Source organism: Agarilytica rhodophyticola (assembly GCF_002157225.2).
Classification (GTDB): Bacteria; Pseudomonadota; Gammaproteobacteria; order Pseudomonadales; family Cellvibrionaceae; genus Agarilytica; species Agarilytica rhodophyticola.
Genome location: NZ_CP020038.1, coordinates 5,108,268 through 5,165,938, shown reverse-complemented (window position 1 = coordinate 5,165,938; position 57,671 = coordinate 5,108,268). Strand labels below are relative to the sequence as shown.

The window sequence follows — 57,671 nt, the reverse complement described above, 5'->3', positions numbered from 1 at the left end:
AAAAGACCGTAGTCGATGGCGTTGCACATATTCATGCATCATTTAACAACACCATCGTTACCATTACTGATCGTCAAGGCAATACCTTATCATGGGCCACAGCTGGTGGTTCAGGCTTTAGAGGGTCTCGTAAAAGTACGCCTTTTGCTGCTCAGATCGCTGCTGAAAGAGCAGGCACTGCAGCTCAAGACTATGGCTTGAAGAATCTAGATGTAGAAGTAAAAGGGCCTGGTCCAGGCCGTGAATCAGCTGTTCGAGCGCTTAATAACATTGGTTATAAAGTAACTAATATTACTGATGTTACACCTGTGCCTCATAATGGCTGCCGCCCACCTAAGAAGCGTCGAGTATAAGGAGTAAAAAAAGATGGCTCGTTATATAGGTCCAACTTGTAAGCTCTCTCGCCGTGAGGGTACAGATTTATTTTTGAAAAGTGGTGTTCGCCCGCTAGAATCTAAGTGTAAGGCGGAAACTCAACCAGGTCAGCACGGTCAACGTCGTGGACGTTTGTCTGACTATGGTGTTCAGTTACGTGAAAAACAAAAAGTACGTCGTTTGTACGGCATACTTGAAAAGCAGTTCCGCGGCTACTATAAAAAAGCTGCGAGTAGAAAAGGTGCAACAGGCGAGAATTTGCTTCAATTGCTAGAGTGCCGTTTGGATAATGTGGTTTATCGTATGGGCTTTGGCTCTACGAGAGCGGAGTCTCGTCAGTTAGTTTCTCACAAAGCTGTATTGGTAAATGGACAGGTTGTTAATATTCCTTCTTACCAAGTAAAAGTGGGTGATGTTGTTTCTATCCGTGAAAAATCTAAAAATCAACTTCGCATTCAAAATGCGTTGGGCATCGCTGGTCAGCGAGGTGATGTAGAGTGGGTTGATGTTAATTCTGACAAGAAAGAAGGTGTTTTCAAGCGAGTACCTGATCGTGTTGATTTGCCTGCTGAAATTAACGAAAACCTCATCGTAGAGCTTTACTCGAAATAATTTTGAAGTTTGGTTCACAGGATTAGTAACAGAAATAACTATTGGCAGGTGCGTGTATGCAAATTGCTGTAAACGAATTTTTAACACCACGTCATATTGACGTTACAGAATTAGGCCCAACGCGGGCAAAGGTTGTACTTGAGCCTTTGGAGCGTGGTTTTGGCCACACACTAGGGAATGCATTGCGCAGAATTTTACTGTCGTCTATGCCTGGGTGTGCAATTACAGAAGTAGAAATTGATGGCGTTCAGCACGAATACAGCGCTATCGAAGGGGTTCAGGAGGATGTTATTGAAATTCTTCTCAACCTTAAAAATGTGGCAGTTATTCTTCATGGAAAAGAGCAAGCGGTGCTGACCTTGAACAAGAAAGGTCCAGGTGCTGTTACTGCTGGTGACATTCAGCTTGATCACGATGTAGAGATTGTTAATCCAGAATGTGTTATCGCTAACATTACTGGTGATACATCGATGAGTATGCGTTTGACCATAACGCGTGGGCGTGGTTATCAGCCAGTAGATGCACGTGTGTCTGAAGAAGAAGAAACTAGAGCCATTGGCCGTTTACAACTAGATGCATCTTATAGCCCTATTAGCCGACTGGCTTATAGTGTTGAGAGTGCTCGTGTTGAGCAACGTACTGACCTGGATAAGTTAGTCTTAGATCTAGAGACAAATGGTACCATTGATCCAGAAGAGGCGATTCGTCGCGCAGCGACAATTCTTCAGCATCAATTGGCGGTATTTGTTGACTTAGAAGGCGAGAAAGAAGCTGAGCCAGAGCATAGAGAAGATCAGATTGATCCTGTCTTGTTACGACCTGTGGATGACCTCGAGTTGACTGTTCGTTCTGCTAACTGTTTGAAAGCAGAGAATATTTACTACATCGGTGATTTGATTCAGCGCACTGAAGTAGAGCTGTTAAAGACGCCAAACCTTGGTAAGAAGTCATTAACAGAAATCAAAGATGTATTAGCATCTCGTGGTTTATCTTTGGGAATGCGTTTAGAGAACTGGCCTCCGGCAAGTTTAAAAAACGATTAATCGACAATTCAATTGAGTCTAACCTTAATGTGGATTGGGCTCGGTTTTCAACAAACTTGCTGTGATAGCAATTGTTTTAAAGGGTTATAGTCATGCGTCATCGTGAAAGTGGACGTAAATTAAATAGAAACAGCTCGCATCGCAAAGCGATGTTTCGCAATATGGTGTCGTCTTTAGTAGAGCATGAGCTTATTAAGACAACGTTGCCTAAAGCTAAAGAATTACGCCGTTATGCTGAGCCTTTGATTACTTTATCTAAAGTGGACAGCGTAGCTAATCGTCGACTGGCGTTTGATCGCGTCCGCGATAAGTCTACTGTTGGTAAACTATTCAATGAGCTTGGTCCTCGTTATGAGAGCCGTCCTGGTGGATATCTTCGTATTTTGAAATGCGGATACCGCGCGGGAGATAAAGCTCCTATGGCATACGTCGAACTGGTCGACAGACCTGAGCCGATTTCTGAAGAAGAAGTCGTTACAGAAGATTAATAAAACCGGGCTTAGCCCGGTTTTTTTTTGGATAAAAGATAATTTCCTTTGGCACCTAAGTGCTAAATTAATGCCTTTTCTTTTTTTGTCTAGTAATATGGATTGGTAGGTATGAGACGATCCGCAGGGAAATAGCACATTTCACTATGTCATTGTGCTCAAATAATAACTAGGCAGGCTGTATTTTATGAGTGATCTTGATCGGCTGTTTTATTGGTGTGGCGTAGCAGCAGATTATTTAAACTACAAAGGGGATCATATTCATGTTCCCTTCGAAAATAGAATTAACCTTCTTAAAGCCATGGGGGTTGATGTCTCAAATGCTGATAGTGTCGCAGCAGATGCACATAAACTCGATGTTGAACCCTGGATGTTCTGGCTCAAAGAACTAAATATTGTTGAGGCAGGTGAGGGGGCTAGTTTTGACATAAACTTACGCCCCCACGATATAGGACAAGAGTTTACATGGACAATATCCAATGATGACGACGAACCTGTTCGCTCAGGTAAATTTTTTTATGATGATCTACAAGAAACCGGAAACTACATCTTTGAAGAATCGAGATATAGTCGTAGAAAGGTCGTTATAGGTAGGCTTGAGCCAAACTACTACTGGTTATCTGTTAGCACGAGTGAAAAAACAGAAAGGAAGCGTTTGGCCGTATCTCCATCCTTGACTTATCAAAGCTCGTGGGCGGATACAGGAGATAAGGTTTGGGGTGTGATCATTCAACTTTATACGCTGAAATCTGATCGTAATTGGGGGATTGGTGATTTCACCGACCTTAAAAACCTCGTGCAATTTATAGCGGCGCAAGGAGCCGATGTTATTGGCTTAAATCCTTTACACGCTTTATCTTGTGATCTTAAAGATTATTTTAGCCCTTATAGTCCGTCAGACCGAAGATATCTTAATCCTCTTTATCTCGACCCTGCGGCGGTGCAAGATTTCACTAGTAATATTACTATCGAGCATCAAGCGCTTTTGGTGGAGCTTCGCAATGCTCCTGAAGTGGATTATGTCAGGGTGAGAGATCTAAAGTATCAAGCCCTAGAGCATATGTTTGATGTTTTTATTGATAATGAATTCCATATCGATAGTGCTCGTTATCGCGATTTTAGCCATTATATCAATACAAATGGCAGAAGCTTGTTGCTTTTTGCTTACTACGAAGCCACCCACCAACGTTGGTCAAACGCACGTTATATTATCCAAAACGAGGAACAATCAGAATATATCTACCACGACCTACTGGATTTAACAAAGCCAAAAACTAGAACCCAGTTGGGGCTACTGTTTCATTGCTATCTTCAATGGTTGTCTCACCTGCAACTAGAAGAATGCCAAAATGAAACAAAAAAGAGTGGTATGAAAATAGGCTTGATCCGCGATTTGGCCGTTGGTGCAGATGGTGGCGGAGCTGAGGTTTCTGAAAACAGCATGTTGTTTTGTGGTCATTCTTCAGTGGGGGCTCCTCCTGATCCCTTTTCTGATACGGGCCAAAATTGGGGGTTGCCACCGGCGATTCCCTCTGAGATGAGAGCTTCGGGATATCGACATTTTATTCAGCTGTTACGAGAAAATATGAGTAGTTGCGGTGCATTACGTATAGACCATGCCATGAGCCTAATGCGTCTATGGTGGTGTCCTCCTGGGCAAACTGCTGCTGAGGGCGCTTATGTGTATTATCCTTTCTACGAAATGCTCAGTTTGTTGAAATTAGAAAGCTACCTCAATAACTGTTTGGTTATTGGTGAGGATCTGGGGGTGGTTCCCGATGAATTTCGCAATACCATAAATAAAGCGAAAATTTTCACTAATAAAGTATTCTATTTTGAGAAGGAGCAGGATAAGAGCTTTAAAAGTCCAGCACAATACGATTCCCATTCCTTAGCCATGGTCAATAACCACGACCTTCCTACCTTAGTCAGCTGGTGGAATGGTACGGACCTAGAGCTGAGATTGAATTTAAATCTGCTAGATGAAAATGTTAACTACTCCGATATTCAATATGAGAGAGAGCAAGAGAAACTGCATCTGATGCAGATTCTGCAAACAACAGGTCTTTGTCCAGAAAGCTGGTCAGAGCGTACTTTGAATGAAAAAGCCGATGCAGATCTAGTTGCGGCAATTCTGCAGTTGTCTAGTAGAGCAAACTCAAAAATGTTTGTGTTGCAGCTTGAGGATCTGTTGTTGATGGATGAGCCTGTTAATGTGCCTGGGACTTTTAAAGAATATAACAATTGGCAGCGTAAGCTATCTTTGCCGCTATCAGAGATAGTTACTGATAAGAGAATAAAGCAGGTTCTAGCAACAATTGACCAGCAGCGTAAGTTTTAGAGTTATATCCTAAATACTATTAATAATATAATATTGTCTAGGTTTTTGGCTTGTCTAGAATAAAAAGATAGGTGTAACTATGGATACAATTTCCAAAGATACTTTACAGTCTATTGCAGATTCCAATTGCGATAATGTATTTGCTTATTTAGGAAGGCATGCGTTAGACGAGTCGACAAGTATTATTCGAGTTTTTTTACCCGCTGCTGATAAAGTGGAGGTAATTGATTACCAACATGGTAATGCAGTAGCTGTAATGACTCGTATGCATGAGGCGGGTATTTTTAGCGGTATATGCAGTAACTCAGACTGTGAGCGTTACCGTTTAAGAGCATATTATGATGGTCAGTCAGTAGAAGTAGAAGACCCTTATCGTTTCGGATCGAGCATTGCTGAAAGTGATCTATATCTTTATGCGGAAGGGACGCATGAAAAAGCCTACAGTTTTCTCGGTGCTCATTTAATAACAATTGATGGTGTGGAAGGTTGTCGTTTTACAGTATGGGCACCTAACGCTCTGCGCGTATCTGTGGTTGGAGATTTTAATTTCTGGGATGGACGCAGGCATGTTATGCGTAATTTGCTTCCCACTGGTGTATGGGAAATATTTATTCCAGCGGTTGATGTTGGAGCCATGTATAAATATGAGATAAAAGCAAAAGATGGCAATGTATTGCCCCATAAAGCTGATCCCATGGGTTTTTACGCACAAAAACCACCTGAACAGGCCTCTATTGTGATTGATCCTCATACTTATCACTGGGGAGATGACCACTGGGTAGCCAAAAGAGACTCATGGACAAACATAAATAGACCAATATCTATATATGAGCTTCACCTTGGTTCTTGGCGCCGTGTTCCTGAAGAAAATAATCGTTATCTGAGTTATCGTGAGTTAGCGCGAGACCTTATCCCCTACGTTAAGGAAATGGGGTTCTCCCACATCCAACTAATGCCTGTCAGTGAATTCCCATACGATGGCTCATGGGGATATCAACCGGTCGGCATGTACGCACCTACGAGTCGCTTTGGTTCGCCAGATGACTTTAAGTATTTTATCGATCAATGTCATCAAAATGATTTAGCTGTGCTTATAGATTGGGTGCCAGGGCATTTTCCGACAGATGCTCACGGCTTAGGTGTGTTTGATGGCACGCCCCTATACGAACATGCCGATGCCCGTCAGGGTTTTCACCCTGATTGGAACACTTTTATCTACAACTACGGCAGAAAAGAAGTGGTCAGTTATTTAATGGCCAATGCCATTTTTTGGTTTGACTATTATCATATTGATGGCCTTAGAGTTGATGCCGTTGCTTCCATGTTGTATCTGGATTATAGCCGCGAAGACGGTCAGTGGATTCCTAATGCTTATGGTGGTCGGGAAAATCTTGAAGCGATTGATTTTATTCGCTTGACCAATGAGCGTGTTTATAAAAATTATCCTAATGCCATGATGGTTGCTGAAGAATCAACTTCTTGGCCGGGTGTATCAAAACCGACACAGTACGGTGGCTTAGGCTTCGGTTATAAATGGAATATGGGATGGATGAATGACAGTTTAGATTATATGTCAAAAGAATCGGTACACCGTCAATACCACCATCATGATATGACTTTTAGCCTATATTATGCCTTTAGTGAAAACTTTATTTTACCTCTTAGCCATGACGAGGTGGTGCATGGTAAAGGTTCCATTTTAGACCGAATGCCTGGAGACACTTGGCAAAAGTTTGCCAGTTTGCGTGCGTATTATGGTTTTATGTGGGCACACCCAGGTAAGAAATTATTGTTTATGGGGAGCGAGTTTGCCCAAGGCCCAGAATGGGATTACAACAACAGTGTCTGTTGGCATCAATTGGATATTGCCGAGCATAAAGGTGTGCAAACTCTTGTAAAGAACCTTAATTCTATTTATCAGCAAACTCCTGCCCTGTACGAAAATGATTTTGAAGAAAATGGCTTTGAATGGATCGAAGCTGATGATAGGCATAACTCCATTTTTGCGTTTATACGCAAAGCTAAAAGTGGCCATGGTGACATCATTGTGGTTAGTAACTTTACGCCTATTGTGCGCACTGCCTACCGGCTAGGTGTCAATATGCCGGGAAGTTACATTCAAATAATTAATACGGATGACACGTTGTACGGTGGTTCTGGTGTTAATAGTTGTGATGCTATGCAGTCACAAGAAGTACCATGGCATTATCGAGATCATTCTATTGAGCTTGATGTGCCTCCATTGGCAACTGTATTCATTCAGTTAAAGGGATAAAACATTGAATTGCTATAACGCTTCTGAAGGTCTTCCTTATCCCCTCGGAGCTACTGCAGATAAGCAAGGGGTTAACTTCGCAATTTTTTCAGCAAATGCACAACGAGTAGAGTTGTGCTTGTTTGATCCAGAAGGCTGCAGAGAAATTCAAAGGATTAATCTTGCCGTTTGCACAGATCAGGTTTGGCACGTTTATGTCGAAGGTTTAACAGCCGGAGCAATTTACGGTTATCGTGTATATGGTCCATACGAGCCTCAGAATGGCCATCGTTTCAATCCGCATAAGCTATTGATTGATCCCTATGCCAAGCAATTATTTGGGACTTTTCACTGGTCTAACACAATGCTGGGATATACGGCGAATGAAGATAATGAGGATCAAGACCTGATTATCGATGAACGTGATAATGCCGCTGAGATGGTGAAGTGCGTGGTCGTGGATAACGATGCTTTACTGGTGAAAAATGCACTGTCGCCGCCGAAGCCTAATATTCCTTGGAATAAAACCATCATTTATGAGCTGCATGTTAAGGGGTTCAGTAAACTTAATATGGCGCTGGCGGAGTCTGAGCGAGGATTTTTTAGTAGTCTAGCCCAGCCTGAAGTTCTCTCCTATATAAAACAGTTAGGTGTGACCGCCATAGAGTTATTGCCTGTACACGTCTACATTGATGAGAAATTCTTAATCGATAATAAGTTAACAAATTATTGGGGCTACAACAGTTTAAACTTTTTTACTGTACATCATGCTTATTTAAAAAATAACGATATTATCGAATTTAAACAATTCATTGACGCAGCACATGCGGTGGAATTGGAAGTTATACTTGATGTAGTTTATAACCATACTGCTGAAGGCAATCGACTTGGCCCGACCTTGTCTTTTAGAGGTATAGATAATGCCTCCTACTATGGTTTAGAGGCTCACGATGCGCGTTTTTATATTAATGATACCGGCTGTGGTAATACCCTTAATGCGAAACATCCCCGGGTCTTGCAGATGGTAATGGATAGCCTTCGTTACTGGGCAGAGCTAGGTGTGGATGGATTCCGCTTTGATTTGGCCACCGTGCTCGGTCGTGAAACGGGAGGGTTTGATCCTGGCAGTGGCTTCTTTGATGCCATCAGACAAGACCCTATTCTGGCTTCCTGTAAAATGATTGCAGAGCCCTGGGATATAGGGCCTGGAGGTTATCAAGTGGGTAACTATCCTTCAGGTTGGTCAGAATGGAATGATCGTTACCGCGATATTGTGAGATGTTTTTGGCGAGGTGATGCGGAAGTTTTGCCAGAATTTGCACGTAGAATACATGGCTCCAGTGATTTGTTCGAGCACTCAGGTCGTGCACCTTCGGCTACGATTAATTTTATTTCTAGCCATGATGGTTTTACCCTGAATGATTTGGTGAGCTATAACGAACGTAACAATTATGCGAATAATGAAAACAATAATGATGGTCATCATTCGAATTTTAGTTACAACCATGGCGAGGAAGGGGAATCTAATAATGCCGAAATTATCGAACTGAGGGATCGGCAGAAAAGAAACTTTATTGCTACATTATTTCTTTCACAAGGCACGCCAATGTTGTTAGCGGGCGATGAATTAGGACGCACTCAACAAGGAAACAATAACGCTTATTGCCAGGATAATAATATAAATTGGATCGCCTGGAAAAATATCGCTGACAATGATCGCTATTTACAATTATTTACTCGTTACGTTATTTCTTTACGCCAACAATATCCATTATTTACATCCAAAGCCTATATTCATCGACCAAAAGAATTAGAAGATGAGAATATTAGTCGAGTTCACTGGTACAACCCTGAAGGCTGTGAAATGAGTGAGCAGCAGTGGCAAGAGGCAGATCGACATACGCTTACCTGGGTGCTAGAAAATAGCAGCGTTACAAATAATTCCACAGTAGAAAAATCTATACTGTTACTCCTTTTTAATGCGGGGAATGAGCCCGAAGAGTTTTATTTACCACAAGATATGAATGTTAAGAAGTGGACACCATTGCTCGATACCTGTGAGATAGATGGTGTGCCTAAAAATACTATTAGCTTGACAGAAAATGCGATTGTCATGAAACACAAGTCAATGCAAGTGTTGTCGGCCAACTTTGAATAGCTGTATGTAGGTTAGCTTAATATGAGTTCTACTGAAAAGAAATTAGTTCTAGGTAACAATTTAAAACAGGTGACGAGTGATTTACATCGCCACTTTAATTTTACATTGGGGCACTTTGATACAGACGAGACTGATGGTGAAATGCTAAACGCTTTAGCCTTGACTGTTCGCGACAGAGTGATGGAGCGTTGGCGCCTTTCCATCGAAGACGAGAAAAATAATGCTAAAAAGAAAGTGTTCTATCTTTCCTTAGAATTTTTACTTGGTCGCAGTCTCACTAATACAGTATTAAATTTAGATCTTGACGAAGCGGTTCGCACAGCATTAAAAGATTTTGGTTGTGCCTATGAAGATATTGAGAGTGAAGAAAAAGACGCAGGCTTAGGTAATGGCGGCCTTGGACGTTTAGCGGCTTGTTTTATGGATAGTTGTGCGTCTTTAAATTTACCTGTGACCGGCTATGGTATCCGCTATGAATACGGTATGTTTCATCAAAGCTTCGATGAAGGCTACCAGATAGAACAACCTGATCATTGGTTGCGTGATGGCAGTCCATGGGAAATTGAAAGACCGAAAGATACTAAGCATGTTAAGTTTTATGGTCATTCTGAGTTTTACACTAATGAACAAGGCGAGCAGTGCGCACGCTGGTGCAATACTCAAGATGTGCTTGCTGTACCTTATGATATGCCTATTCCCGGCTATCGCAATGATAAAATCAATACACTTCGTCTGTGGAAAGCCGCAGCTACTGATGAGTTCAATTTGGCTGATTTCAATGCTGGTGATTATTCCGACGCGGTTGCTCAAAAAAATACTGCAGAACAGATTACCATGGTCTTGTATCCCAATGATTCAAGTGAGAGTGGTAAAGAGCTACGTTTAAGACAGCAATACTTTTTAGCCTCAGCAAGTTTACAAGACGTGCTGGACACTTGGACTAAGGAAAACAAAAAGGATTTTTCTACTTTTGCTGAAAGCCATTGTTTTCAGCTTAATGATACTCATCCGACGCTAGCTGTTGCTGAGTTAATGCGTTTGTTGGTAGACGATTATAACCAACAGTGGGACGAGGCCTGGGCGATTACTTGCCAAACCATGGCGTATACTAATCATACATTATTGCCTGAAGCCTTAGAAAAATGGTCCGTTCGATTAATTGGCCAACTTCTGCCACGTATTTTAGATATTATTTATGAAATTAATAGTCGGTTTTTACAAGAAGTCGCACAGAAGTGGCCAGGTGATGTCGATCGCCAACGACGTATGTCCATTATTGAAGAAGGCGATGAGCCTCACGTACGCATGGCTTACCTTGCTATTATTGGTAGCTTTTCTGTTAATGGTGTTGCGGCGCTTCATTCACAGTTATTAACCACTGGCTTGTTTAAAGATTTTCATGACCTTTGGCCAAAGAAATTCAATAATAAAACCAATGGCGTAACGCCTCGGCGCTGGTTGGCTCATTGTAATAAAGAATTGAGTCAGCTAATGAATTCAGCTATAGGCGATAAGTGGGTATGCCACTTAGATGATTTAGCCAAGTTGAAAAAATACGCTGGAGATACCGCCTTTCAAGATAAATGGCGACAAGTAAAATATAATAATAAAGTACGGTTGGCAAACTTAGTAAATCAAAAGTGTGGTGTTAATTTTGATCCCCAATTCATGTTTGATGTGCAAGTAAAACGCATTCACGAATATAAAAGACAGTTATTGAATGTGCTGCATATTATACACCTGTATGACAGAGTTATTCGTGGAGAAGAAATTCTTCCTCGTTGCGTTCTTATAGGAGGTAAGGCCGCGCCGGGTTATGCTTTCGCTAAACTTATTATCAAACTAACAAATAATGTAGCTAAGGTAGTTAATTCTGACCCTAAAGTCGCCTCTAAATTAAAAGTTGTATTTTTCCCGAATTATCGTGTTACATCTATGGAAGTGATATGTCCAGCAACTGATTTGTCGGAGCAAATCTCTACTGCAGGAAAAGAAGCTTCTGGTACAGGCAACATGAAATTTATGATGAATGGTGCTATCACCATTGGTACTTATGACGGTGCTAATATCGAAATACTGGATGCAGTAGGAGAAGATAATTTCTTTTTATTTGGCTTAAAGGTTGGTGAGATTGCTCAGTATCGAGCTTATAACAATCCAAATGATTTAATTGCTGTGGATGAAGATCTTCGTCGAGTTATTAATCTTATCGAGTGTGGACATTTTAGTATGTTTGAACCAGGAGTGTTTGAGCCTATTATTAGAAGTATTCGCAATCCGAACGACCCTTGGATGGTGGCAGCAGATTTCCGCAGTTATATCGATACACAAGAATTGGCGGCACAAGCTTATGCAGATACCAATCGTTGGACGCGATCGAGTATTCTCAATACTGCATCTAGCGGCCATTTCTCTAGCGATAGAACTATTAGAGAGTATGCTAATCAAATTTGGTCAATATAATAAATTAATAAAAACATATATCAGAATGCGTTCATTAATATCTTTTACAAAGTGGTAACTCACACCATATATTCAGGAGAAGCCTCATGCTTGACCCTAATTCTCGCTTTGTCAGTAGGTTAACCCGTGACACTGTTGCCTTAGTTCTTGCCGGTGGTCGTGGAAGTCGACTTCATGAACTCACAGACTGGCGTGCAAAACCAGCGCTGCATTTTGGAGGGAAATTTAGAATTATTGACTTCCCTTTATCTAACTGTGTTAATTCTGGTATTCGCCGGGTGGGTATTTTAACGCAGTATAAGGCGCACTCGCTTATTCGGCATGTTATGCACGGCTGGAGTCACTTTAAAAGTGAGTTAGGGGAATATGTTGAAATTTTGCCAGCGTCGCAACGTTTTTCACCTAATTGGTATCAGGGCACGGCAGACGCGTTGTTTCAAAATATTGATATTATTGCCGAGCAAAAACCTAAGTATGTGCTGGTACTGTCTGGTGACCATATTTATAAAATGGACTATGGGTCAATGTTGGCTTCTCATGTTGAAAGTGGAGCAGATCTTACGGTTTCTTGTATTGAGGTGCCTGTTGAAGAAGCTGCTGGTGCATTTGGTGTGATGACAGTTGATGACAATAATCGTATTAAAAAGTTTGATGAGAAACCAAAAAGTCCTACAGAACTTGCCGATATGCCGGGGCATACTCTTGCTTCGATGGGGAACTATATTTTTAATACCGACTTTTTATTGGATATCTTACAAAAAGACGCACAGGATCCCGAATCCGAGCACGACTTTGGCAAAAATATAATTCCTGAAATTATTAATACTCACAATGTCTTTGCTTATCGTTTTCGCGATCATGATACTAACCAAGCATCTTATTGGCGAGATGTAGGAACACTGGATTCTTTTTGGGAAGCTAATATGGAGTTAGTTTCTCCTGATCCGGCATTAAACCTATATCAAGATGAATGGCCAATTTGGACATACCAAAAACAATTGCCTCCAGCCAAGTTTGTCTTTGATGATGATGGCCGCCGTGGTTATGCCGTAGATTCGATTGTCTCAGGTGGTTGTATAGTATCGGGAGGGCGAGTTAAAAACTCATTGTTATTTTCTAATGTAAGAGTGCATTCGTTTTCTGATATGGATGAATCGGTGATTTTGCCTGAGGTGGAAATTCATCGAAATGTGAAGCTTAAACGTGTTATCGTCGATAGTGAATGTGAAATTCCTGATGGTATGGTGATTGGTTATGATCACGACCACGATCGTGAACGAGGCTTTAGAGTAACGAAAAAAGGCGTCGTTCTTGTCACTAGGGAAATGTTACAAAAAATTAGTGGTTGATAATTTAAGGGCATGTCTGCCCGAGGTTTTAAATGAAGCAAAAGCAACGCATACTAATGGCAGCGGCAGAAAACGATGCGCTGCCAGGAGCAAAAATTGGTGGTGTCGGTGATGTAATACGAGATTTGCCGAAAGCCTTAATCCAAGAGGGAGTTGTTGTCGATACTGTGATTCCTTCTTATGGGTTTCTTGCTCGGCTCGATGGTTTAGAAAATATTGGTGGAATTAATGTAAAATTTTCTTCCCGTCATTATTATGTGGATGTTCTACGTAAATCAGAAGGTGCTGATAACGCGGATCACTACATTATTCACCATTCAGAATTTTCTCGCAAAGGGGAATGTATTTATAATGATGATGAAGATCATCGCCCGTTTGCTTCCGATGCAATCAAATTCGCCTTTTTCTGCTCATGCGTTGCTCAAGCAATTACTGATAATCTTATCCCTAAACCTAACGTTTTACATTGTCATGATTGGCACACTGCTTTTTTACTTATATTAATTAAGTTTGCAGAGGAACACACTTCTCTACGTGATATTAAAACTATTTACACTATTCATAATCTTGCTATGCAAGGTGTGCGTCCCTTCGATGGTGATGAGTCATCTTTTAAACACTGGTTTCCAGATCTACATTATAGTATTGATAAAATCATTGATCCCCGTTATAGCGATTGCGTAAATCCTATGCGAGCGGGAATTTTGCTCTGTGATCGCGTGCAAACGGTATCACCTACTTATGCCAAAGAAATTTTACAAAGCAGCGACTACGATGCTGGACTATATGGTGGTGACGGTTTAGAAAACGATTTAAAAATGCGTGACGACCGAGCTGAAGTTTTTGGCATTCTCAACGGTTGCGAATATCCAGAAAAGTTTGACGCTACGCCTCTAAGCCAAGGAAAAATTACCAAATTAATTCAGCTATCGATAAGACGTTGGGCTGCCAAAGATCAAACTTTGGCTACTGCGCATTGGCTGGCGGATTCAGATATTACCAGCTGGGGTAAGAAAAAAAATATCGGCATAACCATAACCTCAATTGGTCGCTTAACAGAGCAAAAGGTGAGGATTCTAAACACACCTCTAGCTTGTGGGAAAACGGCATTACAAGGCGTGCTAGATGAATTGGCAAACACTGGAACATTAATTATGTTGGGCAGTGGCAATCCCCATTTAGAAGCCTTTCTTTGTCAAGCCAGCGCTGAAAACCAAAACTTTATTTTCTTAAATGGTTATTCTGATGAAGTCTCTAAAGCGCTCTATAATTTTGGTGATTTATTCCTAATGCCTAGCTCTTTTGAACCTTGTGGTATTAGTCAAATGCTCGCTATGCGCTCGGGGCAGCCGTGCATCGTAAATGCTGTGGGTGGTTTAAAAGATACTGTATCTCACGATAAAAATGGCTTTGTTTTTTCTGGCGATAATATTCAAGAACAAGCTCAAGCATTAGTAGATCTCTTTAAACAAACATTAGCTTTATACAAAAGTAATCAGGATAAGTGGCTGCGAATATCTAAAGCAGCAAAAGAGGCGCGTTTCACGTGGAAAAAATCGGCAAAAGATTACTTGAATAAATTAATCTAATTTATACGAGCAACTGTAATATGCAAAAAAAAGCCCTGTAATTACAGGGCTTTTTTATCTTTAGAAGAGTTATTGTTTTTGACTAACCTTCATCTTCATCCATATCCTCAATAACATCAGGATTAGTGACTATCGTATCTGTCACAATACCATCGCGAGCGAAGAAGGCTACGATCTGCGAAACCATTTCAACAAATGCCGCTGGATCATCTGCCGACACGGGTGTGCCGTGAGAGCCTGCAGTAAACCGTGAAACTAGCACTTCGGGATCACCATCGCTATCGGCTGCAGCGGGAATAGAATCGCTACGAATTGCACCGAATTGTGCGATAAGAGGTTCTGTTCCGGATAAGGGAGCTGGGAAGCCATTAATCACAAACCCTGTATCAGCAACAGTAGTATTAAGAGGGCCAGTGCCTAGAGATTCGTCGGCAGCATTTGGGATAGTGCGGTCACCAATAACTTCAGTAAGTAAGATACCTGTAGATGCATTAGTATCAGATAGGCTACTGGCAAAATTAATAACATCGGCAGAATCTAAAAGTCCCTGGAATACGTTGAAGTAAGACTCTAAGCCACTCATACCTTGCACGAGAGACTCATTTGCCGCAGCTAAGCCTTGTAAGATAGTAGGGGCAAAGTTTTGAGAGTTGGCTAGCAGGCGCGTTGTACCACCACCTGATACTAATGCTGCTGCTGCTTTTACCATTGGCTTAGAACTGATAAAGGCACTGTTCTGTACTGCGGCGCTATTGTTAATGGCAACAAAGGGTAGGCCATTGATGCCACCTAATGAATGGCCGACAAAATAAACGTTTGCTGTATCAAAATCGTCGGCGGTGCCATCATCGTTTAAATCCATACTGCCTAGCGATGCGTTTAGGTTTAACAAGTCAATCGACATCTGACGCAGGTTATCGCGTCCATTGACAAAGTTCGTTAGGTTGATGAATAAACTGCCTGAGCTACCGGTGTCAGCCGTATAATCCATTGCCGTGGGTGTCCGTCCATCAGCGCCTGCTGTGACATCGAAGTGGCGTTCAGTAAGCATGGCAGAAGGCATATTATCGCCGACATTCGCTGTAATCATTGCATCTGGATCAGTCACGCTCATCAAGCCAGGCACAGTACTGCCTGCTGGAGCAATACCGTGTAAAGGCTGGTCTATAGCGATCGTGGCAAAGCAGGGGACGCCAGGAATTGGGCCTGTCGGCATACCTGCTGCATCACGCGCGATACATGCAAAGGATAAGGCGTTAGCTATTGGTAACGAAGCACTTCTATCTGTTGTGATACCGTGAACGAATATAACTACTGGCCAACCTTCAGCTGGTTTCATTACACCAAGGCTATTAAGTGTTGCTTCATTTGGTGTGGTAACAACAACAGGTACAGTGACGTCAGACTGTTTTGTTGGGAATGGATAGCGGTAGGTAATTTGGCTTGATGGCGGGGTTGCGCCGGTAGAATCAATTGCTGCACCGATAGTAGCATTTGCTACCCAGGAGTCAGTGACAATAGGACTAAGGTCAGAATCTTCTGGTCTGCCTAAATAGTAGGGCAGGGTGATTTCACCTTGATAAATAACGGCAGGAGCTGCAAGTGCAGGGTTGATGTCATCTGCGCTATCCATGCGGAAGAAATTACTTACTCTTGGTGCGGGTAAAGGAAAGACATCACTAGTTTCGAGTGGGCTTCCAACTTGCGATGAAATACCTGCGACAATGGCCTGCACAGTGCCTTGCGCTTCGTTTGCAATAGATACGTTATCCACCGCTGGAACACTGCCATCATTTACGGCAATGGCCGCTTGTGCTGCTGCCTGCTGCATAATATGTGCAGCGGTAGCGTCCTGGGCAATGGTGGCGTAATCGGCGCCGCTAGCTATTGCGCCGGCGATAGTTGCATTGAATAAGGGGTTTGGCTGTCCGCCTGGCAACATTTGCGCTGTTAATAGGGTATTTAATGTACCATTAATTGCCGTATCCACAGGAGTGGGTGACGCTGTGGAAGGCATGCCTGATAGAGTATAAGTACCATCTACAAGCTTGATGATTGCATCTTTCTTGACACCTGTTCTCAATGATTGTTCAAAGAAGTACTCTGGTGCTGCAACGCTTTGTAGTACATCGGTTGTGCCGCCTGTGGTAAAGGTAATGCTGAAGATAATGTCGTCAGCGCTTGGCACATTTGCCGTAGTAACACCAGCGGCAGTAAATACGGTTTGCATAAAGCCAAAATAGCCAGCGGCCAATCTTTCCCAACCCAGGATTGCATTTCTAACACCGGTGAGAGAGGCTGCACTTTCAGCACCAAATATGGAAAGGTCGTTACTTGGGTCACGCAATAATTCATATGAGGAAGATGCTGTTACAGGATTGCCATTGAGATCTTCTACATCTGTTACAACAACAAGATATTTGGTTTTTGGCATTAAAGGCTTAAGAGGCGTAATACGCAGAGTATTATTGTTACCACCATCTTGGCTAATAAGTTCTGCACGCGCAGTGGGCATTGCCAATGCCCCTAGTGTCGCAGCATCAGAGGTCGCTGCCGCAGTTTGATATGTTACCGCTTCTGCGAAAGTGGGAACTTCTACACTACTACCATTAATCGATGCCTGGCTGAGGCCATCGCCACTTGGATAGGTTAAAGGTAGCAGAAATACATTCTGATTTGGATTGGGTATCACTGCGCCATCTGCGGCAACAAAGTTAGCGGCATTTAGGTTTTGCGCTGTATTAAGAGAAGACGAAAATCGAATGTCAAAAGGCGATATCACTGAGTTGCCGTCTAAAGAATCAATACCAGTAACCACTGGATTCGCGGGATCAACGCCAGCGCTCATGGTGCCATCGGCCGGTGACTGTGCGGCAAACAACAAGTCATTTGGAATTGGTAATTCACTGGTTGCTGGACTGAAAACTGCAAAAGTTCGGTTGATAGGGGCGTTTGTATTACTTGTTTGATCATCGTCACCACCGCATGCGGTGAGACCTAGAATCGATGCAAGCATTAAACTGCTAAGGCGGTACTTGAGCATCTTGTATCCCTCGATATTTATTATTGATTTACTTTGGGGGGCATCAACAATGAAGTCCCCTCGATAAAGAGATCGGGAAATCACCACTGAAACTAATCATTGTGCATTTTGGCACGTACTCTTGCATCATATGCATGTTTCGGTTTGATTTCAAACAGCTGTTTAATTTTTATAATTTTTCTTATCCGAGTTTAGCTTTTCTACAGAAATTAGCCTAGACCTAATCTCTGAGAAAACCTACAAAAATAAACGCTTGCAAACACGTAAGACGAAATATTTTTCACCGAGCAACTTAGCCTTATTTCTTAACCACTAAAGTGGCGCTTAAAATAAAGTTTGGTGAGCTTCACAATCTTGCAATATTTCGCTGAGTTTGTGTGATTTATATTTCAAACTGACAATTTAGGATGTTTTAGTTATTACAAATGGTGTAATTTTGATAGTGCCATTTTTGTTATTTTGTGCGCCATATGTTTTATAATGCGCCAAGTGATGCGTGTTAATAGTTTTGATTGCTGACATTTAAATCATTTTTTTCAAAAAAAGCTATGGGCGACAATGACTTAACTGCTAATATGTGTTATTAGAAATAGGTGCCAAAAATGTGATCTTGTTCAAATTTTTATTTTTTTGTAAGCCAATATATCGATTTTGGAGTTTGATTTTGAATGAGTCTCGTGCAATTCTGCGCACCATAACTTTTAGTTGATTAGAGAGGCGGTTGGGGAATGGAAGAAAACTTTCTGTTTGGCACCAGATCTATCATTATTAGCAATATTAAAATTATCGTTTTACTTATAGCAATTTTTACAGTGTCTTTTGTTTTATTGAATTCTGCTTGGGATAGCGATCAAGGATTGGGTTTGCAGGGATTAGGCGTACAGGTAGAGTTAGATGATGTACTTGCATCTCATGGTTCTGTGACTTCCTGTATCGAATTGGACGCCATTGCCAATGAAATTGAAATTACCAAGAGTTCAATCGAAAAAGCTGCGCGTAAAATCCATGACTTTTTACCGCATTTTTCACCAGATAGCGAGGAGGCGCCTAAATACTGCGCTCTCAAGCTCGTTTAATTAGAAATATTCTCGTTAATGTAATGAGATAGAATAGGGCTTTAGAGCCCTATTTTTGTAATAGCGGCTTTAAAAAGCGTCCAGTATGAGATCCCTTTACTTTAGTGACTTGCTCAGGTGTCCCTTCAGCAATAATCTGCCCTCCACCACTACCTCCTTCAGGTCCTAGATCAATAATCCAGTCAGCGGTTTTCACTACGTCTAAATTATGTTCGATAACAACCACGGTGTTACCGTGATCTCGCAAGCGATGGAGTACAATAAGCAGTTGCTTGATATCGTGAAAATGCAAACCTGTGGTAGGTTCATCCAGGATATATAGGGTTTTACCAGTATCTCGTTTAGACAGTTCCCTGGAAAGTTTTACCCGCTGTGCCTCACCACCCGAAAGGGTTGTAGCAGCTTGCCCGAGACGTATATAAGAGAGCCCCACATCCATTAAGGTTTGTAATTTCTTAGCAACACTGGGAATCGCATCAAAGAATTCACGTGCGTCTTCCACCGTTAGATCCAAACACTCATGGATATTTTTGCCTTTGTATTTAATATCCAGCGTTTCTCGGTTGTAGCGCTTGCCATGGCAGACATCACAGGGCACATAGACATCGGGTAAGAAGTGCATTTCCACTTTGACAACGCCGTCGCCCTGGCATGCTTCACAGCGTCCTCCTTTTACATTAAAGCTAAAGCGACCCGGCTTATAACCTCGTGCTCTAGCCTCGGGGGTGCCGGCAAATAATTCTCGAATTGGTGTAAAAATACCGGTGTAAGTAGCGGGATTGGAACGCGGTGTTCTGCCAATAGGGCTTTGGTCTATATCTACACACTTATCAAAGTTTTCCAGACCCTCTACGGCCTCATGTTCAGCGGCAGTTAACGTGGTCGCACCATTGAGATGTGTGGCTGCCAGTGGGTAGAGCGTGCCGTTAATAAGGGTTGATTTGCCCGATCCAGAAACCCCGGTAATGCAGGTCATAAGACCGCATGGAATATTAAGCGTTACATCTTGCAGGTTGTTGCCGGTTGCCCCGATGAGGGACAATATTCGGTCTTCATCGTAAGGATGACGCTCATCTGGAATATCTATGGCTTTTCGTCCTGACAAATAGTCGCCAGTGAGAGACTTGCGTGACTTCTCTATTTGGCTGCATTTGCCTGCCGCGATGATCTGACCACCGTGAACCCCAGCACCTGGGCCTACATCAATGACGTAATCAGCGGTTCGTATGGCGTCTTCATCGTGCTCTACCACGATTACAGTGTTGCCTAAGTCACGTAAGTGTGTGAGGGTTGAGAGTAGCCTGTCGTTGTCCCGTTGGTGCAATCCTATTGAAGGCTCATCGAGAATGTACATAACGCCCACCAAGCCTGCACCAATTTGACTGGCCAAACGAATACGTTGAGCTTCCCCACCGGAGAGAGTATCGGCACTGCGATTAAGAGTAAGATAATTAAGACCAACATCCACTAGGAAGCGAAAGCGATCTTCTACTTCTTTTAGGATTTTATCTGCAATCTTACGCTTGGCTCCGGTGAACTTTAACTTCTTGAAGTAAGTATACGCTTCGCCCACAGGCATTTCGGTAATTGTTGGAAGATTGCGATTATCTATAAATACATGACGTGCATCTTTTTTCAGCCTGGCGCCATCACATTCCGGGCAGTTCATGGTAGAGAGGAATTTTGTCAGTTCTTCTCGCACTGAAGCCGAATCAGTATCGCGATAGCGGCGATCCATATTGGGAATGACCCCTTCAAACGTATGGCTGCGGTGATAAGTATCACCTCTGTCGTTGACATAGCTGAAGTCAATCACTTCATTTTTTGAACCATAAAGAATGATATTACGGTGCTTTTTAGTGAGTTTCTTCCATGGCTTATCAATATCAAAGCCATAATGCTCGGCGAGAGAGTTGAGCATATGGAAGTAATAGAGGTTGCGTCTGTCCCAACCTCGTATAGCACCTTCAGACAATGAAGACTCTGGAAATTGGACAATTTTCTCTTCAGAAAAAAACTGTTTTACACCTAAACCGTCACACTCAGGACAAGCACCAGCAGGGTTGTTAAAAGAGAAAAGGCGGGGCTCTAATTCTGCCAGTGAGTAGTCACACACAGGGCAGGAGTGCTTAGCTGAAAATATTTGATCAGGATTTTTGCCATCCATATCAGCGATTATAGCGATGCCGCTAGAGAGGTTAATGGCAGTCTCAAAAGACTCTGCAAGCCTAGTTTTTAGGTCTGCTCTTACCTTAAAGCGGTCAACGATGACTTCGATCGTGTGTTTTTTCTTCTTATCAAGGGCAGGAGCATCATCCAGATCGACTGCGATGTTGTCGATGCGAGCACGGATAAATCCATCTCTGCGCAGAGACTCTAATACGTGTAAGTGCTCACCTTTACGATCTCTAACTATGGGTGCGAGCAACATGGTTTTGCTGCCTTCAGGCATTTTCAGCACAGTGTCTACCATTTGGGATATGGTTTGTGCTGCCAGAGGCTCTCCGTGAATAGGGCACCTCGGTTCGCCAACACGGGCAAACAACAAGCGCAAATAGTCGTACACTTCAGTGATGGTGCCCACTGTTGAGCGAGGGTTGTGAGAGGTGGATTTTTGTTCGATAGATATTGCTGGACTTAAGCCTTCAATATGATCCACATCTGGCTTTTCCATCATGGATAAAAACTGCCTGGCGTAGGTCGACAAAGACTCTACGTAGCGTCTTTGTCCTTCGGCATATAGTGTGTCAAATGCGAGTGAAGATTTGCCTGAGCCTGAAAGGCCTGTGATTACAACAAGTTTATCCCTTGGGATTTCAATATCGACGTCTTTTAAATTATGAGTACGAGCCCCACGAACTATAATCTTTTCCACTAATTTACCGATCCGCTGATTTTAAAGCGGACTAGTATACGGGGTTTCGAAATACTGTGGCAATATACAGTCTTTAGAGGTTGTTGATATTTTGATGATCCCGTGCCCAGTTGCTGGCCTCCATCCTATTTCTGACACCTATCTTCTTATAAATGTTATAGAGATGGCTCTTTACGGTATGTTCGCTCAGAGACAAAGAAGCGGAAACGGCAGAATTACTCATGCCGTCTTTAATCATTTTAAGAATTTCCCGCTCGCGGTTAGTTAACTGGATATTGGATAGGGAGTGGCTTGCGTGATTTTTGCCAGCGACTATTTGTCTGTGCTTATTGAAAAAGTTATGCAGCAGTCGTCTCGGTACCCAGTAATCGCCGCCTAACAATTGTTCAATTCCGCGTAACAGCTGATCTTGGGGAGTATCAACGTAGAATATCCCTGAGACACAAGGCCAATCCAATAGGTTTTCATGTTCATCACTGTGCTCAGCATTTAGCAGAGCTGTCACCACATTGTCAGAATGAGCACTTAGTTCACGTAATATGTTGTTTAAACTGTCTATACTCTCCTGCAGGCAGTCGAGCAAGACGAGCTGAATGTCTTCTGGGAGCTTTTTAGTATCGCGCTTTATAATACTGCACTTGGCATTGATATGCTCACCGATGAAAGTAGCGAGAAGAGTAGTATGAAAGCTCTCATTACTTGAAACAATTGCAATGTGTATTAATGGGATTTTTGCGCCCTGACTCTGTTCTGACACGTCTTTACCTGAATGAACAAAGCGGTTAAACCGCTAAATTTGTTTGGATCGTCACTGTTTATATTTGTTTTTGTCTAAAAAATGCACATAATGCAAAAACTTGGCATATTGTAACGTAATTTGTGTCACAAAACGAAGTGGCACTTTTTTATACCTAAAGTATAGTCCTTGTTGAGCTTATAAATAAACGTCCTACATTGTCTAGACGAGGAAAACGTAAAAAAGTTTGTCCACTATTTGTATGACAAATAAAGCTTAACTGCCTAATCTTTAGCTTCCTATTTTCCCTAAACTTGTACCTTTTCGTACATACCTAGATTGATAGTAGATCAATTCTGTTCTTGTTTGGACTTGACTGCTAAAATTCCCGCATTTTTGGTTTTCGAGGACCCGCTTTTGTCTGAAGTTCGTACAGTGTCGTCACTTGCTCTGCTCTATGCATTTAGAATGCTAGGGCTGTTTATGGTGTTACCGGTATTGATGCTTTATGGAGATCAATACCAGGGAGCCACACCGCTTTTGCTAGGACTCGCTCTAGGTGTTTATGGACTCACGCAAGCTTGTTTTCAAATTCCTCTTGGTATGCTCTCAGATATTGTCGGCCGTAAACCTGTTATTGCTGGGGGGCTCGTTGTCTTCGCTATTGGCAGTGTTGTGGCTGCTGTTGCCACAACAGTGGAAGGTCTTATCATCGGCAGAGCTTTACAAGGGAGTGGTGCTATCGCGAGTGCTATTATGGCGATGGTGGCGGATCTTACTTCTGAAGAAAACCGCACAAAGGCGATGGCGGCGATAGGGGCCTCTATTGGTCTATCGTTTTCTTTGGCCATGATTCTCGGCCCGGCATTAGCCGCTATTAAGGGCTTATCGGGAGTATTTGCTTTGTCTGCAATATTATCTTGCATTGGCATTGCTATCGTATTTTTTCTTGTGCCCACGCCGACAAGTAAAGGGGCTCATCGAGACGTTGCCGCAACACCTGAGCTGTTCAAGCAAAGTGTTCAGAATGGTCAGCTGCTGCGATTAAACCTGGGTATATTTTCGTTACATTGTATTTTAATGGTGAGCTTTGTATGTATTCCGGGTGTCTTGGAGTCAACATTATCTTTACCTAAGGAAAGTCATTGGCAGTTTTACTTGCCGATCCTATTGCTTGCTTTTATCGCGATGTTGCCACTGATGATTGTGGCTGAGAAGAAGCGCAAAATTAAGCCGGTTTTTTTGGCCGCAGTATTGACCTTGAGTGTCAGCTGTTTGCTTTTAATGTTACAGCACCAATCCTTTGTTGGGGTGGTTTTCATTGTTTTTGTATTTTTCGTGGCTTTTAATTTGTTGGAATCCATTCTGCCTTCGCTAGTAAGCAAAATTGCACCAGCGGGCACAAAAGGTACGGCCATGGGAATTTATTCCACTAGCCAGTTTCTCGGAGCTTTTAGCGGAGGTTTAGTTGGTGGTTGGATACTACAACATTATTCCGTGGCCATGGTGTTTGCTTTTTGCGCTGTCTTAGCGCTTCTATGGTTTATCGTGGCTATATCCATGTTACCCCCCAAGCATCTTACTAGTTTATGTGTCAGTATCGCCGATGATGAGAGAGTGAAAAAGATATCTCAAATCAGTGGAGTGGAAGAGGCATTCCATGTGATCGAAGAGTCACTTTTATATTTGAAAGTAGATAAAGCCAAGTTAGATGAACAGGCTCTAAATGAATTGGCCGGCTTAGATGCAAAATAATAGTGTTAGAGTACCTTCGCTGTGCGCTTTGCAGGGAGGCGATTCCATCTTGCAGCTGTATACTGTAAGTGTTAACAGGGCCCAAAATATGCTAAAGTCGAAGCAATAGTTCGCAGCATGGAAGTGCACTTGTTAGCTCTTGAGCTGACAAAAATCAATGTAAAACAAATTAATACGTAAAGAGGAAGAAAATCGTGGCCAGAGGTGTTAATAAAGTCATATTAGTCGGCAACTGTGGGCAAGACCCAGAGACACGTTATAGCGCAGGAGGCGCGGCAATTACTAATCTAAGCATTGCGACATCAGATTCTTGGAAAGATAAGCAGACCGGGCAAATGCAGGATCGTACTGAATGGCACCGAGTGGTGTTCTTCAACCGCCTAGCGGAAGTGGCCGGTGAATACTTACGCAAAGGCAGTAAAGTCTATGTTGAAGGCCGCTTGCAAACCCGCAAATGGCAGGGACAAGACGGGCAAGACCGCTATACCACAGAAATTGTTGCCAGTGAGATGCAAATGCTCGACTCCCGTGGTGACAACATGTCTGGCGGCAGTTATGGCGGTGCTAATCAAGGTATGCCGCAGCAGGGCATGGGTGGTCAGCCGGGAATGCAACAACAGCCTGGTGGCTATCAGCAGCAAGCACCACAACAACCTTATCAGCAACCACCAGCGCAACAACCACCATCACAGCAACAACAGCCCTATGGTGGTGGAGCACAGAATACCCCGCCAGCTGCTCCTGAGATGGATAGCTTTGATGATGATATTCCGTTCTAGCTAAAGTAATTAACATTGAAAAATAACCTTAAGAGCCGCTATTTAGCGGCTTTTTTAATTTTATTAGAAAAATAATGCTGAAAACTGAATAACATCTAACATACCACTTTATAACAAAGCTAAATGTTTATGAGTAGGTGTTCATGAAAGTTGCGGTGAAGCAATTTAAAAGTGAAGAAGGCTATGTGTTTTTATTAGGAGAGGACGCAATTCCTGATTTTTGGGTAACTCACTTTGTTCCCCAATCTCCAGTGATTATTAATTTGGCGGTAACTCATATGGTCAAGGTATGACAATTCATTGCAAACACCGCCCTTGATAATCGACATATCAACTTTGTCTATTTAACAATATACTCGGATCAACTCGTTGATTGTCTTTAATAACTTCAAAGTGAAGATGAACTCCAGTAGCTTTACCCGTATCACCAATGATTCCAATAGCCTGTCCAGCTCTAATCCAAGAACCCACTTTAGTGTCAATAGAATCTAAATGTGAATATAAAGTTTGATAGCCACCTTTATGCTGAATTAATATGGTATTCCCATAATTAGGATGTAATGTTTTGTTATCTGCAATAACTATAATGCCATCAGCAGCAGACATCACCGAACTACCTCTTTCAGCGACATAATCAACGCCTTGATGTGGTTTATAATGTCTTATTTTGCTGATACTACTAAATGTTGAAGTTACCGTATGGTTATCAAGTGGGTGTCGCCAAATTAAAATACCTGTCGTTGAGGGGGTTTTTAAAAACGTATATATACCAAAAAGAGCGATTATCATCAAAGAAAACGTTAAGGCTATAGTAAAGTGACTTTTATTCGACGGACAAATAATGTTTGTAAGCCTAACTTTATAGTCATTAGTACAAAGCACACTGGAATTAAATTGAGCCACTGGGTTTTTGTTATCGAGTAGAGCACTTCTTTTCAATGATACTAGTAATGTCTTTGCATAATCGTGCTTATTGATATTAAATCGATGTATAGTCAGTTTATCACACCGATATTCCATAGCTCTTATAAACTGCCATTCCATTTTTCTTACAAATGGATTTATCCATAAAAGTATACTTAATACTCTCCATAAAATAGTTGCAATATGATCTTTGTTTGCAATATGTGTTAGTTCATGTTGAATCAAAATACTTTGTTGATCTTTTTCTAGCGATGAAAAATATTTAGGCAGTACAATGTAAGGTGAGATTGCGCCAAATACAAAAGGACTATGGTTTAGAGAGGAAATTGCAACCTTAACTCTACTGCTAGACAGCTCATCAATTAATATGGAAGAGCCGGTTAATTTTTTCAATCTTTGCCAAATAGCCATTAATTGAATTAACTTTAAACAAATAAAACAAAAGTAGCTAACTATTAGTGTTATTACAATTAAATCAATTTTTTTCAAGCTTGCGTGAGCGATGCTGGCTTGCTTTAATATTTGTGCGCTTTCCAAACTTGAATTTACATAATTTAGGTTAGGAATCACTATATCTACGAAGCCAAATGATAAAGGAATAAAAGGTAAAAAGCTGGCTGCAAGGGCAGACCACCAAAGACTGGGTGAAGTATTACCATTTTTGGTTATATAGGATGAGCAAACGTAGACAAAACCAGAAAAAATCAGCCAAGGGATAACACTTTCTACTGTGAATTGAATAACTGAGGAGTCCATTACTTTTCTTTTTTTCCTTCAGACAATTCATTTAATAATTTTTCTAATTCATCTAACTCTTCTTTATCTATTAAACGACTGTCAGCAAACATATTTACGGGCAGAGGTTCATCTAATTCTAAGACATTAGTTGCAAATTCTTGCATGCAGGATGCTAGCGTAGGTATTTTTTCAAGTAATGCTCTAAACGTTTTTTTATTGCCCTGTGAACCAATTTCCAAAATCCCTTTATTACCCATTCTTTCCAAAGTTTTGCGTGTAGATGAGTATGACCACCAATATTTTGATTCTAGGTGTTTATGAATTTCTTTGGCTGTTAATGGTTGTTTTTTCCAAAGAAGCTTTAGTATTTCTAACTCTGTTGAATTTGGTGTCATGTAAATGTTCTTAAAGTGTGACTTGTGTCGCACTTTGGTGTGCGTGGTATTAAGCTGCGACTTGTGTCGCACTCTAACATTGTGTATGTTTAAAAGCAATTGTGCGACATGTGTCGCATCTTGATTGTGGGAATTTATGAAATTTTATATTAAACACTTAATTTGTTTCTTCTATTTGAGCTTTATCACATCAGTTTACTCGGCAGATATTGTGCATAAATCAAATATAGATTTTATTCATTATAAAGCGGAGATCACTCCCGACTTTATTACTAAATCAATAGAGGGAACTGTTGAAATTACTTTCAGTCCTTATGTGGATAATTTAGACCATTTGAGTTTTTCTGTGGGGGCTAAGCAGGTCAATGCCGTTTATTTCCTTGCACAAAAGATCGACTTCTCAGTTGAAGGTGATTTATTCATCGTACAGCTGCCAGCTCCTTTGAAAGCTAACAAAGCTTACTCAGTGAAAATAGAATATAAAGTATCAGAAACTCGTGGTTTGAAATTTTACGATGATCACCTTTTTACCGTTTACCATACAAAGAACTGGTTAATCTCTCATAACAAGCTATCAGATAAAGCCACCTTTGATTTATCAATTAAACATGATCTAACTACCACGGCTATTGGTAACGGAACTTTAGTTGCAAGAAAAAAAGTGAGCGGTACTCAATTAGTTTCACGCTGGAAACAAAATACGCCAATACCTTTATATACATTTGGCTTTGCCGTTGGTGAGTTTGAAAAACATTCTATGGGTACAAGTGGTGTCAATATATCCGTGCTTTATCGACAACAAATAAAATCAAATTTAACAGCAGACTTGATTAATAAGGCATTTGCAGATACCGCTGATATGCTTTCATTTTTTGAAAGTAAAGCAGGTTTCAGCCTTGAGCAAGATTATGCATATGTTGTTGTCGATGGTTATATGGCACAGGAAGCTTCTGGCTTTAGTTTAGTAGGAGAAAAGTTTGTTCATACCTTGTTAAATGACAAAAATGAAAATTGGTTTATTGCGCATGAACTTGCTCATGAATGGTGGGGCAATAGTATAACCAGCGCAAACTTTTCCCATTTTTGGTTAAATGAAGGTTTGGTTGTTTTCATGGTTGCAGCGTACAAGCAACATTTGTTTGGAGAAGAAGCCTACAGGGACGAAATAGCGTTAGCGCTCAAGCGTATACAACGTGCTGTAAAAGAAAAAAGGGTTGCACCTGTTGCTTTTAGAAAGGTAATTGAAGAGCAAGATATTAATCGTACTATGGCATATAGCAAAGGAGCATTGGTGTTTTATATGTTAAGAGAGAAGCTAGGCGATAAGCTATTCTGGCAAAGCTTGAAGCGATATAGCCTTACTTATAAAGGAAAATCAGTTACAACCCAAGATTTAAAATCAATTTTCGAACAAGTCTCTCAAGTTGACTTAACCGCTTTCTTTACACGTTGGGTATATGGTCAAAAAATTCCAACCATAGATATATAAAATAATGTATAGGAAAAACTTATATGAGGTCGTTTGCTATAAAAAAAATCGTTTTAACTCTAGCCTTCTTAGTATGCGTTGGTAATGTAAATGCAAAAGAGGTTGAAAATAGTAACTTTAAAATCGACAATAGTGAGACGATTACTATTGACTCTAAAGCACTAGGTAGAAAATATGACTTATTTATTAAACTACCTGAGGGTTACTTTAAGGAAGTTAATAAATATAAAAAATACCCTGTTCTGTACCTCAATGATGGCCCACATACTTTTAAGGTTGCTGCTGGAGTGACACATTTTTCTCAAATGAATAAAGTGATAGTAGTCGGAATTTCGTTTGCTCATGGAGAGAACGGCCAATATAGTAGAGTAAGAGATCTTACGCCCATTACGGATGATAGTTGGAGGAAATATAAGACGGGTGGAGCGCCCAAATACTTAAAGTTTTTTGAGGATGAAGTTATTCCCTATATAGAAGAAAATTATCGTTCTAACCCGACTAAACGGATACTATCAGGACATTCTTTAGGGGGATCGTTTGGTGCTTGGGTGTTACTCACAAAGCCAGAGCTATTTTCGAGTTACATTTTAACCAGCCCTTCTCTTTGGTATAAGAAACATTGGATTTTTGATTTAGAAGATAAATATCATATAAAGAATAAATCATTAAATGCAAATTTATACTTCGCTACAGGTTCTTTAGAAACTATCAAGAATGGGATGTATTATGAAATGGCTGATGATCAGGTCAGGTTTGTTAGGCAACTGGTTTCAAGAAATTATCGAGGGCTAACTATTGAAGATGAAATAGTTAAAGGTACAGATCACTATTCGACTTTCCCTGTAGGCCTCTCCAAAGGGCTGATGTTCATATATAAACAGATGAAGATACTTTAGAAGTTAATAGATGATTATATGTAGTTATCATGTACTTCTTGTTATAGGGTTACTTGACTACAATAAAATATATTGTAGAAGGCGATTAAAATAAGTAAAGAAAGAGGACAAGGTAACAAAGAACCATTTATTAGTTTGATATGCAAAAATAATTGTTAAATTTTAGCATTTTTTTAGGGTTTTTTAATTTTCTCTCGAAAAATTAAATAGAAGATGCGTTAGTGGTTTCGCTAACACATCTGCAAAGCTCAATTCTCTACTGCCGAAGATTTAACTATTTAGTTTATCCAGTGATGGTATATTGTGATCTAGCCATTCTTTAGTGACAGTGTCTAGGGGGCGCTTTTCTCGATAGACTTGATAATCAAGTTCAGAAATAATGTCATTTGAGAATCGCAGAGAATCTAATATTTGAATCTGCTCATCGCTGAATCTATTGCGTATGTCTGATCGTAAAAGCATAACGGCTTTGTCAACTTTGCCTAATAATCCTTTCGGCTCTTCCAGTTCACGTATATGATATTTGTAATGTAGAAACTGAGGCCTCCAGAGGGGAACAACAATCCACTCTTCTTGAGCATAAGCTTGTTCAAAAGCGCTAAAGCAAGCTTCCTCAGTACCGGTATAAAATGTGTAGCCAGCCTTGGATAGTTTATAATCTTCCATTATTTTTAAAGAAAAACGTGTGATACCGGCACCTGGATTAATACCTTGTATAATCGGCTTCATTTTCTTTTTTATGTCAGGCTTCAATAAATCAGCCACCTTTTGGATAGATTCTTCTGGAATATAGTGTGGTACGCCCCATAATGCATAAGGTTGGTAATGCAGGCCAAGTTCTAGCAATGTTGTAGTTTTTTCAACTTCGGCTCTGTATATGCCATGACTTGAAGGTAGCCAAGCAGAGCATAAAATATCGGTATTACCTTGAGCGAGCATTTTAAAGTTATGCTCATGCTTTGCGTAAACACGCCTAACGTTAAAGCCAAAATCTCTTAAAACATGAAATATAAGGGAGCCTGCTATGTGGTGAAAAGATAAATCGGTGATGCCAATAGTTAGTTGTTTAGACATAGTATTATCCAACAAGTTAAATTAATTAATAAAAAAGTGATTTTTTATTTTTAAAACTTGAATTAGATAAGTGGACAATTACTATCTTGTCCACTTTACTTGCTAACCAATAGCCGTCATTTCGTTGAGTGTAAATTCTTCAACTGCGCCTTCTGTCGCATTCATATATTCGGCTAGGTGAGTATTGCCCATATGGGTTTGCCATAGATCCCGTGACTCCCAGTTCTCGTAAAACAGGAAATGAGCTGGATTATTGTTATCTTGATGAAGGTCGTAATTAAGACAGCCTTTTTCTGCGCGAGTAATATCGATTAATTTTATTAGCTCGGCTTTAACAAGTGCTATTTTGTCTTCTTTGGCTATAATATTGGCCACAATTGTAAGTTTTGCCATGGATTTATCTCCTATATTAAGTTGTGATTACGCACTTAGGTGAATTGGTTTTTTTATTTGAATTTAAAGCGCATTAGCTTATATGGAGGCTTGGCGTTACCAAGTCCTTGACTAAATGCAGGGTGCTGATGTAATTGATCTTGAGTGACATAAATATAATTACCACTCACTGCAAGACTATCAGGCCATGATAGTTGTTTATCTTGAATCAGTATTTGGTAATTATTTTTTGTGGTTAAGCCAATAGCATTATTCTCTAAATCTGTTACTGCCAAACCTAAGCCAGGAACATAGTGCATGCCATCGCTGGGTTTTTTCGGGCCAAAGAATTCAATTTTAGTTTTTATTGCCTTATCAGACTTATCAAAATCTGCCAATAATTCAGCGGGTACTTGATGGACTTTTTCACCGTTCATGGTAGCGAAGTAAACCCATTTGTAACTGTCATCAATGGCAATAGGATTGAGCCCGAAACGAAGAGGATTGGTACTGCCATCCTTCTTTTTTGATGCCAACCGTGTTGCTTCGATAATCATATCTCGGTCTGGGGCAATGAACTTTTCAAATCCTTCTAGGATGCGTTTTGTTTTTCCTGAAGCGATATCTACTGCGATAATAGCTGGTTTGGAAGCGCCAGAGAAATTGCCGAATGACATGTCAGCGATGTATATTTTTCCTCGTTTTTCATCAATTACAAAGTCTTGTGGAAAGGAATTATCAACTAAAGACGACTGGGGGATTGTAATGTTTTTGAGCAGAGAATTGCTCTGAGTATCCCAGGCGATGAGTTTTGCCTGATGACTGCTATCTCCCATATCCAGCATCCAGACAACACCCTGTTTATCAGAATGGACGCCGATGACTGCCGTTAAACCCACTTTGCCTTGAGGGCCATCAGCCCAGTCTGCATTGGGGAAAGGTTGCTTTGTACCATTAGCCATTACCTCAACTAATCTATATTTCGGATTATCAAGAGGGTGCATGCTAATAATGATTCTGCCTTTTGGCGTCACCGTTACACCCGCGCCACGGTAGTCAGTAAACTCAGTTACAGTTTGTAATTGGCCAGTACTAGTGGGTTGTGAGAGGGCAAGTTGGCTCAGTAATAGTGCTACTGAGGCGAATATGAATGTTTTCATGGTAGGTTTCCCGGAATTTATTTTGACGCATTAATTTGAAGCTGAACAACATCTCCGCTGATTTAAGCAGTGTTATTGAGCAAATTGGCTATGAGCGTTCGTTATCGCCAGGCCATTAATATATGCTTTTATTACTTGCTGAAAAATAGGATAATAGAAGAATGTTTATCAATTTTACCTTGATAATATGCTTATTGACGATTTAAAAGTTGTATTACAAGTAGCCGAATTTAAGAGTATCAAGCAAGCTGCCGAAAGCCTTGATATGAGTGTTGCGGTTGCGAGCGCTGCGGTTAAGCGAGTAGAAAAAGCCTATGGTGTCGAATTGTTTGTGAGGTCAACACGAAAATTACGCCTATCTTCTTTTGGTGAAAAATATATTCCTCAGATTGAAAATGCCTTGGTTATACTCAATCAAGTCGGTCAAAGTGCCAAAAATGAGCAGAATATTATCGACGGCGATTTGAGACTGGCTGTACCTTCTGATCTAGGAAGAAATATTCTATTACCATGGATTGATCTATTTGCTAGTAAGCATCCTCAATTGAACATCAGGTTACATATTACTGACAGTACCATCGATTTTTATCGAGATCCGGTGGATATGGCATTACGTTATGGTGCTCCGGGAGACTCTAGTATGTATGGCTTTAAAATTTGTGATGTGCCAAGAATATTATGCGCTTCGCCTTACTACGTTGAAACCTATGGTATGCCTGTGCATTTGAAGGATTTAGATTCCCATAATAGTCTGTTGTATCAGCTACATGATACCGTTCATGATATATGGGAGTTTTCATGCAGAGGCATTACATCTAAAGTAAAAATGCGCAGCAATAGAACTGCAAACGATGCGGATATCGTAAGGCGTTGGTGTGTTGCGGGTTACGGCATTGCTATGAAATCTGCTTTAGATATGTCAGATGATTTGTTATCTGGAAATCTTGTTAAACTGATGCCAGAGTATACGCCAAAACCTACTGAATTATGGCTAATCTGTCCAAGCAAGCAACTTATTACACCTATGGTTAGGCTTTTGCGTGAATCCATCACTGATAAATGTTTGACTATTATTAATAGCCTCAAAAAGTCGGGCTACTTGTAATTAATTACATCAATAAAAGGATGTATTTTAGCATTAGCTCGGCAACCTTCTAGATAAATAATATGAATTGGTAAGGGAGCTTCTTCATATTCTTCCGGTAATTATTTTAATAACTCTTTTTCTATTTCTTTATGTATTTGGTAAGACAATCATATTGGTAATGCCATATTTCCAAATAGTGTTTTACATCATGATTAAAAGCAGGAATAAGTATGTAAAATGCTAAAGAGACCTTACATATCTCAATAAATATTTGAGTGCATTTTAAATTTCGATAGAACTATCTACTAAAATTTTCTTGCTACTTTTCTCTTGTAAATGTTTACATGTTTAGTGACTACCTCTCTTTTTATGTCTAACAAATAAAATGTCTAATATTTGTTATGTGCGTTTTTATATTATTTTCAAAAAAAATGTGATTTATTTAAGCTAAATCTAATTTTATGCTTGATGAGTTTTTATAAGGGTTTCTATCTTTTTGGCGCTGATGTCGGCTTAAATTGTCCGTGTCTATTTTTTTATTAGGATTTAGATATAAGTTTAATTGTTTTTTCGTATTTATAATATTTAATAGTGGAGTGCCATTTTTTTCTTGATGCGAAAATAGTAAAAAAGTAAAGGAAATATTTTTTTGAATTACTACGTAAGTCTATTAAATATAATGTTTTCTCCTGTTAGAATTTTTCTGTATTCTTAATTTATTTTTTGAATTTTTGATTTAACTTTTATGATAAAAATACGCGTTCTGGTTTAGATTAAATAGTCTGTTATTTTTTCTTCTATTTATCTTGTTAAATATTTTTTTGTGTAATTCTATATTTATGATTTAGTGAAGTGTAAATATATTAATTTGATCGATTTCTAGGATGGGCTTGTTAGAAAAAAGTCAAAGTGCAATTAAATAGTTATTAATACGCTGATTTTAAATTGAGCTATATTGCCAGAAAATAAATATAATATATGTATTAATTGAGGGCTGTGTGTCATGAATTCTCCTCCGAAAGTCGTTGTGTTTTTAATTTTCTTATTTACTCTTTTAGCTACGTCGATACCAGTACTAGCTCAGCAAGAATTTTACGACCGTATCAAAAAAGAGCGTATCCCATCTTCAGATAATGTGACCTGGACACGTCAAGGCCCTGGTAATTCTGGCATGTCTGAAATGGTTCACTACCATCCTTTATTTCCCGATACCGTGTTTTTTAATCCTGATATGGGCGGTAATTATCAATCGGATAATAACGGTACTATGTGGTATAGCGTCCGCGATTACGATAGCGCAGGTGGCTTTGGTCGACTGGTAGATATGCGTTACTCCCATGCCAATCCAAATTTTGCTGTGGCCTTGGAAAAATCACACCTCTTTATAAGTTCGGATCGTGGTAAAAGTTGGTCGATGGTGAAGAACTGTCCTTGGTATACGGGGCCGTCTGCGACTGGAACCGATACCACAAGCTGGATTGCTAAGGTTTCCTCCTTGGAAATAGATCCATCTGACGCTGACACTTGGTATGTTGGTGCAGGCAGAACGGCCAGAGGCAAAGCGTGGAATTCTTTTGTTGGGAATGGTAATGCTACCTATAATAATCCACGTGGTAAAAATGCTGATGTTGCCGGTAAGATTTGGAAAACAACAAATGGTGGTCGAAGCTGGACTGAACTGACTAACGGCTTGGATGCAAAAGCACAGTTTAGTCGTATTGCAGTCAATCCAAATAATTCCCAAGAAGTATTTGCTGCTTCTAACTACGGTTTGTATCGGTCTTCAAATGGTGGGCGAAGTTGGACTAATATTGGCCGAGGGAAGTTACCTAATAACACAATTATCGATCTCGATTATTATCACAACGGTAGCACCTTCGTGCTTTATGTTATCGACCAAGTACGTCATAAACCTAATGGTAAGAGTGTGAGCAGTACTGGTGGTGTATTTAAATCAGTAAACAGAGGAAATTCGTGGGAAAATATCTCGGGTAATCTTAACATCGACCTGACTCGATTGGATTCGGGCTTTAATGGCTGGGGCGGTGTCAAAACCACTTATTATAATTACATTGCCAAGTGGTTCGGTATTTCTGTCGCTGATGCGCGCAATCGTTATTCGACATTACCTACATCAATCTTGCAACCACTACAGATGGTTCGGGCCGATCCAAGCCAGGCTGATCGTATTTACGTTAGCCTTTATGATCCCCAAGGAGGAGAAATATCTTTTGGTCCAGGTCCATTATGGAAGACTTCTAATGGTGGACGGTCGTGGATTATGTCAACTCGAGGCCATGGCCCTGCTTTTGAAAACGATGGAGATTACTGGCGATCCCGTGGTACCCCAACCAATGAAAATATGGTGTTTGGCCATGAGCCTTTTAATCAGCAGTGGGGCAGTAACTATCCAATGCGTACCATGCGTTACTTCGATATTAACAGCCGTGGTGACATTATGATGATCAGTGGGCACAACACTATGCTGAGTACTGATCATGGTAATACTTGGAATCAAGTTGACGAAGACTACACTAAAGCGGGCAATTTAATGGGCCGTAGAAATAGTGACTTACCGGGTGAGGGTATTTTCCAAGACCACCGTTTTGCACCAGGTGAGCTTTATCTCGCGAGTGGTGAACACCGGCTTTGGCGAACCACCCCTGACGGTGAAGGACAAGGGGAAGAAGAACGAGTTGCCATGAAACTTTTAGAGAAATCAATGGAAACAGTATCGTCCGTTGCTATTGATCCAGACGACCTTGATACATTTTTTACCACATCTCAGCGTCAGCATGGCAAGGACAAAATTTGGAAAACAACCGACGGGGGTGAAACCTTTATCGATCATGGAAAAGTGACCGACGCAGAGTTTTTCATGCGTACTCGCTCGTTAAAAATAGATCCAACTAATAAGCAACTCATGTATTTCGGTGTGTCAGAGCGAACGAATAAGGATGTGCGCAAACAAGGTGGTTTCTATTTTTCTAATGATGGTGGACGCACTTTTACACAGCGCAATAAAGGCTTACCGGCGAATGTCTACATTCACGATATCGAATGGGATCCACGTGATCCCACTTACAAATCTATGTTCGTTGCGGCTCAGGCCAGAAGTTTTGGTTTAGGCTCAATCTTTCCGTCGCGTCAAGGTAGGCCATCAATTGAAGGTGGTTTGTATCATACCAATAATCGTGGGCAGACCTGGCGCCGCATAAAGATAAACAGTGAAGTTCACGGTATAAATGATATTAAGATAGACCAGACCGGTCGAATTTATGTGACCGCAGGCTATCGTCGATGGGATTACATTAAAGGTGGTTTGTGGCATAGCGATAACTGGGGAAATAACTGGCAGAAAACATTCTCCAGTGATATCACCGAATATGTAGATGTTTCGCCTTTTAATCCTGATCTACTGGTGGTATCGGTTGGTAGAATTCATAAAAATCCAGGTATCTATTTCAGTGATGACCGAGGTAAAACATGGACAAAAAACAATAAACGTCTCGCTATCCAGGGCGCGATTCAAGCCGTTGAATTTAGTATTCATGATCCTGAAGTATTGTGGTTGGCTGAACTGGGAGCGGGCTTTAGCAAAGGTACCTATCATAATCAAACTTCCTGTAAATATGATTTTGGTACCGCTGATTCTCCAGTGCAAGAAGGTTGGCAGGGGATAAACCCTGAGACGCAAATGACTAATTTGCGTTGGGGGAAACGTCCCGATAGTGTTGATCGTGACTACGGCAAATACGAAAATAATCTAATGAGTGATTTCGTATATAGTAGCAGCCCCGCGACACTTCACCATAAGTTAGAAAATGGTCGTTGGTATGTCACTCTCAAATTTGGTGATGCTGGCTGGGCTCATGATGGTATTGTTGTTAAAGCAGAAGGTGCGGTAGCTGCTCGTAACATTAATGTAGCCAAGGGAAGAGTTGCGGTTGCGAACTTTGCCGTTGACGTTAGAGATGGTGAACTCGATCTAGAATTTTCTGATGCTGGTGGTGACGATAGAAATTGGGTTGTTAATAGCATGGTGCTTACTAAGAATGGGGCCAGTACCCAAAAGTTTGCTAATGGTCTATGTGTTAATACCGGTTCATCTCAGCCGACGCCGAGAGTTCCAGGTAAAGTTGAGGCGGAAGACTATGTGAGGTTCTTTGACAGTTCTGCAGGCAACTACGGAAAATCCTATAGAAGCGATGATGTTGATATTCAACCAACCCTTGATGTCGGTGGGGGCTATAGTGTGGGATGGACGGCTAATGGCGAGTGGTTGGAGTACGATATTAATGTTACTGAAACTAGCAATTACCGTTTTGATGCTCGTGTCGCTTCGAGCCCTGGTGGTGGCTCTATAGGTCTCGTTGTCGATGGCAGAACCGTCGTAAATAATATAGCTGTTAATGCTACTGGCGGTTGGCAAAAATGGCAGACTATCTCTGCCGAAATAGGACGATTGTCTAGAGGTATACACACTATCCGCGTCGCTATGCCTAAGGGAAATTTCAATATTAATTGGTTGGAATTTAGTAAGATCCTTACACCCATACCAACAAGTGCTCCCATTGTTGATCAATGTGATACCACGGCTCAATGTAAAGTTAAATTCGGTAATCGCGCCACCGATTGCCTTAATAGTTACAGCAACCGCAGTATATGTATGTGTGGTGCAAGTGCTTGCCAGTAGGTATGAAATGCATTCTTTGTCATTATTGAGAAGTTAAATAATGACAAGGTAAATATTTAACTCGGCAATGCATGTTTATTAACATTGCCGAGTATTTTCACAAGATGAGAAAAAGGAGTATGTTTATCATGTATCTATTTACTAGAAGTAAAAGAGGTATCTTTCAAACGTTTTGTTGTTAAATCAATAAAAGAGCGTATCTTGGCATTGGCTCTGCGACCTTCTAAATGAATAATATGAATGGGTAAGGGGGCTTCTTCATAATCTTCCAGTACCAATTCTAATGATCCTCTTTCTATTTCTTCACTCACTTGGTAAGACATCATATGGGTAATGCCATAGCCTTCTTTTGCTGCCTTTATTGATGCTCCCACTTGGTTACAGACTAATTTAGGGCTTAATTTAACGGATTCTTTTTTTCCATTTTTTTCAAACGTCCAGATCATTGCAGGCCTGTAAGCAGAGTTGAATATAATATTATGTTGGTTTAAGTCTGATGGCTTTTGAGGTTTGCCATATTTCTTAAAGTAGTTAGGGGAACCACAAATCACTCGTCTTACTGTACCTACAGATGTGGCATATAGGTTTGAGTCTTTTAGGTGACCGATCCTGATAGCGATATCCAATTCTTCTTCCACCAAGCTAGTAATTCGGTCTAGAAACACGGCTTTAACGGATACCAAGGGATTGTTTTCCAGATACTCCGTAATAATTGGCATAATATGCCTTTCGCCAAAGGATACCGGCGCTGTAATAGTGAGTGTGCCTTTAGGCTCTTTATATATTCCGGTCGCAGAAGCTTCGGCTTCTTCCATAAGTTCTAGAATACGCTTTACGTCGTGTAAAAACCTTTTCCCAGGCTCTGTTAAGCGAACGTGGCGCGTAGTTCGATTAAATAGCTTGACGCCTAAATCTTCCTCCAGGCTTGCAATAAAGCGCGTTACTGAGGGCGCGGATAGATTCATATATTCACTGGCAGCGACAAAGCTTTTATGTTTCGCCACCTCTACAAATACTTGCATCTTCTCGAGCTTATCCATTGGTACACAATACCGTCTGTTTCTTAAGGGTTACTGGATTATTTCATATATTGTAATAATAAATTTCATATAAGGCTAATTATTTTATATTTAGATAGGAGTAGAGTACCACCATAACCTCAACAGTGGAGAAACCTCATGTTATTTTCAAGACTCCGGCAGATAAGCATCGCCGTACTATTTTTATTATTTCCCTTCTCTCTCAATAGTTTTGCTGACAGCGATTTTGAGCGTGTCCGCTATGGCACAGAGAAAGTGGATGGCCTTGATATTTTTTACCGTGAAGCGGGCAATCCGCGATCGAAGAAGCCTGCTTTAGTTTTATTACATGGCTTTCCTTCTTCATCTCACCAGTATCGTGAGGTATTGGCTGCACTAGGAGATGAGTTTTACTTGATCGCGCCAGATTATCCAGGATATGGTGATAGTTCGTTCCCTAGTAAAAAAGAGTTTACCTATACCTTTGATAATATTGCCAACGTCATGGATAAGTTTTTAATCCAAAAAGGTATTGATCGCTATGTACTAATGATTCAAGACTTTGGTGCACCCGTTGGCTTTAGAGTTGCCACCAAGCGTCCCGAAAAAGTCGCAGGCTTTGTAGTAATGAATGGCAACGCTTATGAAGAAGGTATTAATAAAGCCGGCTGGGGTAAAGTGATTGATTACTGGAAAAAAAGAACACCAGAGTTAGAAGAGCATATTATTAAAAATGTTTTCTCTTTAGAAGGATTTAGATGGCAATATACCCACGGTACACGTAACCCTGATGCCATACTACCTGATAATTGGAATTTGGATTACATGAAAATGTCCCGCCCAGGCCAACATGAAGTACAGCTTGACATGTTCTTTGATTATCAAAATAACTTAAAGAAATACCCTGAGTGGCAACAATATTTACGCGATAATCAACCTCCTATGCTATTGGTATGGGGCAAAAATGATGCTTTTTTCCCAGTGCCAGGAGCGGAAGGATATAAACGTGATGTGAAAGATATTGACTACAATATTCTTGATACCGGACACTTCGCACTGGAAGAAGAAGCTCCATTTATCATCAAAAAAATGCGCGAGTTTATGCATAAAAAGTTTAAGTAAGAAAATAGAAATACATAGTTCTAATAGGTAAGTAAGGGGTAATAACTAATACCCCTTTTTTTCGTAATAACCTAATATAAATAAGCGTTTGATTTATCGCTCATATAAAACACTGGGTGTTAAATTGAGATACGATATCGGTAAGTAATATTAATTTAATGCTGTATGCAAATTGGGGTAACGCTTAATAAAGAACCAGGTTAAAGAAGATTTATTATCTTACTTGTTGTCGTAAAAATCTTTGAGAAATTCACGATGAATACGGTGTAATCGTTCAAAGTAGAGATAGTTCAATGTTTGTGATAATTCGATAGTACCGTCGCTATCCCTATCAAAAGAAATCGTGATATCACCATCAAAGTTTAAAGCTTCTACATGCAATGTAAAAATATTATTAACGCCATTACTAATGGTTACTTCCCAATTTCCTTGCGCGGCAAAATTAGACCGAGCAATTTCCTTTGTGCTAAAAGGCGTATTTGATTTGGTGATAATATCAAATCGGTCAGCTTCAATCTCATCCCTATGGATAGTCCATGAATAAGTTTCATTTGGTCGCTCACTACCGTTTTCTTCTGTAATTTCTTCAACTGCGAAGATCGGATAGTTGATACCATTATTACCTTTTGTAAAAGCCAATACTGGCGTATAGGTTGCAGGAATGGCCAGTGAGCTGTTAATCAGGTTGCTAAAAGGATGAGCGGCATCAATCGTTTGGTTTTCATAGAGAGTATCGATATTGATCGCAGAATATTTTAAATCCCCATTGTTTTGCGATGATCGAAGTATATCTGCTGTTATCTTTTCATTACGAGGCTCGGCTCCCGGTGGATCAAATGAGAATGATTCATTAATATCTCTCTCATACATAACTCTCAAACTGTAGTCTTTATTTCCATCTAAATTGCGTCTAACTTTCCCTTTACGCTCAACTATTGTCAACTGTTCAAAACCATCATTAATGATACCTTTATCGCAGTTGTTATGATCACTTCTGACAATGTCTCCCTGGTTTACCCCTTTCTGGCTATTTCCAGCCCTAGATATAGTAGTTTCGATGCTGCCATCTAAAATACAATCCTCAGTTTTGTTATTGCTTTTATTAAATAAATTATCTAAGTGAGTAGTCGCCAGTGTTCTAGCTTCCAATGGGGCTCTAGATCCCGATTTCACTAGACGCAAAATATCTGAAGCAATAATTGAGAAACCACGAGGGTCGGGATTTGTTTGTGCATTAGATATACTGCTCAAACTTAAAATTAAAGCGCTAGCAATTGAATAAGATAAAACCTTTTTTTTCATATATTTACTCTGAATATTAATTATTAAATTTTTAGTAGTATTGTTTTCATTATCAGAATCTGATGTTGAGTGCGCACGCGCATAGTAGTAGCTTAAACACCTTTGAGTATGGCATTTCGACGACAGTTTTAATGTTTTGTCGACTAACTCTTAAAAATAATAAAGTTAACTTTTATTTACACTATGTGCCTTAGTTGTCTATGAAGGTTTTTAATAGAAAGTTAAATTCAAGGCCGTAAATAGTGGTGTGTAATAGAGTCATTAATATTTCAGGTTGTTTTTTGTTAAAATAAATAGTCTTTAAAATTTTTAAATTAATGTGAATGTATGTTGTTTTTTTTAGGGTGGAAAGAGAGAAGGGTTGGACTAAAATAGTCGAAGAAATTAGTAACTCTTAAAAATATCCTTTAACGCTAAACTTAATGCTCTAATTTTTTGATAGCTTGTTTTAGGCGTTCCATATCCTATAGATACATTTTATTACTTATCGAGTTGCAAGCTATTAATTTACTAGTTTTTTGTGTCTATTCTTTTGTTCTAGACAAACCTAAACTCTATATTAATTTATGGCTCAGAAAGTTTATTGTTTTAATTATTCTAAAATCTCATCTTATACAGGTACGTGTACTGCTGTTTGTCACAGGAGCAATTAAACTAGTGTTAACAGGCCCTGGCTTGTTCTCTTTAATTTTGAAGCGCCGATGCACTAGTGAGTTTCAGGAACAATCCAAGGAGTGGGGCTTATTTTTTCGCAAAGCGGCACTCAACTTTTGACTCTATATCCTAAAATCGTTATTTGTATAAATTATCCTAAAATATTTTTATTTTATTGTTTTTCAGTTATTTTTATCCTAAAAAATAGATTTTATAGGCTAAATTTTTACATTTTTCAAGCCTTATATCTGTATTAGCAATACCGTTTGTGGCATGAATAATTAATTTTACTTTTTATTTTGGTTGCTTTAAGCAACCAATTTTTTTATAGTACAGGCACAATATAAACACCGACATTTGGAGAATATGATGCCACCAATCACTTATACTCATGAAAATGGAGTTGCAACAATTACCCTTAATAACCCACCTCAAAACCGCATGTCTGCAGCAGTTGCAGAAGGGTTAACAGCTGCAATACAGGATCTAGCCGAAAGAACAGACACGCGAGTGTTACTTTTAAAAGCTGAAGGCCCGGATTTTAGTTACGGCGCCGATATACAGTCTTGGGCTGGTCAGCCTGCCAAAGATTTTAGTGAAAGTATTGCTGGCGGTGTGATGATGACCAAAGTCTTTCAGGACTTTCCTTTCCCAATTATCGTTGCGGTGCAAGGTTATTGTGGCGGCGGTGGTTTTGAAATGGCCCTAAGAGGTGACATTATCATCGCCGCAGATAATGCTGAGTTTTGTCATTCAGAAGCCAGTATAGCGGTCTTCACATTCCTCGGAGGTGTGCAACGTGTTGCTGATAGGGTAGGCCGTACCAAGGCTATGCAGTGGGCTTTAACCTCAGAGCGTGTCAATGCACAGACTGCTCTGGACACAGGCCTTGTCAACGAAGTTGTCCCTGTTGCAGATCTTCACACGCGAGCTCAAGAGTGGGTCGACCGTCTAAAAGATAGTGCAACTCTTTCTCATGCCGCTCATAAGAAACTCCTGCGTGCATGGTCTGATGGCGGTGTAGAGGCAGCAGATGCTTTGATGGCAGAAATGGCTGGTGACATTCTTGTCTCGGAAGATGCACAAGCTTGTCTGCCGGAAGCAATTAAAGCCGTTGAAGATGGGCGTGCACGTCCGCAATTCATTTTTAAAGGCAAATAAATTTAAGCAGGCTGTAGCAACTAATTGTTAGACCATCAAAATTAAGAATATGAGCGCAGCGACTCGTGCGCTTTCGGGCGACTTACCGAATATTTGCCGAATTTTGCCAAATATAGTTCAAGTTGACTCGAGTTATTAAGGATTTTTACCATGACATTCGTACTCAGATATATATCTTTGGGCTATATTGGCTTAACGGCTCTTTTTCTCGCATATTTAGGAACTGTGTGGGCGTTCTTTCCTGCCGACCACATGGAGCGAGTTGGCGTTACTGTGACAACACTTAATGGCATTAACACGCTCAAGTCTATTATGGCTACTGGACTGCTTGGGATAACTGGATGTTGTGTTATGTTTCTATTTAACCAGCAAAATTGGTTCAGGCCTTTATTACTGTTGACTAGTATTCTGCTGGTTGTTCGCGTCACAGGCTTGGCCGTTGATGGCTACCATAGCCGTATGGCGATCTACGCTATTCTGGAAATCTTGATTCTGGTGGCCACTGTCACAGCTGTAAAACTAGATCCAACTCGTAATGGAAACTAACTCTTTAATTCTCAAGTTTTTGTGTGAGTAAAGTTATAATCAATAGGAAAAAAGTGTGACTGAAAATTCGCAAGATTTCTACCAGAACGCGTTGGCATAATTATTAGCGACATTATTAGTGTTGATTAGCTTCTTATCAAGACATATAGATTTAATCCTGCGTATAATCACGTTAATAATATTTAAATGTGTGTTGGATAACTGCTAAAAACAAAAGGAAATAGCGTTGAGAAAAGTTGTAATATTTGGTAATTCAGGCTCTGGTAAGTCCACTCTTGCTAAGGCTTTGTGTCAAGATGAGGAGCTGTCTCATTTAGATTTGGATACGGTCGCTTGGTTGCCAAGTGATCCTCCTCAGAGAAAACCTATAAGTGATGCCAAGCTAGAAGTGGATGATTTTATTAATGCCAGTGATACTTGGGTGGTTGAAGGGTGTTATTCTGATTTACTAGCGCTAGTTCTCACTCAAGCAAGTGAAATAATATTTATGAATTTATCGGTCGAGGACTGTATTGCTAATGCCAAAAAACGACCTTGGGAACCACACAAATATGTCTCTAAAGCCGAGCAGGATGCAAATTTAGAGATGCTTATTGATTGGATTAGTCAATATCCCACAAGGGAGGATGTGTTTTCCAGGTCATCTCATGAAGCTTTGTTTAATAGTTATCATGGTAAGAAAACTATGTATACGTCAAATAAGAATATGTAACAAACTTCTGGTTGTTACCAGCACAGCTTCGGACTGTAAGCTAACGTTTTATGCTAAATAGGATAAATATGTACTCAACAATAAACGATGTGAAGCCTAATAGTGTAGTTTTGCTCGGTATGCCGTTTGATGATTATTCTTCGTATTTAAAAGGGCCTGCCAAGGCACCGGCTATTATTCGTCAGATGATGCAGTGCGATGCCAGTAATACGAGTACGGAGTTGGGGAGGGAATTAGGTGACCATCCCCTAATTGTGGATATTGGCGATATGACATGGCAGCATCCTGGACAAGCCTTTGCCGTACTAGAACATACTATCGCTGAAGTGGTTATGCGCAGTGGTAAACCTTTAACCTTTGGTGGCGATCATTCCATTACTTTTCCGATTTTAAAAGGTTTAGCTAAGCATCATCAGGATATTACTATTCTTCATTTCGACGCTCATCCAGACCTTTACGACATTCTTGATAATAATCCCCTCTCTCATGCTTGTCCGTTTGCACGTATTATGGAAAATAATTTCGCTCGCAGGCTTGTTCAAGTCGGTATTCGTACTTTAAACCAACATCAGCGCGAGCAGGCCGAGCGTTTTAATGTTGAAATTTATGAGATGAAGAATTGGTGCGGATCAGACCAAATTAAACTAGACGGCCCCGTTTATATCACTATCGATATTGATGCCTTAGATCCTGCTTTTGCTCCAGGCGTTTCCCACCATGAACCTGGGGGTCTAACTGTTAGGCAAATACTAGATGTTATTCAGTCTATTGATGTGCCGGTTATTGGTGCTGATATTGTTGAATACAATCCTACTCGTGATATTAACGATATGACTGCTGCGGTTGTTAACAAGTTATATAAAGAAGTGTGTGGCAAGATGCTGGATTGTTAAGGGATTTATGGCCTATTGATAGGCCATTTTAAAAATAGAGGGTTTTTGTGTAAAGGGAATGCTTAAATTGTTTCCTCTATCACTTTAGCAGTGGCTCACTATCTATTATTGATGGACAACTTGAATCATATTTAACACTTTTTGTTCTTTTCCCATACCACCTACAACTAATAGTTGGTCTTTATACGTTATTAATCCTCTATGATCCATACTACTGGTGTTTGCCTGACTAACAGACCATCGTTTTTTTGCTAGGTTAAAACGCCATATCTCTTTTGTTGGTAGGGATGGTTCTTTATTGTAACCGATACCATTATAATTATAAGGATTTTCAGAGCCACCATAAAACCATATATCACCTTGGTAGCCTGTAGCTGCCATACGATAGCGCCCTTTACCTGTTGGATGCTTTACTTTATGCCAATCTATTTTATACGGAGTGTTTTCTTGTATAGTACCTAAGTAGCATGCGTTTTCCATTGAAAAACTGCGTCTTTTATTTTGATGTACTTGTACACGAACACCATCGCAAAGCAGTATTTTATCTCCAACAATACCTCCTGCATGTCCAAATACGGCATTCCCGGGGAGAGGAGAAGCTTGTTGCCAACTATTGAGTTTAGTATCGTATACTTGCACTAAATTAACGTTGCCATCATTGTGCCAGCCGCTGATCAAATAAATGTATCTGTTTTGATAGACCAAAGCGATGGCATCATCTACAGCAACAGGCATAGCGCTTATTGGGTAATAACTATCTTTTGCCACATCGTAACGAAAGTTATCTGGGCTGGATATTTCACTGTGATCTTTTGCTACGGTATAACCGCCAAAAATATAGGCTTGATCTTTAACTGCGACTGCAATACTTGCCAGGCGGCCTTTTAATCTAAGGGAAGAGGGAACCGGATTCTTCGCTTGCCAAACTTTATCTCCAAGTTTTAGAGCATATACTTTATTGTGGACAGCGCTGTAATCTTTGTTTTTTCCTAAGCCCATAAAACTGAGTATATAATCCCCTGTTTGGTTGCTAACCATAGTAACGGCATTATTACTCACAGGAGCGGGTAGAAGAGGGTACTTTTCAACTGCGCACAATGTATTACAAAATAATGTGCTAAAAAGTACGACAAGACTGACTATGTATTTCATTTTAATCGCCACGACAGGATTTAAGAAATGCAATTATAGCGATTAACTTAGTTCAGGCATATATTCTCAAATACTGATGAAATATGATAATTTGCCCACTCATATACAATTAATTGCTAGCACTAGGCTCTGGGTGCGTCCATGTGCCAAAGAAATTGTACTTAGGGCGTCCTCTTACTTGGTTACCCAATAAATAAGAAACAGGGATCGCCAATAAACCCACAACCGCATGACCGTAAAAATCTCCATAGACAATATGGCCTACAAGTGCCAGTATCATATTAAAAAAATAAGCGGCATAAACCATATCTCTTAAGTCGTTAAAACGATGGCTAACAATAACAAGAATGGCGATAAACTTAAGTGCTGCTAAGGGATAAACAAGGTAAGTTGGATAACCAAAAGCTTCAAAGAAACCTGCTTGTGTGTCGTGAATTATAATATATGATCCCGTTGCCCAAGCAAGAAGAAATAAAAGGATAGCGGTTGCTCCCCAGTAGGCGAATTTTTTCAATGTGTTTACCACGATATTGACTCTCTTTATAGTGTTAAATTGCTGTGTTAAATTAATCTTGACCTTATTACGAACCGCTAAAAACAAAGGTGAAGGCCTTTGCTTTAGTGTTAACGCTAGGCCTTCAGTGAAAGCATTTATTTTTCTTCGGGGCGTAAAAAAATGAATTCTCGTATGACTTGCCAGCGCCCATCTTCAAATATCAGATCAATACTTAAGACAAGTACCATATCCTGGCCACTTAAATTATTTTTACGAGATAACACAACATGAGCTTGGTCTCCTTCTACATCAATACGATGGAACTTTGCCCAGGTGCTCATAGGAGGATCGCCTGCATCACGCTTAGATTTAAATATGCCTTTAAATGCCTGCTTATCAGCGGTATTAACATTGTCTTCGGTATCTACCATAACGACCTGAAGTTTATCGTGATAGATACTATCAAGCGTATCGATATCATAACTGGTGGCAGTTTGAATTAAGTTATCCATTGTCTGGCGAACTTCTTGAACACGAGCTTCATTGGTTGTCATTAGTAGGTTCCTCTTACGGGGTAGTTATTTTCGGGGTTACGGATAAATTTCAAGCCCATTAACAAAGACGTCAATTCCGGGCGTACGAACGGCGCATTGGAAATATCGACGATTTGTATATTGCCTTCGGCGTTAATTACAAATAATCCTGGCTCAGCAAAGGGGCGGTCATATTCAGCTTGTGAACGAGGGTTGGAAATATACAGACCTAGAGTTTGCATCTGTTCTATGGTCAGGCCATAAGCGATGTTAAAATTAGGGTTTATTTGAGATATTTGTTCTTTCGCTCTTACTTCTGTATCCGCGGATACTGCTACTACGTCAATGCCCAAGGCATGAAACTCCGGTAACAATGTGTTGAGTTCAGATAAATAGCGGGTGCAAAGAGGGCAGTGTTTACCTCGATAGACAACCACCATTTGCCAATCGTAAGGTGCATTGGGCTTAGATAAATCCCGTGTGCCTCCTTGTAGATCATTCATGGTTATTGAAGGGAAACTTTGCCCTGCTTTGGGTTTCTGTATACTCATTATTTTGCTCTCATATTTTGTAATGATTGTTATTAAATTGTATTTGCGCGCCAATGTCAACTATTTTGTAATGTTTATAACAAAAATAAATTTATCAAAGCACTATATGAAATCGATAAAAAAATCCTATAATTAAACGAATAATTAGGTTTTGTTTAATTTTTATGAAAATTATGTAATGATTGCTATTAATCTATAAAGTTAGTAACAGAGGGTGTTCGATACCAATGGCAGCAAAAAAAGCGGGTAGGCCACGAGCTTTCGAGCGAGAAAAGGCGCTGTTAGCGGCGATGCATGTATTTTGGGCGAAAGGCTATGATGGTGCATCGATGAAGGATTTAACTCAGGCAATGGGAATCAATAGCCCAAGCCTTTATGCCGTTTTTGGAGATAAGCATAAACTCTATCTAGAAACTATTGACTGCTATGCTTCCAACGATGCATGTGCACCTTTGGTAGCTTTTGAAACCGAGCCTGATATCCATAAAGCGGTACGTGCTTTTATGAAGGCGGTGATCAGTTATAGTGTTGATAATGACAGTGGTTCAAGTGGATGTTTTCTAACATCTTGCGTTGCTGCCAGCGCTGAAGAAGTTGAAGGTACGCAAGAATTGCTACAGCGAGCAATCAAAGACACTGATGCAAGGTTGTGCCGGCGTTTTGAATTGGAGAAAGCCAGAGGTGCTTTGCCGAAGAATTTTCCTTCAATGGAGCGCGCCCGGCTGATGTTTGATTTGCGTCAAGGTTATGTTTTTAGAGCGCGTGCGGCTATGGATAGTGAACACATGCTTAAGGATGTGGAATATAGGGTAAAAATGGTAATGGAAGCACCAGAGGAAGAATTATAAATTAGCCTAGCTAAAGCAGTTAGCTATCGCGAATAAAACTAATATTGTTTATAGCGCAGTTGTGTTTAAAGTCCTCCTGTCAAATCAATAAAGCTACCCGTTGAAAATGAGGAGTGATCCGAGGCCAGCCAGTAAATCGCTTCAGCCACTTCGGTTGCTTGTCCCCCTCGTTGCATCGGTATTTTATTTTTTAATCGATCAACTCTATTCGGTTCTCCCCCTGAGGTATGCATCTCGGTATAAATCAAACCTGGGCGCACGGCGTTGACTCGAATACCTTCATCGGCTACTTCTAGAGCGAGACCCTTTGTTAAAGTATCTATCGCTCCTTTTGATGCAGCGTAGTCAATATATTCATTAGGTGATCCTGTTTTAGCAGCATTAGACGAGACATTAACGATTACGCCACCCGCCCCACCATTCTTATAGGACATTCTTCTTACGGCTTCTCGGCAGCATAAAAAAGCACTTGTGACATTGGTTTGAAAAATTGTATTGAGACGTTTAGCGTCTATATTTTCTAGACGTGTTTGGGTAGTCAATATTGCTGCATTATTAATAACGGCACTGACGCAGCCCAATTCTTGATCCACAGTCGCAAAAAGTTTTATCACCTCTTGCTCATTAGAGATATCCGCCTGCACACATATAGATTTAACACCAAATTTATCAATTGTGTTGGCCACATCTTCTGCCGCAGATTTATTCGCCACATAATTGATGCATATATCAAAACCGTTTTCGGCAAACTTTATGGCTGTCGCAGCGCCAATGCCGCGACTACCGCCAGTGATGAGCGCCACTTTTTTTGACATCGACGATACTCCATCTTTTACATTTAAAACTTACATCATCATGCCTTATTTATTGGGCGCTGTCATACAACAAATAGGTGTTAAGTCTCTGATGGTTTATGAGTGCTAACAGAGGGAACGCGAATAGGACAGTCGATAAAATATACCCATCCACCGTGATCCAAACGTTTTGTTACCTCTGTAGAAATGCCTCCTCCTAATGTGTTTCCCTCTGCATCTTCGATACTCCAAGATCCTTGAAGAATGGCAATGTCGTCGTTAATCATTTCACCCGATACAGTGCCGAGCAGTTTAACTTTTTGTGCAACATAGTCGGAAAATATTGATCGTACCGCGTCGTGGCCTTCCATTGGTGCTTGTTCCGGATCCATAGCAATTTTGCATTGAGGATGAAACATTGTGACGATACCCTCTAGATCCCCTTGTTCGATAAATTCAGCGACACGCTCAACAATTTGATGCGGGTAATGGGCGATTTTTCGTTTATTTTGCATGATATGTCTCTATACTAATGAGGTTTTGTTTTAGACGCTGGTAGGCTGCAGAAATGTTTCAGGGCTAATGTCTGGCGGTGTATTGTCCATGTCGAATAATAACTTCCAGTCACCTTCCTGATTGCGTTTATACACCAGTGCGACCCGTCCTGTGCCCCCTGTGAGTTTGGCATCACTTGGTGGTGCAATCTCATGTGGTGGCTTAAAGTAGTAAGCGCCTAATAACATGGCCAAGTTACCATCTTGAATGGCGGCTTCTTCCCGGTACAGTAGTTCACCTTGGACGTTAGCTAAGGCCTCTTGGTACCAGGGTTTTATCTGTTCTATACCGCGCATAAGTGGTGCATTAGCGTTGGCATATAAACTGTTGGGGTCGTATAGTGAGAAAAGAGAATCCATATTCTTTGCGTTAAAAGCGCGCAGCCAGCTTGCTAAATTTTCTCTGACTTTTGTTATTTCATTATCGTCTTGTATCATAATTTTACCTTGTGAATTTAAATACAACTATTCATATGAGGTTCTATTTGGGCTTTGATTGCACTTATTGGCTATCTACCCATCAGATTAGTTTTCTATATATAGCCAGTACTAACGGTTGGCGATAAAATGACGCTATATTCGAGCTATTCTAGTAGAAATACATTGACGGCATAAGGAAGCAGAATTTTGTCTTTTGGTAACATAAAAGTAACCACCTCATTGATTGAAAGCATCAATAAAGGGATCGACCAGTGGCTGGCAGATGATGAGAGTGATGCATGCCCTGTGCGTGATATATTGACCCGAGTCGGTGATAAGTGGAGTGTGCTTGTGCTAATGCGTCTAGGGCGTCAACCTGAACGTTTTCGCTCACTTATGCGTGCCATCGATGGTATTTCTCAGCGCATGCTAACATCGACTTTGCGAGGTCTAGAATATGATGGTTTGGTGCATCGGCAGGTCTTTGATACTCGGCCACCATCGGTAGAATATAGTTTGACTGATATGGGACTATCTTTAGTTGGCCATATCAGTGTGTTGGCCAATTGGGCGATTGAGCACCGCTCTCAGATAGAAGACGCGCATTGTGCTTATAACAGCAGCCAAGCTGATGATTAAATATTAAATGATGCGTATCGTCTTCATTTTAATTTAATATGCTATCTCATTAGTGTTTAAAAGCTTTATATAAGGGTGTCCAGTTGGGTTTCAGAGTCTTATTACGTGCAGCGCAAAAAGAATTTGCCGAGGCTGTCAGTGCGGTTTTTGAAGAACAAGCGATAAATGTGCTTATTCCTAGCGATTTGGATTGGAGTGATGAAGGTGCTATTGATGAGTATTTTCAAGAAAACTCACCTTGTTTTGTGGTTAATTACGGAGCAGAGCAGGCTTTTGCCGATGCTGACGAGGAGATGCGAATTCACGCAAATATCGTCAACTTGTGCAAGGTGGGTAAGATTCCTTTAATTCACTTCTCCTCATACCGAGTGTTTGGGGAAGAAGCTGTGGAAGGTGAGATTGATGAACAATCACTGCCGGCTCCTGCGGATGCCTATGGTCAGTATTTATTAGGCTTAGAAAAAGCATGCGAGAGTCTCGAACAGCATTTAATTCTGCGTGTAAGTTGGCTGCTGGCCGGTAGCGATAACAGTTTATTTGAAACCTTTATCCCCAAACTTGTTGAAAAAAATACTGTGTACGCTTCCGACCACGATTTTGGTCGACCTGTTTGTATGGACTTTATGGCTAACCTCGTTTTAGCCATGTCTCAGCAAGTCCTTTGTGGTGCCGAGAATTGGGGTATTTTTCATGTCCATGGATCTGATAAGTGTTCAGAGGCTGAGTTCTGTGATGCTATTGTACGTTTTATTAATGCAGAATTAGAGAACAATGTGGATATGCCTGAAATCGCCAGTCTCCACGATAGTAAAAGAACGCTAAAGGGAAATGCGCTATTAGTGGGTAATCGCTGTACTGATAATTTTGGGGTTCAGCTCTGGTCGTGGCGAAAAGGACTAAAATCAATGGTGAAAAATTATTTGACAGAGAAAAATTATCTGGTGGGGTAAGGGAGTCTGAATAAGCTTGAGAAAAGTAAGTACACTGCTTGAGTATGAGGCAACGTACTTACTTTTTATGCGACGCTAAGGTGTGTGATTAGCCTTGATATTTTTGGAACACCAAGGTGGCATTAGTGCCGCCAAAGCCGAAGCTATTTGACATAGCACGGGTGATAGTTGCGTCCTTTGTACTGGTGACAATAGGTATGCCTTGTGCTTCTGGATCAAGTGTATTGATGTTCACCGAGCCTGCGATGAAATTTTCTTTCATCATGAGCAACGTGTATATAGCTTCTTGTACGCCTGTGGCACCCAGAGAATGACCTGTTAGAGACTTGGTGGAACTGATAGAAGGAATTTTATCTGCGAATACTTCTCTAACTGCGCGCAGTTCGGCAACATCACCAACGGGGGTACTAGTGCCATGAGAGTTGATGTAGTCGATCTCGCCCTCAACGGTATTCATTGCCATACGCATGCATCGAGCAGCACCTTCGCCAGAAGGCGCAACCATATCATAACCATCCGAAGTCGCTCCATAGCCTACCAATTCGCCATATATTTTAGCGCCTCGAGCAAGAGCATGATCAAGAGACTCTATAGCTAGACAACCACCACCGCCGGCAATGACAAAGCCGTCTCGATCCGCATCGTAAGCTCGTGAGGCTAGCTCCGGTGTATCGTTATATTTAGTAGACAAGGCGCCCATGGCATCGAATAGGCCAGTCAGTGTCCAGTGTTCTTCTTCACCGCCACCAGCAAATATAATATCCTGCTTGCCTAGCTGGATTAACTCCATGGCATTACCAATACAATGGGCACTGGTCGCACACGCGGAAGATATAGAGTAGTTAACGCCTTTGATTTTAAAGGGGGTGGCAAGACATGCTGAGGTAGTGCTACCCATGGTTTGAGTTACTCGGTAGGCGCCTGCTCGCTTGACACCTTTTGCCCTCATGATATCCGCAGCATCGACCACACTTTTGGTAGATGCACCACCAGAGCCTGTAATGATGCCCACTCTTTCATTGGAGACTTCGCTTTCTGAAAGGCCTGCATCAGCAATGGCTTGCTGCATGGCAACATAATTGAATCCGGCAGCATCACCCATAAAACGCAAAATTTTACGGTCTATATGATCTTTTAGATCAAGCTCCACGGAGCCTGATATGGTGCTGCGAAACTTCTGCTCTTCATAGCTGGGGTTGTGCTTTATACCAGACTTGCCAGTGCGAAGGGCGTCGAGAACAGTTTCCTTATCATTACCGATGCAGGAGACGATTCCCATGCCTGTAACCACAACTCGCTTCATAAATGACCTCTTTATTCATCTTTAGTGAATTGGTGTATTTTTCACCAACTCTGCACAGGTATTATACCGCGCTACTGCTTATTGGCGTTCTGTAATACTATTTTTTTTATAATATTAGGCTGTACAAATTACTAGAACGTTTCGGTATTGGTGAATAAGCCTACACGCAGGTCTTTGGCAAAGTAAATCTCTTTTCCGTCAACAGCTACGCGGCCATCGGCAATACCCATGATAAGTCTGCGTTCAATAACACGCTTTAAGTGGATATGGTAACTGACCTTTTTCGCGGTTGGTAATATTTGGCCAGTAAATTTTACTTCTCCCGCTCCTAGCGCTCTTCCACGGCCTTCATTGCCCTTCCAAGCAAGGAAGAACCCTACTAATTGCCACATAGCATCTAAGCCTAGACAGCCAGGCATGACAGGGTCACCTGGGAAGTGGCAATCAAAGAACCATAGATTGGGATTAATATCGAGTTCGGCGATAATTTCGCCTTTACCAAATTCGCCTCCTGCCTTGCTAATGTGCGCGATTCTATCCAACATAAGCATATTAGGGACAGGCAGTTGAGCATTGCCAGGCCCAAACATTTCACCATTGCCGCAGGAGATTAACTCTTCTTTGGTGAAAGAAGACTTCTGTTCGAAATTGAGCATATACGCAGTAATCCTAATAAAATTCTTTAAAATAAACCGTACAGGTGTCTATAAACCTAACTGGCAGCCATTCTAACGCCTTAAAAGTGATTGTCCAGCAAGTGCCAAATATCCAGTTAAAAACGAAAGTGCGCACTATAAACGAATAAACCACAATTACCAGACGAGTTAACAATATAAGTTCTAATCTTTGGTCTGAAAAACAGCCGCCTTTTGAGTACACCCATTAAATCAAATCCCGTATGTAAAAGCAGCTTTATTAGCGCTAAGGTTAAATTTGACGTAATTAAGTCGATTTTCAGGCATGCAAATAGATCTTCTTTTGCTAGCATGGCGTCTGTGTTTCATTATATTGTGATATATTCCGACAATATTTTTTAACAGACTTTAAGCATTTTGTATTTAAGGAGAGAAATAAATGATTAAGAAGTGCCTATTTCCAGTCGCGGGTTACGGAACTCGCTTCTTGCCTGCCACCAAATCCATGCCTAAAGAGATGTTGCCCGTGGTAAACAAGCCGCTGGTGCAGTATGGCGTGGAAGAAGCTATCGAGGCGGGGCTAGATGAAGTTGGTTTTGTAACTGGACGTGGTAAACGCGCTATTGCAGACCATTTTGATGTAAGTTATGAACTTGAACATCAAATCGCCGGAACTTCTAAGGAGCAATATTTAGAGTCAATACGCGAGGTGATGTCAAAGGGGTCGTTTTCATTCACCCGCCAGACAGAAATGGCCGGTTTGGGAGATGCCATTCTCAATGGTCGCCGCCTTATCGAGAACCAAGCTTTTGGTGTTGTTTTGTCGGACGATTTGTGTGTGGCAGAAGAGGGAGTTCTCTCGCAGATGGTCAAGTTATACAAGCAGTTCCGCTGCAGCATCGTTGCGGTACAGGAAGTGCCTGAGGAAGATATTCACAAGTTTGGTGTTATCGGTGGCGAGCAAATTAAAGAAGGTATTTATCAGGTCAACCAAATGGTAGAGAAGCCTGACCCGAAAGATGCGCCAAGTAATTTGGCGATTATCGGTCGTTATATCCTTACTCCTGACATTTTTGAAATTCTAGAAAATACGCCTCCTGGCAAAAATAATGAAGTACAGCTAACCGATGCACTCATGACCCAGGCGACGGACGGTTGTGTGTTGGCTTATAAATTCAAAGGTAAGCGATTTGACTGCGGTAGTGTTGCTGGATTTGTGAATGCTACAAATTATGTCTACGAAAATATTTATGGTGCAAAATAGGGCGAACACTGGACGTGAAAATAGATATAAAGTGCTTTAAGGCCTACGATATAAGAGGCAAAGTTCCTCTCGAACTCAATCAGGATGTGGCCTATCGAGTCGGGCGAGCTTATGTGGAGTATTTGCAAGCTAAGACTGTTGTTGTAGGACACGATATACGATTAACAAGTGAAGAGCTGAGTAATGCGCTGATAAAAGGGATTACAGAGGCTGGTGCTGATGTTATCCACATTGGTGAATGTGGTACAGAAGAAGTGTACTTTGCCACTTTCCATCTCAATACTGATGGTGGGATATGCGTCACTGCCAGTCATAATCCAATGGATTACAACGGGATGAAATTGGTGAAACAGGGGTCCCGTCCAATTTCGGGTGACGACGGACTTGCTGAAATTAAAGCGATTGCCGAAGCTGGAGTTTTTAAGCCAAATTCTGCTGCGGGAACAATGCGTAAGCAAGATATCCGTGGCGACTATATTCAGCATTTGTTGTCTTATATCGACGTTAGCCAACTCAAACCTCTGAAAATTGTCTGTAACGCTGGTAATGGCGGTGCTGGTGCCGTTATCGATGCATTAGAGCCTCATCTGCCGTTTGAATTTATCAAAGTACACCATCAGCCAGATGGCTCTTTTCCTAACGGTATCCCTAACCCCTTACTCCCAGAGCGTCGTCAAGCGAGTATTGATGCAGTTAAGGAACATCAAGCTGACCTTGGTATTGCTTGGGATGGTGATTTTGATCGTTGCTTTTTCTTTGACGAGACCGGCGCCTTTATTGAGGGTTATTATCTAGTGGGTCTACTTGCTCAGGCGTTTTTGAAAAAGTCCCCTGGTGAAAAAATAGTGCACGATCCGAGACTAACTTGGAACACTATTGATCAGGTAGGCAGCGCCGGCGGTGAGGTAGTACAAAGTAAAACCGGCCACGCTTTTATCAAAGCTCGTATGCGTGAAGTTGATGCCGTGTACGGTGGGGAAATGAGTGCCCATCATTATTTTAGGCGTTTTGCTTACTGTGATAATGGCAATATTCCTTGGCTTTTAGTTGCTGAACTTATGAGTGTACAAGGGCTTTCTTTATCGACCATGGTGGCGGATCGAGTCGCTAAATTTCCTTGCAGTGGCGAAATTAATCGTACTGTGAATAATCCAGATAAAATTCTTAACTCTGTTAAAGAGCATTATTTGCCTGCTGTTAAGGAAATAGAGGAAGTTGATGGTTTATCCTTGGCGTTTGATCAATGGCGATGCAACGTACGTATGTCAAGTACTGAACCAGTGCTAAGGTTAAATGTTGAGGCGCGTGCTGATGTTACTTTAATGGAAGAAAAAACACAGGAAGTGTTAACTTTGGTTAGCCAATTTGATGATGTCTAAAGTTGTTTGTTATGCGTAAATAAAAAAGGGCCTTGTAAGGCCCTTTTTTTATGATAATTAAGACAACTTAGGCTTGGTTTAGCATTTTATCTAACGAAACATTCCCCGCTCCATGACGCATGAGATATAGCAAAATAGCTGCCCATACGATGTGAACACCCCATGCGTTAGGGTAAACAAAAATTTGAATTACAGCAGTCATAATTAAAAGGCCGAGGGCACTTAAACGTGTAAACAGTCCAAACAAAATGCCTAAAGACAAAAAGAACTCACCAAATGTCGCTAAATAAGCCGCGATATTAGGCGGTAATAAAGGTAAATCATATTCGTATTCAAATAACAAAACGGCACTATCGGTGACACCCCAAAATGCAAAGTGTTGTCCAGCAATTGTCAATCCTTCTATTTTTGTTTGTACTGACTTCCAAAAAATAAAAAATATTGAAACTCTCATTGTTAGGGCAATTAGCCACTCAGGAATAATGTTGCCAATTTTTTTTGCATAGCTATTAATTGTTCCAACTATATTCATTGTTATTCTCCAATAATTTCGGCGCAAAAGCCTGATTGAATCAAAAAGGAAATTGCATGGGTCGGATTAAATTGATCCGACTCTTCGTCTGCAATCATAAGTGCTTCATTAATTGTCATGTTATCAGTAAGACACTTTAGAAAAATAAAATTCCCTTGATTTAAAGAATATAAATCAACATCGGCATATGGACGTATTGACAATACTGCCTGCGCTTTTGATACATCGAAAGAAAATTCTTGCTCATTATCTTCATGTTCCCATATGTCAAAAATTGCGAAGTCTGAAGCTAATAGTTTAGCAGAGTCGATAGCTTTTACTTTTGAGTTGGCAAGGAACTCTATATCCATTTGGGCGAAGCTTTCATGTGGTACAGGTATATCATCGGCTGCGTGATAGCTTAAATGACGAATTAAGTCTAACTGAGCTAAATCCTGTATATATG

General features: G+C 40.7%; 49 protein-coding genes (2 of these 49 cut by a window edge). 28 read left to right on the top strand and 21 right to left on the bottom strand.

Going from position 1 to position 57,671, the window contains the following annotated elements; genetic code table 11:
• From rpsK to BVC89_RS21385, 10 genes are all read left to right on the top strand, one after another.
• Positions 1-353, top strand: the 3' portion of a protein-coding gene (rpsK, locus tag BVC89_RS21430; RefSeq protein ID WP_086933163.1) for a 30S ribosomal protein S11. It extends 40 nt beyond the left edge of the window; the window shows 353 of its 393 coding nt (coding positions 41-393); the start codon falls outside the window, past its left edge; it ends in the stop codon at positions 351-353.
• A 13-nt stretch (positions 354-366) separates the two neighbouring features.
• Positions 367-987 (top strand): 30S ribosomal protein S4, encoded by a 621-nt coding sequence (gene rpsD / locus BVC89_RS21425; protein ID WP_086933162.1) that lies wholly within the window; start codon positions 367-369, stop codon positions 985-987.
• A 56-nt stretch (positions 988-1,043) separates the two neighbouring features.
• On the top strand, positions 1,044-2,030 hold the full coding sequence (locus BVC89_RS21420) for a DNA-directed RNA polymerase subunit alpha (protein ID WP_086933161.1): 987 nt from the start codon (positions 1,044-1,046) through the stop codon (positions 2,028-2,030).
• A gap of 92 nt (positions 2,031-2,122) precedes the next feature.
• Entirely contained in the window at positions 2,123-2,518 is a 396-nt protein-coding gene (rplQ, locus tag BVC89_RS21415; protein ID WP_086933160.1) for a 50S ribosomal protein L17, read from the top strand.
• Positions 2,519-2,705: 187 nt separating this feature from the next.
• Positions 2,706-4,859 (top strand): 4-alpha-glucanotransferase, encoded by a 2,154-nt coding sequence (gene malQ, locus BVC89_RS21410; RefSeq protein ID WP_086933159.1) that lies wholly within the window; start codon positions 2,706-2,708, stop codon positions 4,857-4,859.
• A gap of 79 nt (positions 4,860-4,938) precedes the next feature.
• The gene (glgB, locus tag BVC89_RS21405) at positions 4,939-7,134 is read left to right on the top strand and encodes a 1,4-alpha-glucan branching protein GlgB (RefSeq protein ID WP_086933158.1); all 2,196 of its coding nucleotides are present in this window, start codon (positions 4,939-4,941) and stop codon (positions 7,132-7,134) included.
• A 4-nt stretch (positions 7,135-7,138) separates the two neighbouring features.
• Positions 7,139-9,271, top strand: coding sequence for a glycogen debranching protein GlgX (gene glgX, locus BVC89_RS21400; RefSeq protein WP_086933157.1), 2,133 nt, complete (start codon positions 7,139-7,141; stop codon positions 9,269-9,271).
• A gap of 21 nt (positions 9,272-9,292) precedes the next feature.
• Positions 9,293-11,734 carry a glycogen/starch/alpha-glucan phosphorylase gene (locus BVC89_RS21395; protein ID WP_086933156.1) on the top strand — a complete coding sequence of 814 codons (2,442 nt, stop codon included), beginning with the start codon at positions 9,293-9,295 and terminating at the stop codon, positions 11,732-11,734.
• Between the two features lie 86 nt (positions 11,735-11,820).
• Complete coding sequence (gene glgC / locus BVC89_RS21390) at positions 11,821-13,083, top strand: glucose-1-phosphate adenylyltransferase (RefSeq protein WP_086933155.1); 1,263 nt, start codon at positions 11,821-11,823, stop codon at positions 13,081-13,083.
• A 32-nt stretch (positions 13,084-13,115) separates the two neighbouring features.
• The gene (locus BVC89_RS21385) at positions 13,116-14,672 is read left to right on the top strand and encodes a glycogen synthase (RefSeq protein WP_245929177.1); all 1,557 of its coding nucleotides are present in this window, start codon (positions 13,116-13,118) and stop codon (positions 14,670-14,672) included.
• A gap of 82 nt (positions 14,673-14,754) precedes the next feature.
• On the opposite strand, the gene BVC89_RS21380 is transcribed toward BVC89_RS21385, so the two are convergent.
• On the bottom strand, positions 14,755-17,715 hold the full coding sequence (locus tag BVC89_RS21380) for an MECDP-synthase (protein WP_086933154.1): 2,961 nt from the start codon (positions 17,713-17,715) through the stop codon (positions 14,755-14,757).
• 728 nt (positions 17,716-18,443) lie between these two features.
• On the opposite strand from BVC89_RS21380, the gene BVC89_RS21375 reads away from it, so the two are divergent.
• A complete protein-coding gene (locus BVC89_RS21375) occupies positions 18,444-18,791 on the top strand; it encodes a hypothetical protein (RefSeq protein ID WP_086933153.1) in 348 nt (115 codons plus the stop codon).
• A 49-nt stretch (positions 18,792-18,840) separates the two neighbouring features.
• Here the strand turns inward: BVC89_RS21375 and uvrA are convergent, their stop codons facing one another.
• Together uvrA and BVC89_RS21365 are read right to left on the bottom strand one after the other, a co-directional pair.
• Positions 18,841-21,666 (bottom strand): excinuclease ABC subunit UvrA, encoded by a 2,826-nt coding sequence (gene uvrA, locus BVC89_RS21370; RefSeq protein WP_086933152.1) that lies wholly within the window; start codon positions 21,664-21,666, stop codon positions 18,841-18,843.
• A 73-nt stretch (positions 21,667-21,739) separates the two neighbouring features.
• Complete coding sequence (locus BVC89_RS21365; RefSeq protein ID WP_086933151.1) at positions 21,740-22,423, bottom strand: LuxR C-terminal-related transcriptional regulator; 684 nt, start codon at positions 22,421-22,423, stop codon at positions 21,740-21,742.
• Between the two features lie 396 nt (positions 22,424-22,819).
• On the opposite strand from BVC89_RS21365, the gene BVC89_RS21360 reads away from it, so the two are divergent.
• The 3 genes from BVC89_RS21360 (at position 22,820) to BVC89_RS29925 (ending at position 25,229) form a co-directional block, all read left to right on the top strand.
• Positions 22,820-24,157 carry an MFS transporter gene (locus BVC89_RS21360; protein WP_245929175.1) on the top strand — a complete coding sequence of 446 codons (1,338 nt, stop codon included), beginning with the start codon at positions 22,820-22,822 and terminating at the stop codon, positions 24,155-24,157.
• 191 nt (positions 24,158-24,348) lie between these two features.
• Complete coding sequence (ssb, locus tag BVC89_RS21355; protein WP_103654297.1) at positions 24,349-24,936, top strand: single-stranded DNA-binding protein; 588 nt, start codon at positions 24,349-24,351, stop codon at positions 24,934-24,936.
• A 143-nt stretch (positions 24,937-25,079) separates the two neighbouring features.
• Entirely contained in the window at positions 25,080-25,229 is a 150-nt protein-coding gene (locus tag BVC89_RS29925) for a hypothetical protein (RefSeq protein WP_158658063.1), read from the top strand.
• 37 nt (positions 25,230-25,266) lie between these two features.
• Here BVC89_RS29925 and BVC89_RS21350 read toward each other — a convergent pair whose 3' ends face one another.
• Positions 25,267-26,616: a M23/M56 family metallopeptidase gene (locus BVC89_RS21350; RefSeq protein ID WP_086933149.1), complete on the bottom strand. Its 1,350-nt coding sequence runs from the start codon at positions 26,614-26,616 to the stop codon at positions 25,267-25,269.
• Entirely contained in the window at positions 26,616-26,993 is a 378-nt protein-coding gene (locus tag BVC89_RS21345; RefSeq protein ID WP_086933148.1) for a BlaI/MecI/CopY family transcriptional regulator, read from the bottom strand. The genes BVC89_RS21350 and BVC89_RS21345 overlap by 1 nt, the downstream gene beginning before the upstream one ends.
• Positions 26,994-27,129: 136 nt before the next feature.
• On the opposite strand from BVC89_RS21345, the gene BVC89_RS21340 reads away from it, so the two are divergent.
• Both BVC89_RS21340 and BVC89_RS21335 read left to right on the top strand, forming a co-directional pair.
• The gene (locus BVC89_RS21340) at positions 27,130-28,482 is read left to right on the top strand and encodes a M1 family aminopeptidase (RefSeq protein ID WP_086933147.1); all 1,353 of its coding nucleotides are present in this window, start codon (positions 27,130-27,132) and stop codon (positions 28,480-28,482) included.
• Between the two features lie 23 nt (positions 28,483-28,505).
• Positions 28,506-29,378, top strand: a complete 873-nt coding sequence (locus BVC89_RS21335) for an alpha/beta hydrolase (RefSeq protein ID WP_086933146.1) — start codon at positions 28,506-28,508, stop codon at positions 29,376-29,378.
• A gap of 270 nt (positions 29,379-29,648) precedes the next feature.
• On the opposite strand, the gene BVC89_RS21330 is transcribed toward BVC89_RS21335, so the two are convergent.
• From BVC89_RS21330 to BVC89_RS21320, 3 genes are all read right to left on the bottom strand, one after another.
• Positions 29,649-30,452, bottom strand: coding sequence for a glycine betaine ABC transporter substrate-binding protein (locus tag BVC89_RS21330; RefSeq protein WP_086933145.1), 804 nt, complete (start codon positions 30,450-30,452; stop codon positions 29,649-29,651).
• Between the two features lie 102 nt (positions 30,453-30,554).
• Positions 30,555-30,845, bottom strand: a complete 291-nt coding sequence (locus BVC89_RS21325) for a putative quinol monooxygenase (protein WP_086933144.1) — start codon at positions 30,843-30,845, stop codon at positions 30,555-30,557.
• Between the two features lie 53 nt (positions 30,846-30,898).
• Entirely contained in the window at positions 30,899-31,984 is a 1,086-nt protein-coding gene (locus BVC89_RS21320) for an L-dopachrome tautomerase-related protein (protein ID WP_086933143.1), read from the bottom strand.
• A gap of 187 nt (positions 31,985-32,171) precedes the next feature.
• On the opposite strand from BVC89_RS21320, the gene BVC89_RS21315 reads away from it, so the two are divergent.
• Both BVC89_RS21315 and BVC89_RS21310 read left to right on the top strand, forming a co-directional pair.
• Complete coding sequence (locus BVC89_RS21315) at positions 32,172-33,089, top strand: LysR family transcriptional regulator (RefSeq protein ID WP_086933142.1); 918 nt, start codon at positions 32,172-32,174, stop codon at positions 33,087-33,089.
• Positions 33,090-34,074: 985 nt separating this feature from the next.
• A complete protein-coding gene (locus BVC89_RS21310; RefSeq protein WP_086933141.1) occupies positions 34,075-37,767 on the top strand; it encodes a carbohydrate-binding protein in 3,693 nt (1,230 codons plus the stop codon).
• 134 nt (positions 37,768-37,901) lie between these two features.
• Here BVC89_RS21310 and BVC89_RS21305 read toward each other — a convergent pair whose 3' ends face one another.
• Entirely contained in the window at positions 37,902-38,807 is a 906-nt protein-coding gene (locus tag BVC89_RS21305; RefSeq protein WP_086933140.1) for a LysR family transcriptional regulator, read from the bottom strand.
• A 138-nt stretch (positions 38,808-38,945) separates the two neighbouring features.
• On the opposite strand from BVC89_RS21305, the gene BVC89_RS21300 reads away from it, so the two are divergent.
• On the top strand, positions 38,946-39,908 hold the full coding sequence (locus BVC89_RS21300; RefSeq protein WP_086933139.1) for an alpha/beta fold hydrolase: 963 nt from the start codon (positions 38,946-38,948) through the stop codon (positions 39,906-39,908).
• Between the two features lie 219 nt (positions 39,909-40,127).
• On the opposite strand, the gene BVC89_RS21295 is transcribed toward BVC89_RS21300, so the two are convergent.
• A complete protein-coding gene (locus BVC89_RS21295; RefSeq protein WP_086933138.1) occupies positions 40,128-41,210 on the bottom strand; it encodes a hypothetical protein in 1,083 nt (360 codons plus the stop codon).
• A gap of 1,020 nt (positions 41,211-42,230) precedes the next feature.
• Here BVC89_RS21295 and BVC89_RS21285 point away from each other — a divergent pair.
• The 4 genes from BVC89_RS21285 to speB all read left to right on the top strand — a co-directional run bounded on the left by BVC89_RS21285 (position 42,231) and on the right by speB (position 45,176).
• A complete protein-coding gene (locus tag BVC89_RS21285; protein WP_086933136.1) occupies positions 42,231-43,025 on the top strand; it encodes an enoyl-CoA hydratase/isomerase family protein in 795 nt (264 codons plus the stop codon).
• A 150-nt stretch (positions 43,026-43,175) separates the two neighbouring features.
• Positions 43,176-43,571 (top strand): hypothetical protein, encoded by a 396-nt coding sequence (locus tag BVC89_RS21280; RefSeq protein ID WP_086933135.1) that lies wholly within the window; start codon positions 43,176-43,178, stop codon positions 43,569-43,571.
• Between the two features lie 226 nt (positions 43,572-43,797).
• A complete protein-coding gene (locus tag BVC89_RS21275) occupies positions 43,798-44,283 on the top strand; it encodes a P-loop NTPase family protein (RefSeq protein WP_086933134.1) in 486 nt (161 codons plus the stop codon).
• Between the two features lie 68 nt (positions 44,284-44,351).
• On the top strand, positions 44,352-45,176 hold the full coding sequence (speB, locus tag BVC89_RS21270) for an agmatinase (RefSeq protein WP_086933133.1): 825 nt from the start codon (positions 44,352-44,354) through the stop codon (positions 45,174-45,176).
• Positions 45,177-45,281: 105 nt separating this feature from the next.
• Here the strand turns inward: speB and BVC89_RS21265 are convergent, their stop codons facing one another.
• The 4 genes from BVC89_RS21265 to BVC89_RS21250 form a co-directional block, all read right to left on the bottom strand.
• On the bottom strand, positions 45,282-46,328 hold the full coding sequence (locus BVC89_RS21265; protein ID WP_216825022.1) for a Kelch repeat-containing protein: 1,047 nt from the start codon (positions 46,326-46,328) through the stop codon (positions 45,282-45,284).
• A gap of 109 nt (positions 46,329-46,437) precedes the next feature.
• Positions 46,438-46,842: a hypothetical protein gene (locus BVC89_RS21260; RefSeq protein WP_158658062.1), complete on the bottom strand. Its 405-nt coding sequence runs from the start codon at positions 46,840-46,842 to the stop codon at positions 46,438-46,440.
• A gap of 137 nt (positions 46,843-46,979) precedes the next feature.
• Positions 46,980-47,378 carry a nuclear transport factor 2 family protein gene (locus BVC89_RS21255; protein WP_086933131.1) on the bottom strand — a complete coding sequence of 133 codons (399 nt, stop codon included), beginning with the start codon at positions 47,376-47,378 and terminating at the stop codon, positions 46,980-46,982.
• Positions 47,378-47,908 carry a peroxiredoxin-like family protein gene (locus BVC89_RS21250; RefSeq protein ID WP_086933130.1) on the bottom strand — a complete coding sequence of 177 codons (531 nt, stop codon included), beginning with the start codon at positions 47,906-47,908 and terminating at the stop codon, positions 47,378-47,380. The genes BVC89_RS21255 and BVC89_RS21250 overlap by 1 nt, the downstream gene beginning before the upstream one ends.
• Before the next feature lie 227 nt (positions 47,909-48,135).
• Between BVC89_RS21250 and BVC89_RS21245 the strand changes: the two genes are divergently transcribed.
• Positions 48,136-48,756, top strand: a complete 621-nt coding sequence (locus tag BVC89_RS21245) for a TetR/AcrR family transcriptional regulator (protein ID WP_086933129.1) — start codon at positions 48,136-48,138, stop codon at positions 48,754-48,756.
• Positions 48,757-48,821: 65 nt separating this feature from the next.
• Here BVC89_RS21245 and BVC89_RS21240 read toward each other — a convergent pair whose 3' ends face one another.
• The 3 genes from BVC89_RS21240 to BVC89_RS21230 all read right to left on the bottom strand — a co-directional run bounded on the left by BVC89_RS21240 (position 48,822) and on the right by BVC89_RS21230 (position 50,542).
• Entirely contained in the window at positions 48,822-49,571 is a 750-nt protein-coding gene (locus tag BVC89_RS21240; protein ID WP_086933128.1) for an SDR family oxidoreductase, read from the bottom strand.
• Between the two features lie 80 nt (positions 49,572-49,651).
• Entirely contained in the window at positions 49,652-50,065 is a 414-nt protein-coding gene (locus tag BVC89_RS21235) for a YybH family protein (protein ID WP_086933127.1), read from the bottom strand.
• A 30-nt stretch (positions 50,066-50,095) separates the two neighbouring features.
• The gene (locus BVC89_RS21230; protein ID WP_086933126.1) at positions 50,096-50,542 is read right to left on the bottom strand and encodes a YybH family protein; all 447 of its coding nucleotides are present in this window, start codon (positions 50,540-50,542) and stop codon (positions 50,096-50,098) included.
• A gap of 189 nt (positions 50,543-50,731) precedes the next feature.
• Between BVC89_RS21230 and BVC89_RS21225 the strand changes: the two genes are divergently transcribed.
• The gene (locus BVC89_RS21225) at positions 50,732-51,163 is read left to right on the top strand and encodes a winged helix-turn-helix transcriptional regulator (RefSeq protein ID WP_281260971.1); all 432 of its coding nucleotides are present in this window, start codon (positions 50,732-50,734) and stop codon (positions 51,161-51,163) included.
• Positions 51,164-51,246: 83 nt separating this feature from the next.
• Complete coding sequence (locus tag BVC89_RS21220; RefSeq protein WP_086933125.1) at positions 51,247-52,113, top strand: sugar nucleotide-binding protein; 867 nt, start codon at positions 51,247-51,249, stop codon at positions 52,111-52,113.
• An 88-nt stretch (positions 52,114-52,201) separates the two neighbouring features.
• On the opposite strand, the gene fabB is transcribed toward BVC89_RS21220, so the two are convergent.
• Together fabB and fabA are read right to left on the bottom strand one after the other, a co-directional pair.
• Complete coding sequence (gene fabB / locus BVC89_RS21215) at positions 52,202-53,416, bottom strand: beta-ketoacyl-ACP synthase I (protein WP_086933124.1); 1,215 nt, start codon at positions 53,414-53,416, stop codon at positions 52,202-52,204.
• 131 nt (positions 53,417-53,547) lie between these two features.
• A complete protein-coding gene (gene fabA, locus BVC89_RS21210; protein WP_086933123.1) occupies positions 53,548-54,072 on the bottom strand; it encodes a 3-hydroxyacyl-[acyl-carrier-protein] dehydratase FabA in 525 nt (174 codons plus the stop codon).
• Positions 54,073-54,490: 418 nt separating this feature from the next.
• On the opposite strand from fabA, the gene galU reads away from it, so the two are divergent.
• Both galU and BVC89_RS21200 read left to right on the top strand, forming a co-directional pair.
• A complete protein-coding gene (galU, locus tag BVC89_RS21205) occupies positions 54,491-55,315 on the top strand; it encodes a UTP--glucose-1-phosphate uridylyltransferase GalU (RefSeq protein WP_086933122.1) in 825 nt (274 codons plus the stop codon).
• Positions 55,316-55,329: 14 nt separating this feature from the next.
• The gene (locus BVC89_RS21200; RefSeq protein WP_086933121.1) at positions 55,330-56,694 is read left to right on the top strand and encodes a phosphohexomutase domain-containing protein; all 1,365 of its coding nucleotides are present in this window, start codon (positions 55,330-55,332) and stop codon (positions 56,692-56,694) included.
• Between the two features lie 67 nt (positions 56,695-56,761).
• Here BVC89_RS21200 and BVC89_RS21195 read toward each other — a convergent pair whose 3' ends face one another.
• Entirely contained in the window at positions 56,762-57,226 is a 465-nt protein-coding gene (locus BVC89_RS21195; RefSeq protein ID WP_086933120.1) for a DoxX family protein, read from the bottom strand.
• A 2-nt stretch (positions 57,227-57,228) separates the two neighbouring features.
• Positions 57,229-57,671, bottom strand: the 3' portion of a protein-coding gene (locus BVC89_RS21190) for an HvfC/BufC N-terminal domain-containing protein (protein WP_086933119.1). It continues 325 nt past the right edge of the window; the window shows 443 of its 768 coding nt (coding positions 326-768); the start codon falls outside the window, past its right edge — the gene reads right to left on this strand; its stop codon occupies positions 57,229-57,231.

What these genes read in the sequence shown, in the direction of transcription:
- rpsD (WP_086933162.1), top strand. Translation starts at nt 367, where the DNA reads ATGGCTCGTTATATAGGTCCAACTTGTAAGCTCTCTCGCCGTGAGGGT.
- BVC89_RS21420 (WP_086933161.1), top strand. Translation starts at nt 1,044, where the DNA reads ATGCAAATTGCTGTAAACGAATTTTTAACACCACGTCATATTGACGTT.
- rplQ (WP_086933160.1), top strand. Translation starts at nt 2,123, where the DNA reads ATGCGTCATCGTGAAAGTGGACGTAAATTAAATAGAAACAGCTCGCAT.
- malQ (WP_086933159.1), top strand. Translation starts at nt 2,706, where the DNA reads ATGAGTGATCTTGATCGGCTGTTTTATTGGTGTGGCGTAGCAGCAGAT.
- glgB (WP_086933158.1), top strand. Translation starts at nt 4,939, where the DNA reads ATGGATACAATTTCCAAAGATACTTTACAGTCTATTGCAGATTCCAAT.
- BVC89_RS21395 (WP_086933156.1), top strand. Translation starts at nt 9,293, where the DNA reads ATGAGTTCTACTGAAAAGAAATTAGTTCTAGGTAACAATTTAAAACAG.
- glgC (WP_086933155.1), top strand. Translation starts at nt 11,821, where the DNA reads ATGCTTGACCCTAATTCTCGCTTTGTCAGTAGGTTAACCCGTGACACT.
- BVC89_RS21385 (WP_245929177.1), top strand. Translation starts at nt 13,116, where the DNA reads ATGAAGCAAAAGCAACGCATACTAATGGCAGCGGCAGAAAACGATGCG.
- BVC89_RS21380 (WP_086933154.1), bottom strand. Translation starts at nt 17,715, where the DNA reads ATGCTCAAGTACCGCCTTAGCAGTTTAATGCTTGCATCGATTCTAGGT.
- BVC89_RS21375 (WP_086933153.1), top strand. Translation starts at nt 18,444, where the DNA reads ATGGAAGAAAACTTTCTGTTTGGCACCAGATCTATCATTATTAGCAAT.
- BVC89_RS29925 (WP_158658063.1), top strand. Translation starts at nt 25,080, where the DNA reads ATGAAAGTTGCGGTGAAGCAATTTAAAAGTGAAGAAGGCTATGTGTTT.
- BVC89_RS21350 (WP_086933149.1), bottom strand. Translation starts at nt 26,616, where the DNA reads ATGGACTCCTCAGTTATTCAATTCACAGTAGAAAGTGTTATCCCTTGG.
- BVC89_RS21345 (WP_086933148.1), bottom strand. Translation starts at nt 26,993, where the DNA reads ATGACACCAAATTCAACAGAGTTAGAAATACTAAAGCTTCTTTGGAAA.
- BVC89_RS21340 (WP_086933147.1), top strand. Translation starts at nt 27,130, where the DNA reads ATGAAATTTTATATTAAACACTTAATTTGTTTCTTCTATTTGAGCTTT.
- BVC89_RS21335 (WP_086933146.1), top strand. Translation starts at nt 28,506, where the DNA reads ATGAGGTCGTTTGCTATAAAAAAAATCGTTTTAACTCTAGCCTTCTTA.
- BVC89_RS21330 (WP_086933145.1), bottom strand. Translation starts at nt 30,452, where the DNA reads ATGTCTAAACAACTAACTATTGGCATCACCGATTTATCTTTTCACCAC.
- BVC89_RS21325 (WP_086933144.1), bottom strand. Translation starts at nt 30,845, where the DNA reads ATGGCAAAACTTACAATTGTGGCCAATATTATAGCCAAAGAAGACAAA.
- BVC89_RS21320 (WP_086933143.1), bottom strand. Translation starts at nt 31,984, where the DNA reads ATGAAAACATTCATATTCGCCTCAGTAGCACTATTACTGAGCCAACTT.
- BVC89_RS21315 (WP_086933142.1), top strand. Translation starts at nt 32,172, where the DNA reads ATGCTTATTGACGATTTAAAAGTTGTATTACAAGTAGCCGAATTTAAG.
- BVC89_RS21310 (WP_086933141.1), top strand. Translation starts at nt 34,075, where the DNA reads ATGAATTCTCCTCCGAAAGTCGTTGTGTTTTTAATTTTCTTATTTACT.
- BVC89_RS21305 (WP_086933140.1), bottom strand. Translation starts at nt 38,807, where the DNA reads ATGGATAAGCTCGAGAAGATGCAAGTATTTGTAGAGGTGGCGAAACAT.
- BVC89_RS21300 (WP_086933139.1), top strand. Translation starts at nt 38,946, where the DNA reads ATGTTATTTTCAAGACTCCGGCAGATAAGCATCGCCGTACTATTTTTA.
- BVC89_RS21295 (WP_086933138.1), bottom strand. Translation starts at nt 41,210, where the DNA reads ATGAAAAAAAAGGTTTTATCTTATTCAATTGCTAGCGCTTTAATTTTA.
- BVC89_RS21285 (WP_086933136.1), top strand. Translation starts at nt 42,231, where the DNA reads ATGATGCCACCAATCACTTATACTCATGAAAATGGAGTTGCAACAATT.
- BVC89_RS21280 (WP_086933135.1), top strand. Translation starts at nt 43,176, where the DNA reads ATGACATTCGTACTCAGATATATATCTTTGGGCTATATTGGCTTAACG.
- speB (WP_086933133.1), top strand. Translation starts at nt 44,352, where the DNA reads ATGTACTCAACAATAAACGATGTGAAGCCTAATAGTGTAGTTTTGCTC.
- BVC89_RS21265 (WP_216825022.1), bottom strand. Translation starts at nt 46,328, where the DNA reads ATGAAATACATAGTCAGTCTTGTCGTACTTTTTAGCACATTATTTTGT.
- BVC89_RS21255 (WP_086933131.1), bottom strand. Translation starts at nt 47,378, where the DNA reads ATGACAACCAATGAAGCTCGTGTTCAAGAAGTTCGCCAGACAATGGAT.
- BVC89_RS21250 (WP_086933130.1), bottom strand. Translation starts at nt 47,908, where the DNA reads ATGAGTATACAGAAACCCAAAGCAGGGCAAAGTTTCCCTTCAATAACC.
- BVC89_RS21245 (WP_086933129.1), top strand. Translation starts at nt 48,136, where the DNA reads ATGGCAGCAAAAAAAGCGGGTAGGCCACGAGCTTTCGAGCGAGAAAAG.
- BVC89_RS21240 (WP_086933128.1), bottom strand. Translation starts at nt 49,571, where the DNA reads ATGTCAAAAAAAGTGGCGCTCATCACTGGCGGTAGTCGCGGCATTGGC.
- BVC89_RS21235 (WP_086933127.1), bottom strand. Translation starts at nt 50,065, where the DNA reads ATGCAAAATAAACGAAAAATCGCCCATTACCCGCATCAAATTGTTGAG.
- BVC89_RS21230 (WP_086933126.1), bottom strand. Translation starts at nt 50,542, where the DNA reads ATGATACAAGACGATAATGAAATAACAAAAGTCAGAGAAAATTTAGCA.
- fabB (WP_086933124.1), bottom strand. Translation starts at nt 53,416, where the DNA reads ATGAAGCGAGTTGTGGTTACAGGCATGGGAATCGTCTCCTGCATCGGT.
- fabA (WP_086933123.1), bottom strand. Translation starts at nt 54,072, where the DNA reads ATGCTCAATTTCGAACAGAAGTCTTCTTTCACCAAAGAAGAGTTAATC.
- galU (WP_086933122.1), top strand. Translation starts at nt 54,491, where the DNA reads ATGATTAAGAAGTGCCTATTTCCAGTCGCGGGTTACGGAACTCGCTTC.
- BVC89_RS21195 (WP_086933120.1), bottom strand. Translation starts at nt 57,226, where the DNA reads ATGAATATAGTTGGAACAATTAATAGCTATGCAAAAAAAATTGGCAAC.